Consider the following 57,004-nt stretch of genomic DNA (forward strand, 5'->3'; position numbering starts at 1 on the left):
ATTTCATTTACGAGGAAAACATCAACGCAGCTTATGGAAACGTGATCAAAAACTGGGATAAGATCAAAGTTAATTTTGGTCTGAGGATAGAAAACACCAACGTTACAGGAAATCAGGTCACAACGAACCAAATCAACAAAAAGAATTACACACAGTTATTTCCAAGTGCCGTTTTTTCTTATGATATGGATGACAAAAACACGGTAGAGCTCAATTTCAGCCGAAGAATCACAAGACCGAATTACCGTCAGCTCAACCCTTTCAAATTCTATCTTGACCCCACAACTTATCAAGCCGGAAACCCCAATCTCGATCCGCAAACTATGATGAATTATGAGTTCACCTACAGTTTGAGCAACAAATATTTTGCAACCTTGAGCTACAGCAAAACCAACAAAAACATCACCGATGTTCTGATGCCGATTATCGAGGACGATAAAACAGTGGTGGTACAGACCAACGAGAATCTGAGTTCCGCATCTTATTACGGACTCAACCTGATTGCACCTGTAAAAGTGACTAAATGGTGGGATATGAATAACAACGCCAATTTCTATTACGGCACCTACACAGGGAACATCTCCAATACTTACATAAAAAACGAAGGGAACTTCACATTCAACATCAACAGCATCAACTCTTTCAAGATTGGGAACGGCTATTCGACAGAGTTATCAGGAAACTATCAGGCAAAGCAAATCTATGCCTATATGCACCTGAAACCAATGTGGTCTGTGAACATCGGTGCTCAGAAGAAATTCAAGAACAACAGTACGCTCAAGTTCTCTTTCAACGACATCTTCTTCAAGAGCAATCCGGAAGCCCGAAACATCTATTCCGGCTATGTAGAAAACTTCATTGTGAGAAGAGACACCAGAGTGGCGACGCTTTCTTATACTTATAATTTCGGTTCAGGAAAATCCGGGCAGGCTAGAAAAACGGGCGGTGCGGATGACTTGAAGCAGAGAGCTGGGAATGGATAATTTAAAATTACACATAGAATGTACAGGGAATTAATTAAACAATTAACGATAACAGGTTTTTGCATATTTCTTCATTCTGCTACTAAAGCTCAAAATTACGATTGCAATTGTAGCCAGACGTTTGAGAAAATGACTGAAAAGCTTGAGAACAATTATATAGCTTATCATCTTACTAAATTGGAAATAGAAAAGGAATATGAAAGCAGAAAATTAAAGTACAAATCACTTACGGATAGAACAGAAGCACAAAACTGTTCACAAGTATTGCAAGATTTTCTCGCATTTTTTAAAGACGGACACTTGTTTGTAACCGAATATCCAAACTTTTCCGAGGAGGATCTGGCAAGAACAAAATATGAAATAAAACAGAACATTTTTAATCCAAATATTCACAAAGTATTCGATTCTGATACAATAGAAGGTTATTGGACGGATGGAATTTCAAAATTTATGATCATTAAAAACCAGAATGCTAATATTTCTTTTGAATATGTGGCAGTGATTGTAGATTGTGATGATAAAACCAAAATTGGGGAAATTAAATTTGCAGTTAATGATTCCAAGCATAAATATGAAGGATTTTATTATACGAACAGATACGCCTCCCGATATGTAAAAGTAACACCATATAAAGACAACTCATTGCTGTCAATTTGGGGTGGTATAACCTGGGGAAGATTAAATTCCAGAGAAGAACCTGTTTACAATCCAACCGCTCCAGGTTTCAAAAAAATTGATAATAAAAATGCATTGCTTACAATACCTTCCTTTCTGATTGATGCAAAAGATTTAAACCAAGTTCTTATTGATAATGAAAAAGAACTGAAAAGCACAAATAATTTAATCATTGATATATGGGGAAATACGGGCGGCAACGGGATATATTTTGACTTATTGAGTTTGTATTACGAGAAACCTATTCATAATGAAAGAGGTTTGGCAATTGCCTCTGATGACAATATTGATTATTTTGAAAAATTCAATTCCAACAAGGGACAAGACAATCCTTATTTATCCGTCATAAAGGCAATGAAGCAAAACAAAGGAAAAATAGTTCCGGGGCCTGACTTTGGCACATTAGAAATGAATCCCGAAAAGACTAATCTCAAAAAAATAGTGATTCTGACAGATAGAAGCAATATAAGCGCTACAGAAACCTTCATTCTCCATTCAAAAGCGGTTAGCGACAAAGTAATAACGATGGGTGATAATACAGGAGGTGTTGTAGATTACAACAATATCAATCTTATCAAGCTCAACTGTGAAAAACACGGGATCTATTTCGGATATCCAACTTTTACATTAAATGACAGAATCATTACGCAAGGATATAATAAAACAGGAATCATCCCAGACATAAAAATCAATAATTCAGTGAAAAATAAGATTGGATTCGTCCTAAAATATCTAAAAAACAATTGAATTCAACTTTCATTTTAAATAGCAAAACTTAACATTTTTTAAACATTAATTTTTTTTATGAATAACAAAATCCTAACATTCGTTTTCGGGATAGCTACATTACTATCCAATGCACAAGTAATGCTCTCAGGAGACTTAAACGATTTGACCAGTGGAGATGTTGGAACCAATTTCACTGGGCAACTGCCCGGCCAGGATGGTTTCTATCTACAGGGCGGCTCCGCTCCGGACTACCAGATTGTGGAAATAGATGCAGACCACGGGAAATCTTTTCAGATCAAATCTGGTCTAGACGGAACATCATCCAGCATCAGGCTTGTAACAAAATCATATCTGGATTGGCGCTCTAGAAAGTCAGGCAATAACATTATAAGAGGAAAAATTGATATCTATACCGGTAATCCTGTAGGCGGGGCAGCTGAAAATCAGTTCAGATGCAATATTACTGGTAACTTAGAAGGAACTTTGACAACAGGAGTCTTAGCGGGGGTTCATTATAACTATAAAGATGGAAAGATATATGGGCAGGCAACCATGAAAAACGGAAATACCTATAGCCTTCATTACTTTGCATTAGGGAATATGGTTATACCAAAAAACACATGGATTACACTAAGTTATTATTATAATGAAGATACAGGACAAGTAAATTGGGTTACCCCCAATGGAAATTTTTTCACCAATATTTCCACTTCTGTTGTAACAGGTTTTTATCCGACCCATTTCAATATTGCTTATATGCCTGATAGTTCTAGCCAGCTGACAACAGCATATACAAGTGCTTTTGACAATTATTTTGTTGAAGCAATGGATAGCACAGCGCTTTCTGTAGGTACGCCAATTGGTGATAATGATGTGGTTCTCAAGATTTTTCCGAATCCCGTTAAGGAAAAACTATACATACACACCAAATCACCTTTGAAAAATGTGGAAATACGGGATTTTTCCGGTAAACTGTTGAAAAATCTGAACTCCAAATCCTCATCTGAAATAGATTTGAAATCTCTAAAAAACGGAGTTTATCTGATCACAGTAAAAACAGAAAACAATGTCTATACAGACCGTATAATCAAACAATAATTAATCTAAAAACCCTGATAGCACAAATTTCCAATCCACACTTCCCCACAACAAAACCAAAAACCCTAGCCTCCCGCTAGGGTTTCCCATTCCCCAATTTAACATAATATACTGATAACAAAATATTTAGCCTAAAAATAATTTCAATTCAAAATAAATTCTATATTTGAAAAAACAATTTAAAACACAAATATTATGTCTAGTACATCCGAAGTAGGACACGCTAAAAACGTAGCCAACCTGCAAAAACTAATCGAACAAGTTAGCGTTTACACACTCTACAATCCACCGGTAGCAAATCTATCGGTCACCAGTCTCCAAAACCTCTACACCACTGCCGTTGCAAAACTCAGCGAAGTAGAAGAAAAACGAACCGCCAACAAAAATGCCATTGCAGTGCGTCAAACCGCTTACGAAAATCTAAAACCAATCTGCACCCGTATTGTCAGCTTCTTAGACATTTTGGGATTACAGCAGGCAACTATCGACCAAGCCAGAACTTTAAACCGCACCATACAAGGCGGACAAAAGAAAAAGACAACCTCCGAAAATCCCGACAACGGACAATCATCAAACAACAACTCAATTTCCACTTCCCGCCAATCCTACACTCAACAGGCAGAGAATTTCGGGATTCTGTTACAGTTGCTGGCAACGATCCCCGCTTACACGCCTAATGAGGACGATTTAAAATTAAACAATCTCACTTCCTATCACGCATCACTGGTGAGCACTACCCAACCAGTAAACCAGACCGAAGCAGAACTGAATATCAAACTCACAGAAAGAGATCAGGTTTTATACGCAGAAGAAACAGGACTCTACACCATCGCCCAAAACGTCAAAAAATATGTCAAGACGATTTACGGAGCAACCTCCCCGGAATTTGAAACAGTATCTGCAATAAAATTTACAGTAGTAAAAAGCTAAAATCTACAGATATTCACAGATTTTAGCATCAAAACATAACACTATACATCCTGACTGAATTTCCAGTCAGGATGTTTTTTATATGCTTGTAACAAGATTAATATTGCCATAACTATTAATCATATTCTTATGACTGCAAACCATATTCTCACTATTGCAGAGCATATTGTCATTACTTAAAATCACATTACCCCTACTGTGAAAGATATTGTCGCTACTGCAAATTATATTCTCATTACTTTAGAGCATATTTTCCCAACTGCAAATCATATTCTTGGCACTGTAAAGTATATTCTCATTACTTGAAATAATACTCTTAAGTCATAAGCAATATATAAATCTAATAGTAGCGGTGTCATCCTGATGCTCTCGAAGGATTTTCAACAAAAACCCACAAAAAAACCACCGAATTTCGGTGGTTTTCTATATGATTAAGATAATCTTAAGCTTCGTTCAAAGGCTTGTGCTCTCCCGGCTGGTCTTTACCTTCAGGATTTACTTTACCTTCCGGTCTCGCTGGTCTTTCCGGTCTGTTCTGACCTTCAGGTCTTGGACCTCTCTGCTCACCTTCTTTCTTTTCAGGTCTTGGTGGTCTTGGCAACAAAACTTTTCTTGAAAGTTTCATTTTCTTACGGTCATCATAACCCATAAATTTCACCTCCACTTCGTCACCTTCTTTGTAAGGAACTTTATCAAGTCTTGCCCACTCGATTTCTGAGATGTGAAGCAATCCTTCAGTACCTTTAGCAATCGCTACGAAAGCTCCGAAATCCATTACTTTCACTACTTTACCTTGGTAAACTTCGCCTACAACCGGTACAAAAGTAATTTCATTGATTTTCGCAACCGCTTCATTGATTTTCTCTCTGCTGATACCGGAAATTTCGATTCTTCCGATTTCTCCAACTTCCTCAATAGCGATAACGGTATCCGTATCTTTCTGCATCTGCTGAATGATTTTTCCACCAGGCCCGATAACAGCACCGATGAAATCTTTAGGGATCTCCATCATCACCATTTTCGGAGCGTGAGGTTTCACATCTTCTCTTGGAGCAGCAATAGTTTCAGTGATTTTATCTAAAATATGAAGTCTTCCTTCTTTGGCTTGTAGAAGCGCTTTCTCCATAATATCCATAGAAAGCCCCTGGATTTTGATATCCATCTGACACGCCGTAATTCCGTCTGCAGTTCCCGTTACTTTGAAGTCCATATCACCTAAGTGATCTTCATCTCCTAAAATATCAGAAAGTACGGTAAACTTCCCTGTTTTAACATCAGTTACCAATCCCATTGCAATACCTGAAACCGGCTTATGAATCTGAACACCCGCATCCATCAATGCTAAAGTTCCTGCACAAACTGTCGCCATAGAAGACGAACCGTTTGATTCCAAAATATCAGAAACAACACGGATGGTATAAGGATTTTCTTCAGGAATCATATTCGCTAAAGCTCTTTGAGCCAGGTTTCCGTGACCAACTTCTCTTCTAGAAGTTCCTCTTAAAGGACGAGCTTCACCCGTTGAGAATGGAGGGAAGTTATAATGAAGGAAGAATCTTTCGTCATAATTGACCATTACGCTGTCCACCATATTTGCGTCTTTTACAGAACCAAGCGTTACAGCCGTTAAAGACTGAGTTTCTCCTCTTGTAAAGATCGCAGAACCGTGCGCTCCCGGTAAATAATCGATTTCGCTCCAGATCGGACGAATCGTTTGAGGATCACGACCATCAAGACGAATTTTATCATTCAAAATCATCTGACGCATCGCCTCTTTTTCAACATCGTGGTAATATACTTTTACGAAAGGGGTTACTCTTTCTAGTTCTTCTGCATCATCAACATATTGAGCTAAAAATTCATCACGTACCGCTTTGAACTTTTCTCCTCTTTCTTCTTTACTGGAAGGAGTTTTAGCTACTTCGTAAACTTTATCGTAAGTTTCTTTCCACACTTTCTCACGGATGGCTTCATCGTGATTTTCGTGATTGTATTCTCTTTTAGGGAAAGCTTTTCCTACTTTCTCAGCTAATCTTTCCTGAGCTTCAACTTGTTTTTTGATTTCTTCGTGAGCAAAAGTAATCGCTTCAAGCATTTCTGCTTCCGTGATTTCTTTCATCTCACCTTCCACCATTACGATAGAATCTTTAGTTGCTCCAACCATAATATCAAGGTCAGAATTTTTAAGATCTTCGAATTTAGGATTGATAGAAAGCTGACCATCAATTCTAACTACTCTTACTTCAGACATTGGCCCATTGAAAGGAATATCAGTAATCGCAATCGCTGAAGACGCTGCCAAACCTGCTAAATCATCAGGAATCGACTGTCCGTCATAAGAAATTAATGAAATCATTACCTGAACTTCCGCGTGGAAATCTTCAGGGAATAAAGGTCTCAAAACTCTGTCAACCAAACGCATTGTCAGGATTTCCTGATCAGATGGTCTGGCTTCTCTTCTGAAAAAGTTTCCGGGGATTTTACCGCCTGCATAGAATTTTTCTCTGTAATCAACTGTTAAAGGTAAAAAGTCTACACCAGGATTGGCTTCTTTGTTGGCTACAACCGTTGCTAAAAGCATTGTTCCGCCCATTTTTACGACTACAGATCCGTCAGCTTGTTTTGCCAGCTTCCCTGTTTCGATTGTGATTTCTCTGCCGTCTGCAAGAGTAATCAGCTCTGTAATTGCTTGAGGTGCACTCATAAATTGTTTGTTTGTACTCCGTATTGAGTACTTTTAATTAATGTATTTCGTCTAAAATTTGGTGCAAATTTAATGTATTTATTTGGATTACAAATAAGTGTTGAAAACAAGCGATTCTGAGAAAGAAATTTTAAAATAAATCTGCTCGAAGTTAAATACAAAGACACAAAGAATATATTAGCTCTAGATTATACTAAGCCTCGAAGAAAATCAAAGATTTTTATTTAACTAAGTTGTACTTTGTGCCCTAATCTAATTTGAATTAAAAAAACATTGTGCCTTTGTGTTTAACAAATGACATAATCACTTTCTTGTAATCCTTAATAATAAAACTATAACTAGGAAAATAGAAAACACAAATCCTAAAACCGCCGCCAAAGACATTTCTCCAATCCTTGGACCTGATTCTGAAACAAAAACTATGGCAGTTGCAATAATATTCGCTCCCAGAATCATCGCTAAAATCAGATTAATGATGCTAGATTTAATAAGGTTATTCGTTTTCTCAATATTTTTGATTTCACTTGAGATCGTGAATTTATTATCATCCAGTTTTTGCAGAACAGAACGAAGTTCTTTTGGAATTTCATCTACATTATCCGTGAAATTAATCACTTTATCCATTCCGTTTTTCAGGAGTTTTTTCGGACTGATTTTCTTCGTTAATATTTTCTTGGTGTAAGGATGTAGACTTTTTACAATATCCAAATCCGGATTAATGGTTCTGCCAACGCCTTCTATCAAACCAATCCCTTTGAACAAAAGATAAAAATAATCTGGCATATAAAGCTGATTATCCTTAAGAACATCTTTCATTTTGTTGATGATAATGTGCGGATCAATATCTTTTAAAGAGGTGCTGTGAACGAAATTCAGAACTTCATCCACATCATTTTCAAATTTCCTATCATCCGGAATCTCATAACTCACCGCCATTTTCTTGAGAGAACGTACAATTTTATTAGAATTCTTCGCAACAAAAGCAACAATCAGACTCTCCAAAATCTCCTTATCATTTGGCTGGATTTTCCCAACCGCACCAAAATCTATAAAAACTACTCTTCCATCTTTTTTCACCAAAATATTTCCTGCGTGAGGATCAGCGTGGAAAAATCCGTAATCCAAAATCTGAGAAACAAAAAGCCTTAATCCAACTTCCGAAATTTTAACCGGATCAATATTATGGCGTAAAAGTTCTGTTTTATCTGTGACTTTGATTCCGTCAATAAACTCCATACAAAGGACATTATTGTTGGAAAATTCGTCATAAACAATCGGAACGTAAGTTTCTTTATTATTTTTAAAATTGAGAGAGAATTGCTTGATGTTATTTCGTTCATTAACCAGAGAAACTTCTTCTAACAAAGACTTTTCGAAGGTTGCAATGGCTTGCTTCAGATTTAGTTTTGAAGCAATTTCAGAATAAGTAGAGATTAGCTTTACTAAATCTTTAATAAGAAGTAAATCATCTTCAATAACACTGAGAACATCAGGCTTTTTAATTTTCAGAATCACTTCTTCACCAGAAATTAAAGTGGCTTTGTAAACCTGAGCAATAGATGCAGTCGCCACAGGCTTTAAAATGATTTCCGAAAAATGTTCTTTGACCGAAATATTGAATTCATTTTCAAGGATTTCCTCAACATTCATTTCAACAACCTCAACTCGATCCTGAAGTTTCTGTAATTCCTGAATCAATTCCGGTGGCAACAAATCTTCCCGATTACTGAAAGTCTGCCCAAGCTTCACAAACGTTGGCCCCAACTCTTCCAAAACCAATCTGATTCTTTCATAAACCGTTCCTTTGGAAACAATTTCATTTACAGAACTTTCTTCTGGCTTTTTGCCCATCCTGGCAATCAAATCTTTGAATCCATACTTGCTTAAAACAGAGATTAATTTGGCAGATCGTTTGAGTTTTCGTTGCTGTTTATCGAACATATTGATAAAAATAAAGGAGCTACAAAGTAACTCCAAAAATTGTTCCTAGAAAATTATAAAGTCTTCGAGAGCCTCAGACCGACATTTAAACTTTACCGTAAGAGATGTCACACTGAGCGGAGTCGAAGTGCTTTTCTTCTAATTAAAATCTCTTTTTCTTTGGATTGAGAAACGTTGGAAAAATCATCACTTCTGGTCCGAATTTCTGTAAAATTCTTTCTTCTATATTAACCAATTCGCTTTCCATAAACTGACTGCGCAGATCATCATTATCAAACCAAAGAAAAAGGTTGGTATTCTTCCCTTCATTTACCATATCAGAATGGACTTCGGACAGGATATATTTTTCAACATCCATAAGATTTTCTACCATTTGGTGTAGTTCATTTTCAAGATAATGATCCCATTCCTGGATTTTATTTTCTGTTGTATGAAAAGTAATACTTAGGATGCTCATTTTTTTATTTTTTATGATTAATGTTGATAAATTCAGAATGCAAAAATCGTATTTTTTTTGTAAATTAGCCCGTTATAAAAAACAGAAAAACTCAACAGGTCAGAAACTAGCATAGCGTTCTGATTTACAATAAATTAAAAATATTTATGCATAAGGAAGGAGAAAGGTTAATACCGATCAACATTGTTGACGAAATGAAAACCTCTTACATCGATTATTCGATGTCGGTAATTGTATCAAGAGCGTTACCGGATGTAAGAGACGGATTAAAACCCGTACACAGACGTGTTCTTTACGGTATGTATGGGCTTAATGTATTTTCAAACAGAAAACATTTGAAATCTGCCAGAATCGTTGGAGACGTTTTGGGTAAATATCACCCACACGGTGACAGCTCAGTTTACGACGCAATGGTAAGAATGGCACAACCTTGGAGCTTGCGTTATGAGCAGGTTGACGGTCAGGGTAACTTCGGTTCAATGGATGGTGACCCGCCTGCAGCAATGCGTTATACAGAAGCAAGACTTAAGAAAATCTCTGATGAGATTCTTGCAGATCTTGATAAGGAAACTGTTGATTTTCAAAATAACTTCGACGACTCTTTACAGGAACCTACTGTACTTCCTACAAAAATCCCAAATCTTTTAGTTAACGGAACTTCCGGTATTGCGGTTGGTATGGCGACCAATATGGCGCCGCATAACTTATCAGAAAGTATTGATGCCATTTGTGCATATATCGATAATAAAGAAATTACCATTGATGAGTTGATGAAACATATCATCGCTCCTGATTTCCCGACTGGTGGGATTATATATGGTTATGATGGAGTTCGTGACGCTTTCCACACAGGAAGAGGACGTATTGTTCTGAGGGCAAAAGTTAATTTCGAAGAGATTGGAAACAGAAACGCGATCATCGTAACAGAAGTTCCTTATCAGGTTAATAAAGCAGAAATGATTGCCAGAACTGCTGAGTTGGTTAAGGATGAAAAAATCACCGGAATCTACGAAATTCGTGATGAGTCTGACAGAAAAGGACTTCGTATAGTTTACGAATTAAAGAACGATGCAATTCCTAATGTCGTATTAAACCTTTTATATAAATACACTTCTTTACAAACTTCATTTTCAGTCAATAACATTGCTTTAGTTAAAGGAAGACCTGAACAACTGAACCTGAAAAATCTAATTCATCATTTCGTAGAACACCGCCACGAAGTAATTGTTAGAAGGACTGAATATGAACTGAGAAAAGCCAAAGAAAGAGCACACATTCTTGAAGGCTTTATGAAGGTAATCGGCACTCAGGATTCTCTTGACAGAGCTATTGCAATTATCCGTCACAGTGCTAATCCTCAAGCTGCGAAAGAAGGTTTGATTAGTGAATTCGAATTATCAGAAATTCAGGCACAAGCAATTCTGGACCTTCGTCTGGCTCGTCTTACCGGAATGGAATTGGATAAAATCCGTGCTGAGTATGAAGAAATAATGGCTTTGATCAAAGATTTGGAAGACATCCTTTCCAATGAACCAAGACGTTATCAAATCATCAAAGATGAATTGATCGAAGTTAAAGAAAAATATGGCGACGAAAGACGCTCAGAGATCGATTATTCTGGTGGAGAAATGTCTATCGAAGATATAATTCCGGATGAAAAAGTAGTTCTGACAATTTCTCATGCTGGTTACATCAAAAGAACACTTCTTTCCGAATATAAAGTCCAGTCAAGAGGTGGTGTTGGAAACAGAGGCGCTACGACAAGAGATGAAGACTTCCTCGAATATATTGTAACCGCAACCAACCACGAATACCTCCTATTCTTCACAGAAAAAGGAAAATGTTTCTGGCTGAGAGTTTTCGAAGTTCCGGAAGGTTCAAAAACTGCAAAAGGCAGAGCTGTTCAGAATTTGATCAACATCGAACCAGATGATAAAATCAAGGCTTACATCAGAACCAAAGATCTTAAAAACCAGGAATACATCAACCAAATGAATGTGGTGATGATTACCAAAAACGGAACCATCAAGAAAACTTCATTGGAAGCTTATTCACGACCGAGAACCAATGGTGTTAATGCCATCGAAATCCGTGATAATGACCAATTGTTAGGGGCAAAATTAACGGATGGAAATTCTGAAATTATGATTGCTACCAAAAATGGTAAATGTATCCGTTTCCCTGAAGAAAAAGCAAGAGCCGTTGGTAGAAGTTCAATCGGCGTTAGAGGGATTTCCCTTGAAGATAACGATGAAGTAATCGGAATGATTGTTGTTAATGACCTGGAGAATGATACTGTTTTGGTGGTATCCGAAAAAGGTTACGGAAAACGTACAGCGGTTGAGGATTACAGAGTCACCAACAGAGGTGGTAAAGGTGTAATTACACTTAACATTACAGAGAAAACCGGTAATCTGATTGCTATTCAAAGTGTAACTGATGAAGATGGATTAATGATCATTAATAAGTCCGGTGTTGCAATCCGTATGAATACTGCTGACCTGAGAGTAATGGGAAGAAACACGCAGGGTGTAAAAGTCATTAATCTAAAAGGAAATGACGAGATCGCAGCGATTGCCAAAGTTGAGATGGATAAAGATGTAGAAGATGAAAATGAAGAAGGACTTGAAAATGACAGCAACAACCCGGAATTCAAAGATCAACCTCAGACCGGCGACAATCAAATCAATCTTGGAGACAAAGAAGAATTGAGAAAAATTGAAGACGAAGAAGCAGCTGAAAATGCTGACGAAGCTGAGGATAACGAATAAAATATAAAAGTATTATAAATGAAAAAATTAATTTTAAGTCTAGCTGTTTTATCTGTGTCATTAGTTTGGGCACAGAAAAAAGAAATTGCGAACGCTGTAAAAGCTGTTGATTCAGGAGATCTTACAACTGCAAACTCGGAAATATCAAAGGCAGAAGGCATCTTTGGAGATAAAACTTATTTGTTGGAACCTTCCGTTCTTGAACAATATTATTATGCAAAAGGTTTATCTTTAATCAAAGCCGGAAAAAATATTGAAGGCGCGGAATATCTTGCGAAAATTTCTTCTCTAGGTACAGAGACCATCTTTACCGGTAAAGATGCAGAAAAAAACAAAGTTTATTTTGTAGGTAAAGAAGCGGCTGATAAGGCAGGAAGCGGACTTTCCTTGAAACAGGAAAAATATTCTCCTGCATTAGCGGAAAAAGTGAGAGCAAGTGTTAACTCATTACTTCAGACTGCCAGCACGGAAGCAACAAAAGAATATACTGCAAAGAACTTTGACAAAGCCGGTGAAAAATTTTCAGAAACCTATTATTTATTAAAAGCCGGAGGTCAGGATAATAAAAATTACCTTTATTATTCCGGAGTTGCCTATGCACAATCTGCTAATAACAAAGCAAAAGGTGCTGAGATCCTTGCATCATTAATAAAAGATGGCTACACTGGAGAGGAAACGATTTACACTGCAAAAAATGTAAAATCAGGACAGGTCGAAACTCTGGACAAGGCAGCATTTGATCTTTACAAAAAGACAAGCGATTATACAGATTTCAAAACTGAAAAAACACCAAGCAAACAAGAAGAACTTTACGAGATAGCAGCGTCATTATTATTCGAACAGCAAAAATATGACGAGGCTGGAAAGATTGCTGAAGAAGGTTTGAAAAAATTCCCGAAAAATCAATCTTTAGGACAAGTTCAAAGTAACTCTTATTTTAAATCTGGTAAGACAGATGAGTTTGTCAATAATTTGAAGTCAAAAATTGCAAGCAACCCAAATGATAAGGATAGCCTTTACAACCTTGGGGTAATGTTGAGCAAAGACCCTTCAAAGCAAGCCGAAGCTGAAGCTACCTTCAAAAAATTAGTTGATATTGATTCCAAATACCCTAACGCACTTAACAATCTAGTATTTGCAATCTTAGGCGAAGACGAAGCGGCGATCAACCAATATAGAGACTTGAAAAAAGCGGGCAAGATTGATGAAGCTAACAAAGTTTTGGATCAAAGAAGAGCCAGATTCCAGAAAGCTTTACCTTATGCCGAAAAGCTCTATGCGAACGAGCCTAACAACAAAGAAGTTGTAACGCTTCTAAAAGGGATGTACATGACCACCCAAAATACTGCGAAGTACAACGAGTTCAAAGCAAAAGAAGCTGGAATGAAATAAATCGAAAAGAAGTCTCCGGACTTCTTTTTGATTTTTACAGACCCAACTAAAAATGTATATTTGCTAACGACTTTTTTAAAAACAAAATAAAAATCTATATATGAAATTTTTTATTGATACAGCCAATCTGGCTCAGATCAAAGAAGCTCAAGACCTAGGCATTCTGGACGGTGTAACAACTAACCCATCTTTGATGGCAAAAGAAGGAATCTCGGGAAAAGAGGCTATCAACCAACATTATATCGACATCTGTAATATCTCTGACGGTGATGTTTCAGCAGAAGTTCTTTCCACAACTTATGAAGAGATGATCAAAGAAGGAGAAGAATTGGCAGCGCTTCACGAGAGAATTGTTGTAAAAATCCCGATGATCAAAGACGGCGTAAAAGCGCTTAAATATTTTTCTGACAAAGGCATCAAAACCAATTGTACATTGATTTTCTCAGCCGGGCAGGCACTTTTGGCTGCAAAAGCAGGTGCAACTTATGTTTCTCCGTTTTTAGGAAGATTAGACGACATCTCTGTTGACGGTCTTAACCTGATCGAAGAAATCAGAGTGATTTATGACAATTACGCCTTTGATACAGAGATTCTTGCAGCATCTATCAGAAGTCCTATGCATATTATCAACTGTGCAAAAATCGGAGCAGACGTTATCACTTCTCCTCTACCATCTATCCTTAATCTATTGAAACACCCTTTAACAGATTCAGGATTGGCACAGTTCGTTGCAGATTCTAAGAAATTAGAATAAAATTATTAGGGCGCCTTTATCCGTGCTCCACTCCCGCTTTTCTCTTTTTTATCAAAAAAGAAAAAGAGCTACGTTCAGCCCGGGGCGCGCTGCGCACAGAACAACAAGATTGTTCAAAATCAACATAAAAAACCGAATCTTAGTATTCGGTTTTTTTATTTTATGGGAAAATAGTTTCTTTTAAAAGATAGAGATTCAGAATGATGATGATAATACTTATTGCCCAAGCCAAGATTTTCAGCCAAGTCTTATTAGCGAATTCTCCCATTTTGGCTTTGCTTCCTGTAAACATCACCAATGGAACCACTGCAAAACTCAATTGCATCGACAAGATCACCTGGCTGAAAACCAACAATTCTGCAGTTCCTTTTTCACCATAGAGAATAGATACTATCAAAGCCGGAATAATAGCAATCAACCTTGTAATTAACCTCCGAACCCAAGGTTTTAGCCGGATACTCAGAAAGCCTTCCATTACAATTTGTCCTGCTAATGTTCCTGTTAACGTAGAGTTTTGTCCGGAAGCCAACAATGCGATACCGAAGAAGATACTTGCCAATGTTGTTCCTAAAAGTGGTGTCAAAAGCATATAAGCATCGTTGATATCAGCAACATCTTTATTCCCTGAAGTGTGGAAAGTAGCGGCCGAAATAATCAGAATAGCAGCATTAATAACAAAAGCCAGCATTAGAGAAAGGCTACTGTCCAGACTTGCAAATTTTAAAGCTTCCTTTTTCCCTTCGTCGGTTCTTGGATAATTTCGGGTTTGCACAATACTACTGTGGAGATAAAGATTGTGAGGCATCACAGTCGCACCCAAAATCCCAATAGCAATATAAAGCATCGAGGGATTGGTAATGATTTCTTTCTGTGGGATCAAACCTTTCAGCATTGGGAAAATCTCAGGCTTGCTGAGGAATATTTCATAAAAGAAAGCTACAAATATGATGAAGATTAATCCGCCGACAATACTTTCTATATACCGGAAACCTCTTGATTGCAGGAATAAGATCAGAAAAACATCAATAATCGTAATCACAACACCCCAACTCAGAGGGATGCCGAACAACAGATTGAGAGCAATGGCTGATCCAATCACTTCCGCCAGGTCACAGGCAGCAATAGCAATCTCACAAAATATCCAAAGTATGAAATTAACAACCGGATGAAAATGATCTTTACAAGCCTGAGCCAAATCTCTTTCCGCCACAATTCCTAACTTGACAGATAAGTGTTGCAGAACAATCGCAAACAGATTCGAAATCAAAATAACGGAAAGCAATGTATAGCCAAATTGTGCGCCACCGGCAATGTCCGTTGCCCAGTTACCGGGATCCATATAACCCACAGCAATCAGTAACCCAGGGCCAACATAAGCCATGAATTTTTTCTTGAAGCTGCCATTTTCAGGAATTGGAACACTGGAAAAAACCTCGTGTAAAGAATTAGAAGTTTTCTCTTTTCGCCAAGCTCTGTTTTGTTTATTTTCTTCCAAAAAATATAAATTGTTAGATTAGACTAACAAAAATAATAATACTTTACTTAACTCACAAACAGACAATAAAAAAACTGCCATATCATTGGCAGTTTATATACAATCGAAATTAAAGTTACTTTACAAATCTTACAGCTGTTTTCCTGTCAGATTCTCTTTCTTTATCAGACGCTTCAGCAGGAACAGTAGCGAATTTGGAGCCATAACCTTCCGCTTCTACAACCTGTGCAGAATTCAAAGCAGATTTAACTGTATTTGCTCTGTCACCAGACAATTTTAGATTGGTATTAGCATCACCTTTTTTATCTGTGTACGCACCGATTTTAATCTTAGCATCTGGAAACTCAGTCAAAATCATTTTCAAATTATCCAGCTGAACCTGAGATTCTGGTGTTAAAACTGCTTTACCAAATTCAAAATTGAGGTTATCAAAATTGAACCATCTATCTTTTAACTGCGCTTCATTTGCATTTTTATAGTCATCAGACTTCAGAAAAGTTACAATTTGGTCTTCGATTCCTCCTTTGTAAGCCTGAAGTGTTTTTCCACTTGGCAAAGTTACAACGGTTGTTTCCCTGGTTACAGCAACAGTATCTCCTGCAGTATTGGTAGAATCTGTAACCACCGTTGTAGAATCAGTCATTGCTACTGGTACAACATCAGCCTTTTGATTGCATTGCTTCCAGAAAAACCAGCCTAATAACAGAAGCAGTAGTAATGGTAACAACCATTTCCAGATGCTTCCTCCGGAATCGTTATCAGAAACAATCTCATGAGTTGTGCCGCTTCTCGTTACATCAATTTTCGGAGTCTCTGTCACCACCGGATTTTCAGTAACAGGCGTTGTTGGATTAACATCAACGATTGGGGTTTGATTAGCTTCCGGAATGACATTCAGAGGTTCCGCATCTACACTTCCAAACCAATTACCTAAACCTAATGATGCAAAACTAAATCCCGCAGGTAATAACGATGTTAGATTGGCTTTTTGGTCATTTAATAGATTACCAAAAGAAACTGTATCCAGATTGTGCTCTGTTGCATATCGCCCGAGATTGCCCACTGTAGCTGCGGTTACTAAATTAAGTAAGGAAGTTGTAGAATCTTCTTTGATGCCTGCAAAAGTTGAAACCGAATTTGTGATTGCTGCCAGCTTATCGCCATCTCCAAAAATCAATGAAAGAATTTTCGATATAACAGAATCATTTCCATTGAGGTTTCCTAAAAGATTGGATAAAACCCCGGAGGACGCCGAATCTTTAACAGTACTGAATAATTCTGATTGTGCATTGCTATTGACAAAACCGCCAATAACAGCAGGTAATAATGCAGAAATTGCTTTTGAAATACCCGATTCGCTCTCTCCAAGTTGTGTTGCTGCCTGAGAAACTGTAGAAGGTCCCAGCTGACCTTTGATCAGGTCGATTAAGTTAGTTGACATAGTAGTTTATTTTGTGATTAATCTCATAATATTACCAAATATTAATCCACAATTTTTGTAGAATAATGATTTTAATAAAATTTTAACAGCAGCAAGGTGAATAAACTTTATGACAAAAAAAGAAAACCGCCACATTCACAGCAATGAGACGGTTTTTATATTAATAAGATTTTGCAAATACAACTCTTTGTTTGGATGGTTTTCCTGAAATCAGTGAAACGCCATCTTCAAGGTCATTATTCAGCGGAATACATCTGATAGTCGCTTTTGTTTCTTGTTTGATCTGTTCCTCTTCTTCTTCGGTTCCGTCCCAGTGAGCGAGAATAAATCCTCCTTTTTCTTCCAGAACTTTCTTAAATTCATCATAAGAATCAACTTTTGTGATATTTTCTTCACGGAAAGTCAAGGCTTTGTTATAAATATCTTTCTGAATTGTTTGTAATAATTCTTCGATATAATTTTCCAGTCCATCAATAGAAACAGATTCTTTGGTTAAATTATCTCTTCTGGCTAATTCCACAGTTTTGTTTTCCAAATCTCTTGGTCCCATCGCAATCCTCAAAGGAACACCTTTCAATTCATATTCAGCAAATTTCCAACCTGGTTTGTTCTGTGTATCGTCATCGAATTTAACCGAAATTCCTTTCGCTCTTAATCTAGATTGAATATCAAAAGCTACTTCGCTGATCTGTGCCAATTGCTCTTCTCCTTTGAAAATCGGTACGATCACAACTTGTATCGGCGCCAACGTTGGAGGCAATACCAACCCAAGATCATCGGAATGTGTCATAATCAAAGCTCCCATTAATCTGGTCGATGTTCCCCAAGACGTTCCCCAAGCGTGTTCTATTTTTCCTTCTCTTGTCGTGAATTTGACATCAAATGCTTTCCCGAAGTTCTGACCAAGGAAATGTGAAGTTCCAGCCTGCAAAGCTTTGCCATCCTGCATCATCGCTTCGATACAATAAGTTTCGTCTGCTCCTGCAAATCTTTCAGAAGGCGATTTAATCCCTCTGATAACCGGAATAGCCATAAAATCTTCCGCAAATTTGGCATAGACTTCAAGCATTTTTTCAGTTTCTTCAACCGCTTCATCTTTTGTAGCATGAGCCGTGTGACCTTCCTGCCAAAGGAATTCAGCAGTTCTAAGGAATAATCTCGTTCTCATTTCCCATCTCACAACATTCGCCCATTGATTAATCAAAATCGGCAAATCTCTATACGACTGGATCCAATTTTTATAGGTATTCCAAATAATGGCTTCGGAAGTTGGACGTACGATGAGTTCCTCCTCTAATTTAGCTTCCGGATCAACAATCAATTTTCCAGGATTTTCCGGATCATTTTTTAATCTGTAATGCGTTACTACAGCACATTCTTTGGCAAAACCTTCCGCATTTTTTTCTTCGGCTTCGAAGAGACTTTTGGGAACAAAAAGAGGAAAGTAAGCATTCTGATGTCCGGTTTCTTTGAACTTCTTATCCATCTCGTCACGCATCTTCTCCCAAATAGCGTAACCATAAGGTTTAATTACCATACATCCTCTAACGCCTGAATTTTCTGCTAAATCTGCTTTAACAACCAATTCATTATACCATTTGCTGTAATCTTCCGCTCTTGATGTTAACTTTGCCATAAATTTTTTTGATATAATTTTTTAACTTTTTTTAATCTTTTTAATCTAAATAAAAAGCCTAATTTTACACGTATTTATAAAATTTATCTGGTATAAAATTTGGTTTCTTTTAAGAAATGCAAATATATGAAACTTAATACTTCTCATAAAATGAAAAATATCAACAATACTAGCTTTTTAAATCTAATCAAATCAAAAGGTTTGATTCTGATTTCCAGCAGTCTTCTCTTGACTTCTTGTGTGATCTATACTGGTGGTTATTCAGAAACTGATGGTGTATATTATGATCCTAACAAAGATTCTTTGCCTGCAGGTTCATATTCTGGCAATTATGGTAATCAGGTTGATGATTATTATAATTATCAAGATACCTATCCAAGCATCTATGATAATAACCAACAAAACCTTCAGGACCAGCAGAATAGATACAACTTAGCCAATGATTCTGATTGGGGAAGCTATACGGGAACAGAAACCAACTATACCAGCTTCAACAATTGGGGTTGGGGCGGAATGGGATTTGGCTGGGGAGGTTATGGTAGCTGGGGTTACCCTTATTACGGTTGGGGATGGAACGGCGGCTTTAACTCTTTTGGCTGGGGCTTAGGTTTCGGCTGGGGATGGGGAAGCTCATTCTACTCACCTTGGGGTTGGGGCGGAGGCTTTTATGATCCATTCTGGGGATATGGTTATGGTGGCTGGGGAGGCTACTATGGCGGATATTACGGTAACGGATGGAACCACTACAGACCGATTTATAACAGATCCGGATACAATGGAAGATTATCTGGCATGATACCTCAAAGCAGAACCAACGGTTTCCGTGGAATAAACAGTACCAGCGGTTTCCGAAATTCTACTCGTATTGCTAACGGAAACAACAATGGCAACATCAGAAACCAAGGTAATATAAGAATTCCTAATAACGGGGGTATCAGAACTTATCCTAATGGTGGTAATATTAGACAGAATAATGGCGGAATAAGAACTCAGCCTAATTATCCTAGCAATGGCGGAATCAGAAATAATGGTGGAATCAGAACGCAACCAAATAATGGTGGTTTCAGAAATGAATCATTTTCTACACCTTCCAGATCAGGTGGTAATTCCGGTGGATTCAATTCTGGCGGTGGTTTCAGATCCGGAGGTTCATCTGGCGGCGGTATGAGATCCGGCGGTGGCGGAAGAAGATAATATTTTATAATAAAAATACATTTAAATTAAAAATGCTAAAAAAAACATTGTTACTGCTGAGCATTCCTGTTTCTTTTATCTATCTTAAAGCACAGGATGTTTCAGTAATTACAAATACAATTGATGTTTATTCTAATAACTCAATCAATGGAACCTCGAAATATAACTCTATGGCAGGATCTATGGGAGCATTGGGTGGTGATATTTCTTCATCTTTTGTTAACCCTGCCGGCGTTGGAGTTTTTATTGCAAGTGATGTAAATCTTACTTTAGGCATCAACAGTAATAAAAATACTACTACTCTTGCCGGATCTTCAATAGGTTATAAAATCAATTATTCGGATTTAAACAACTCTGGTGGTGTTTTATCTATCAATCTTGGTGATAATTCAAAATGGAAGTTTATAAATGTCGGTTTCAACTATAATACGCAGTCAATCGATAATTATATTGAATCTGCAGGTAACCCCAATATTCAAATATCAAGTAATCCAATTACAGGAACTCCAGCGAATTATTCTTATGTAGGGCATGCTTATAATAGAACTGGTGATATTTCTAAAACTAACTTCACGGTAGGTGCCAATTATGATAACCGACTTTATTTTGGAGTTGGTCTTAACTTTCATAATTCCTATTTAGATCAGGATGACAAAGCGGCTTTTCAAAGCGGTAATGCTATTTCCACTTTTGACAAACAATACACACGGTTCTCAGAGCACTCCAATGGCTTTTCTGCAAACTTTGGAGTAATTGCAAAAGTGAACAATCAATTCAGATTAGGAGCTGCAATAGAGACGCCTACTTGGTGGAATCTTGATAGAATTTATAATCAATACTATAAAGAAGATAATTATTTTGACACATATTCAGAAGACCGAAATTTATCTACTCCAATGAAGGCAACTTTAAGTGCTGCCTTTGTTCCAAATAAAAATTTCGCTTTGAATGTTGACTTCATTCAAGGAATCACAAAACCGAAGTATAAGGAATATGGCGGCGCAGAGCAGGAACTCAATGATTTTTTCAGTGATTCCTATAAAAATTCTTCCGAAGTAAGAGTTGGTGCAGAGTATAGAATTCAGGCTTTCAGATTAAGAGGTGGTTATGCTTATCAGGGAAATAGTTTTGACAATATGTCTATTTCTAGTTTTAATGATAATGGTTCAACTTCTAATCAATCCTATTCTAACCTTTTTATCGGAAAAAGAAATGTGATTGGTGCTGGTATTGGATATGACTTCCAAGCATTTTATATAGATGCTTCTTACCAGAATATTTCATCAACTTATTCTAATCCATTTTTATATGGTGTTAAGACTAGTATTGATCCAGAGCCATATCAGTCGTCCGGATATTACTCTGACCCGGGTGGGACTGAGCTTTTGAGCAGTTCATCAGCTGTTTCTAAAGTGAAAAATAAAAGAGATAATTTCTTTATTACATTAGGTTGGAAATTCTAAAATCCAATTTGATATAAAACTAAAATCCTACAAATGTTGTAGGATTTTTATTTTTGATTAATTTCTTCCGCTTCTTCCATTAGCTTGAGATAAGTGGAATATCTGGTTTTTTCTATTTCGCCCGTTTCCAAGCCTTCAAGAACAGCACATTTGGGTTCGTTGATGTGCATACAATTATGGTATTTACAATCTCTACCTTTTTGGAAAATCTCAGGAAAATAATGTTGAATTTCTTCTTTCTCTACATCTATCATCGCAAATTCCCGGACGCCTGGCGTATCGATTACTGAACCGCCGAAATCCCAAAAGTGCATTTGAGCAAATGTGGTCGTATGTTTTCCTTTGAGTACAGATTCTGAAATTTCACCTGTTTTAATGTGTAAATCTGGCTGTAAAGCATTCACCAAAGTAGATTTTCCGCAACCGGAATGTCCGAAAAAGACCGAGGTTTTATCTTTTATTTTTTCAATCAAAAGATCAAGATTCAGTTTTGAATAGGAAGAAATTTGAAGTGTATCATAACCAATATTCTGATACATTGCTTCGATGTTTTCTACGATTTCTTTTTCATCATCGTTCAACGTATCCATTTTGTTGAATAAAATCAATGGGGAAATATTATACGCCTCGCAACAAGCCAAAAATCTATCCAGAAATCCTAAAGAAGTCTCAGGGAATTTCAATGTGTAAATAAAACAGGCCACATCAACATTAGAAGCAATGATATGTGCTTCTTTGGAAAGGTTGACCGATTTTCTGATGAGATAATTTTTCCTCTGGAAAATCTTGGTAATCCAGGCGACGTCATCTTGCTCCAAAGAAAATTCTACCTCGTCTCCTACCGCCAATGGATTGGTAAGACGTGTTTTGATTAATTTGAATTTCCCACGGATTCTGGCTTCATAGATTTGTTTTGTTTCAGATTCTAAAACCTGATACCAGCTTCCGGTTGACTTGATGATGATTCCTTTCAAACAGTAGAATTTTTGTATTGGGCAAATTTAGAAATTTAAAGTTAGCCTCAACCAAAAAAGAAGCTAATAATTTAGCTTCTTTTGTTTCTTTTATTAAAACAGAGAATCTTATGCAGCCCGACTTGAACGGAGCTCATTTTTTGCAGCGGGAAAAGCCTAGGCAAAAAATAGCGGGAGTGGAAGGCGGATTAAGCTGCCCAAATAATTATTTTCTGTCGATCATAATATTGTTCTGCACCTCGATACTTTCCTCGTGGATGGCTTTAAACACTTTTTCTATGAATTCCTGAGACATTCCTGTTTCAAATGCTTTCTGAGTCGCGTATTCCGTAATGACTTTCCAACGTTCCGGCTGGAAAATAGCAATATTATTTTCCTTTTTCAACACCCCAATTTTTTCTGAAATCTTCATTCGTTGGGATAGCAATTCTATTAGTTGAAAATCCAAGTCACTGATGAGCGTTCTGTGTTTTCCCATATCATCCTCGTAGCCGGAAATATCGGAGTTACGAATCTGAAGATTATGTATCATTTCTGCCAAAACTTCCGGCGTAATTTGCTGTGCTGCATCGCTCCACGCATTATCCGGGTCACAATGGCTTTCGATAATCGCACCCTGGTAACCCACGTTGAAAGCTTCCTGCGCAACGCCTGCTAAACCAGTTCTGTTACCACAAATATGTGAAGGATCTATGAACAAAGGAATATTAGGGAATTGATTTTTAAAATCTAAAGCAATCTGCCAGTTCGGGATGTTTCTGTATTTGGTTTTTTGGTAAGTTGAGAAACCTCTGTGGATGGCGCCGATATTTTCTACACCTTGACCCAAAAGTCTTTCCAAAGCACCAATCCAAAGCGCCAAATCTGGATTAACCGGATTTTTTACCAAAACTGGTTTGTTGGTTCCTCTCAACGCTTGAGCAATTTCCTGAACCGTGAATGGGTTAACCGTAGAACGCGCGCCAATCCAAAGAATGTCTACATCTGCTTCCAATGCTGCAAAAACGTGGTGTGCATTCGCAACTTCTGTTGCCGTTTTGAAACCGAATTCTTCTTTTACTTTTTTTAGCCAGTTAAGACCGATTACCCCTACTCCTTCGAAACCGTTTGGTTTGGTTCTTGGCTTCCAAATCCCTGCACGGAAAGCTGAGATTTCTGCACCACTTTCTTTCAGTCTTTTAGCTGTTTCTAGCATTTGAGATTCGCTTTCTGCACTACAAGGACCTGCAATAATCATTGGGTTTGCGAAGTCTTGTATCCAATCGTTCTTTAAATCGTTTAAGTTCATATTTTTAATTTTATATAATTTTAAATTAATGCAATAGTGTATCTGTTATAAATCTTGATTTATAATTCCTTTTCAAAAAGTACCGTTAAAAAAATTTTAAATGCGTTACGGATTTGAAATTGTCCGCCTTTTTTTGAGAAAGAAATTCAGTTAGCTAAACCAATAAAATCGGTAATAGGTTCTGAAATTTCCGTAATAAAATCCAAAAAAGCTAAATAATCTGTCAAAAGAAATGACAGATTCGGAAGTTGTAAAATATGGAAATTGGTTTGATTCCATTTTATAAATCCTTTATTAGAAGACTTTTAGCTTGTTTTGATTAATATTTTTCTTCGTACGTTGAAGAATTCTTGAACAAATATATAAATTAATATCAAACTGAGCTTAATTCTAAGACAAAAATAAAAGCAGACTTTAATCTGCTTTACTAAATTTTAATTCAACATTTGATTTTTACATAGAATCTGCTTTAACAATTACTGCGTTTGATTTGAAACTTTATGAATATTTATGTTGACTTTCCCATTAGTCAAAACACCTAGATTAATCGGTAGAACTCCAGAGGTATTAACTGCAAAAGTTAATGTATCTCCACTATTGAGATGTACCAATGAAGTTAGTGTTGTAGAAGTTACAGGAACAGAAGCAATTGTAATAATACCTACAATATTAAGCCTGATACCATCAAAGACTTTTTCATCCCACACTGTAGATCCGTTTTTTAAGATCCCTAACCTTTTTCCTCCCAAAAGATCAAGATCAACACCGGCAGTAAGCTGGAACTCATAAGTGACAGCATAGACACCAGATTGTTGAGCTGTGAAAACTCCAGTGTTGAAAAGCAAAGGATTTCCCAACTTTGTATCGTTGGCACCTGTAAGATTGACTTTGTACCAAGAATTACCTAATCCCAAATCCAATAGAGACCAAGAGCCTGTTTTCGAAGCATAGTAAGCCTGATTATTAAATAATATGTCTGCGCTAATCTGCCTAACCTCGAAATCCCCGGTAGTCGCATTTTTATCCAAAATTAAAATCACCTGATCACTCGTAGGATAAGTTGAAACAACTGGCAAAGTTCTTATTTTAAGATTTCCGTTGATATCAAGAGTTGATTTTGGGGTCGATGTATTGATCCCGACTTGTGCGTATGCAATATTCGTTAATACAAAAACAACGAACAATAAGAAGTGTTTTTTCATGAATTTCGTATTAAATATTATTATTAAAAGTTATAAATGCCAACCATCTAATACTTTCTACTAATTCCTATTTGGAATGTTTTCCGTTCCAAGACTCTCTCTTCTTTATCCTATTTAAGTTCTCAAATAATTATATAGTTTTCAAGGTTATTAGTTTTTTTTAATTGTTGGTTTTTTGGACTGACCATAAAACCAACAATTATTGCACTACCATTGGTGTCCGTTCCTTGGAGGTGGATCACTTAAGGTTGGTTTACTGGCTGCATTTGTACTATCCACTTGTGTACTATCGCTGCCTCTTTTATAAATTAAATTGGGTTCATTGTCAGGATTAATATTTGATGCTAGATCTTCTTCCTGCGCTCTGCAAGAATTTGCAATTATTAAAATTGTTGCTGTTAAAATAGTTGAGATAAACTTTTTCATTATTAAAATTTTTGAAGGTTATCCCGGCCGGTTATTTAGAATTCTGTTATCAAATCTATTGACAATCTATTGCTTTAAGAAAGAGTAATGGTGCTTATTTAGAAATAAGCACGTGACACAATATATGATTAACAATATTTAAACGATTGATTTTTATCACAATAAAATTCTCAATCATAATATTAAATTTTAAATATTTTCAAATAGAATATATTTTAGAACAATTTTTGGTTTAAATTAGATTCATAAAACTTAACCATTAATTTTGAAGAGATATGAAAAAAATCTATTTCATAATTGCAATACTAACATTTGCACTCTTCTTTTCCCAGAAACAGAAGCTTAGTGATTACTATAAGTTCAAGAAAAATTATGAAAACTATCCTGAAAATGATGTTAGGGCTTTTGATTATCTTAACAGATATATAAAACTGGCAAAAGAAAACCAAGATTACGTAACGCTTATCCAAGGCTATAAGGATGCAGTCTTTTATTCTCCTTCACCCAAAGACAAACTGAAATATGCTGACAGCACAATAATAGCTGCAAACCAAACCCAAAATGCTGAGATAATCAGTGATGCTTATTTGGGTAAAGGCATCATTTATTATTTCAACTATAAAAAATTTAAGCCTGCTTTAGATGAATATATAAAAGCTTATGAATACTCCGAAAATACCCAAAATGATTATCTGAAAAATGAAATCCTATATCATCTTGGCACAGTTAAAAGTTATTTGGGCTATTATGATTCTGCTTTGGTACACTTCAACCAGGCTAATCAATATTTCCAACAAAATCTGTTGGTATCCGCTCATCCTAATGTTATATTCAACAATAAAAAAGGCTATTATAACAGTTTACACAGGATTATCGTCTGTCAGAGGCATTTGAAACATTATAAAGTTCTCGATTCCTTGATTAATATAGGGTTGTTCCAGACACAAAATAATCCTGACTATCAACAGGAATATGGTTATTTTCTAAAGGAAAAAGGTATCGAAGCGTTCCGAAAAAAGCAATATCATAACTCTATTCATCTTTTGCGAAAATCAATCAAACCGATTATTCATATTAATGATTTTGCATGGGCAACGGTGGATTATTTCTATACAGGAAAGTCTTATCAGGCATTGAATAATTCTCCAAAAGCGATTATCTATTTCCAAAAAGTAGATTCGGTTTTTCAAAAACATAATTTCATCCTTCCAGAACTCCGAGACAGTTATGAAACGCTCATTGATTATTATAAGGATAAAAATGATAGCGAGAAAGAACTCTATTATACCAAACAGCTCCTAAAAGCGGACAGGATTATTACTAAAGATTTCGCTTATCTGTCGTCAAAAATCCATAAAGAATATGATACAAAAATCCTGCAGGAAAAACTTAAGGAAACGACTTCCTGGGGCGTTTGGATTGTTGTAAGCTTAGCTTGTATTGCAGCAATGTTGATGTTGCTTCTTATTATGAAAGAGCATAATGAGAAAAAAGCAAAAATAAACTACAAGATCCTGGAAGAAAAATTATTGACCAGCATCTACACAGCCGCAGAAAAAAAGAATATACAGATTATCGATGAGAAATTAGAGACCGAAAAATGTCCACTAAATGAAAATCTGATCGAAAATATCCTGGCAAAATTAAAATGTTTCGAAGAGAAAAACGGATTTATAGAAAGTGGTTTAACCATCAACAAATTAGCCCATAAGTTGCGGACCAACTCCACTTATCTGTCTCAGATTATTAATGATCACAAAGGAATGAATTTCAACAGGTATCTGGGAGAACTTAGAATTAATTATATCACAAACAAATTATACACGGACAAGATATTCCTGAGCTATAAGATAGAAACTTTGGCAGAAAAATGCGGCATTGCTTCCAGAACCAATTTTTCAAATCTTTTCACAGAAATCAATGGGATGCGCCCAACTGAATTTATCAAGAAAAGACAAAATGATGTTCAACAGAATGAGAAATCCAATATTATTAATATCCAATTTAAGTCAGATCAAACTTCATCAGGTCGTCTAAATCTCTCAAAAGAGGATTAATCTCAGCAAATTTTTCAAAAATTTTGCGCTTTGTCATTACCTCCTTTTTAATCGATAAATCTGTTTTATAATCGATTTCAAATTTAAAATTATTGACCTTGTGCCTAAAATGGTTAAAAAACTCTGGACTGACTCTATCAAATTCTGATTTAGCAAATTCTGATGAGTATTTAACCGTTACCTGGTTCTCATCTGATTTTTCCATCCTAAAGCTGCTGATGGCATTGTAAAGAAAGGTATTGGTTTTCGCTGTATTTTTTAGAAAAATATCCCATTCCCTATCAAGATCAGTTTGAGAAAAATGATTCGATGGAAGGTTTTCATCTTTGATTTCTGCGAAATCATCTTTCTTGATTTCCTCTTTTTTCTCTAAAGCAGCTTTGATGCTGAACTGCGAATTGGAAGAGCTTTTGGCAATCGGTTCAGAAGCTTTCTGAATCACTTTTTTGGGTTCTTCAAAAACGGATTTTACCGGTTCAGGCTTGGATTCAGCTTGAACTTTTGGTTCTGTAGAAACAGGTGGTTTATTATCGGAAATTAAATTAGCCTCAAGAAGTGGCGCTAATATCAGGAACTTTTTTTTTTAGCTTCCAAACCTGCAGTCAGACTTGACAATTGCATCAGCGCAATCTCCACAGTCAATCTTGGATTTTTGGAATTTTTATAATTGATATCAGCGAAATTACAAATTTCAATCCCATCAATTAATTGTTGAGCCGACCATTTCTGAGATTGTTCAGCGAATTTGGATTTCGTTTTTTCTCCAACTTCGATAAGATTCAAAGTTTTAGGATTTTGAGCCATCATCAGATCTCGGAAATGATTCCCCAATCCGGCAATGAAAATATGCGGGTCGAAACCTTTCTTAACAATCTCATCAAAAGCGGTCAAAACACTTGGAATATCATTTTCTTTAGCTAAGTCAACAATCTTCAGATATTGGTCATAATCCAGAATATTAAGAACTTCAGCTGCTTTCTCAAGTGTAATATTTTTTTGAGAAAATGTACTTAGTCTGTCAAAAATAGACAAAGCATCTCTCAAAGCACCATCTGCTTTCTGAGCAATCAGATAAAGTGCATCATCTTCGTAAGTGATGTTTTCCTTCTCCGCAATTTTTCTCAGATGTTCCTGAATATCTTCAATCGTGATTCTCTTGAAATCATAGATCTGACATCTGGAAAGAATCGTAGGAATAATTTTATGCTTCTCAGTAGTCGCCAAAATAAAAATAGCGTGGGCAGGCGGTTCTTCCAGAGTTTTCAAAAACGCATTGAAGGCAGCCTGAGACAACATATGAACCTCGTCGATAATATACACTTTGTATTTACCAACCTGAGGTGCAAATCTCACTTGATCAATCAGTTCACGAATATCGTCAACAGAGTTATTGGAAGCCGCATCTAATTCATAAATATTAAATGCAAATCCGTCATCATCCGCAGCGCCAGATTTTTCATTGATTTTTCTGGCAAGGATTCTGGCGCAAGTTGTTTTACCAACACCTCTTGGCCCGCAGAAAAGCAATGCCTGAGCAAGTTGACTTTCATCAATTGCGTGCTCCAAAGTATCTGTAACGTGAGATTGTCCAACAACAGTGTCAAACTCTTGCGGACGGTACTTGCGTGCGGATACGATGAAATTTTCCATTGCTCAAAAGTAAGGATTAATTGTGAATTTTGGAAATGGTTTTTATTTTTGTGAGAATATTTTTTGAACACAAAGTCCGCAAAGATTTTATTAATTATTGAAATATTTTAAAGTTCGCAAGGCGCAAAAACTTAGCAAAGAATATAAGGATTATTCATCTTCATCTAAAAAATCAAGTTCGTCATCACTCTGGATATGATCGGGGGAAATTCCTGGCGGCTTGAACAATCCCCAATTGTCAACGATATAATGTTTTGGATTAAAGCCGGAAATCCAATCGATGAATAGAAGTCTGAATTCTTCAACTAAGTTTCTCACTAAATTATAATACTTAGAATCAGAAAACCTAAATGCTCCAAAGTATTCCCTCCAACAAAAATATCTCTTGCTGCTTTTCTGATAATTGTTGCATTCTCCATTTTAATATCATAAAGCTTCACAGCTTCAGCACCGCAAATTTTAGCCTGAATTAGCATAATATCTCCAAGTAAATTTCCTTTAATACTTTGCAAATAGTCATTATCTTCTGGAAACAAGCTTGTAATAGTTTCAAGGACATTAAAAATTTCTTGAGATTTTTTATAAATCGGTAATTCAAAGCATTCCATCAAAAATTAAATTTTGAAATTAAATATAACAAAAAAGAGAGCAAATTGCTCTCTTTAAATATCTTGATTGTAATTTCTTACAATTCCAAAGCTTTTCTCTCGTCGCCATCCATTAAGAATTCTACCGGATTGTCGATCGCTTCTTTCACCGCAACCAAGAAACCTACGGATTCTTTACCATCAATGATTCTGTGATCATAAGATAAAGCTACATACATCATTGGTCTGATCACCACTTGTCCATCAACCGCAACTGGTCTTTGGATGATATTGTGCATTCCAAGGATTGCAGATTGTGGTGGGTTGATAATCGGTGTTGACATCATAGAGCCAAACGTTCCACCATTAGTAATCGTGAACGTTCCACCCGTCATTTCGTCAACCGTAATTTTGCCATCTCTTACTTTTCCAGCAAGATCTTTGATATTCGCTTCAACGCCTCTCAATGTCATATTTTCAGCATTTCTAAGAACAGGAACCATTAAACCTTTTGGCCCGGAAACTGCGATAGAAATATCTGCAAAGTCATAATTGATTTTGAAATCGCCGTCGATAGAGGCATTCACGTCTGGATAAAGTTTCAATGCTCTTGTCACAGCTTTTGTAAAGAAAGACATAAATCCAAGTCCAATCCCGTGTTTTGCAGCGAATTCTTCTTTATATTGTTTTCTGATTCTGAAGATTTCTGACATATCAACCTCGTTGAAAGTCGTCAACATCGCAGTTTCATTTTTGACAGAAACCAATCTTGCTGCAATTTTTCTTCTAAGAACTGAAAGTTTTGTAGTGGTCTGAGCTCTGTTTCCGCCAGCCGGAGCACTTCCCATTGCAGGAACAGAAGCCGTTACCGCATCATCTTTGGTAATTCTGCCATCTCTACCAGAACCTGTTACCTGAGATGCACTGATTCCTTTCTCGTCAAGGATTTTTTTAGCAGCAGGTGAAGGTGTTTGAGAAGCATAAGTTTCAGTTTTAGCAGCTTCTGCTTTTACTGGAGCTGGCTCTTCTTTTTTAACTTCTGCTTTTGGTTCTTCTTTCGGTGTTTCAGCTGGAGCAGCACTTCCTGCTGGTTTTGCAGCATCCATATCAATAAGACAAACCACTTGTCCAACTTGTACTACTTCTCCTTCTTCAGCTTTCAAAGTAATAATTCCGCTTTGTTCAGCAGGAAGTTCCAAAGTTGCCTTATCAGAATCTACTTCCGCAATTGGCTGGTCTTTTTCTACGTAATCACCGTCTTGTACTAGCCACGTTGCAATTTCTACTTCTGTGATAGATTCTCCCGGTGAAGGAACTTTCATTTCTAATATTGACATACTAATATTGTTTTTAATTTCAGAACAATCCGAAGATTGCTATTCTTTATAGTTTATTAATTTTATTACGCTGTTACTGGCCTTTTTGCAGGTTCGTCATTAGTCTGGAAAACATCATTAATGATTTTGGTCTGATTTTTCTCAAACATCTTGTGGCTTCCCGGCGCAGGTGTTCCGCTGGCAACAGGAGAAATCACCTGAATTCCTGTATCTCTGAAGTTTCTGAGGATATAACTCCAAGCCCCCATATTTTCCGGTTCTTCCTGAGCCCAGATTAGAGCTTTTCTGTTTTTATATTTTTCGAAGATAGCATTCAGATTATCCATTGCTAACGGATAAATTTGTTCCAATCTTACCAAAGCTACTTTATCATCGTTAAGCTCTTCTTTCTTAGCCAATAAATCATAATATAATTTACCAGTACAAAGTACCAATCTTTCCACTTTTGTAGGGTCAGCAGTTGGGTCGTCTAAAATTGGCTGGAAACTTCCGTTAGCTAAATCTTCCAAAGGAGAAACCACTTTCGGATGTCTCAACAATGATTTTGGCGTCATAATAACCAATGGTTTTCTGAAGTTGAATTTCATCTGTCTTCTCAACAGGTGGAAATAGTTAGCCGGCGATGTGATATTAGCCACAATCATATTATCATTGGCACAAAGTGTCAGGAATCTTTCCAATCTTGCAGAAGAGTGCTCTGCGCCCTGACCCTCGGAACCGTGTGGCAACATCATTACCAAACCGTTCTGGATTTTCCATTTTTCTTCAGCTGCTACCAAATATTGGTCAACGATAATCTGAGCACCGTTGGTAAAATCTCCGAACTGAGCTTCCCAAATGGTTAAAGTTCTCGGCGCTGCCATAGCATAACCGTAATCAAAGCCTAAAACACCATATTCTGACAGATGCGAGTTGTAAACATCAAATCGTTGCTCGTTAACATGACGAAGTGGGATATATTCCTCCTCCGTATCTTCGGTTTTCACGACAGCGTGACGGTGAGAAAATGTTCCTCTTTCTACATCTTCCCCAGAGATTCTCACGTTGTATTTTTCGGTAAGAAGCGTTGCGTAAGCCAGCAACTCTCCCATTGACCAATCCAATGAATTGTTCTCTACCATCTTGATACGGTTTTCGAAAAGACGCGTAATCTTGTTGATGAATTTTTTATCGCCTGGCAATGTGGAAATCTTGATTGCTAATTCCTTCAGTTTTTCCAAATCGTAAGACGTGTCTACTTCTGATTTTACAATGCAGTTTTTACCTCCGATTGGGAAATCTGTCCAGTCGTCCTGCATAAAAACGTCCATCGTATTTCTTTCGATTTCTTTGGACGCATCAAAGTTTTCATCAAGCAAAGCTTTGAATTCCTGCTCCATTTTTTTCAAAACTTCGTCAGAAACAACATTTTCCTTAATTAAAAGTTCCTTATAGATTTCTCTCGGATTCTGATGTTTTGAAATTAATTTATAAAGATTAGGCTGCGTAAATCTTGGCTCATCCCCTTCGTTATGACCATATTTTCTGTAACCCAAAAGGTCTATGTAAACATCTTTACCAAACTTAGCACGGAAATCTGCCGCAAATCTAATGGCGTGAACAACAGCCTCTACGTCATCAGCATTGATGTGCATCACCGGCGAATCCGTCACTTTAGCGATATCCGTACAGTAAACAGAGGATCTTGCGTCAAGATAGTTAGTTGTGAAAGAAACCTGATTATTTACAACAATGTGAACTGTTCCGCCCGTTCTGTAACCTTCCAGATTCATCATCTGAGCGATTTCGTAGACGATGCCTTGTCCTGCGATCGCACCATCACCGTGAATCACGATTGGTAAAACTTTGGAATAATCGTTTTGGTAAGTGTTGTCCACTTTGGCTCTACAAATACCTTCTACAAGCGCAGCAACAGTCTCAAGGTGAGACGGATTCGGAGTAAGGTTGATTCTTACTTCTTCTCCGTTGGCTGTTGTGATTTTCTTAGAAGACCCTAAGTGGTATTTAACATCACCAGAGAACACATCTTCCTCGAATTCTTTTCCTTCGAATTCTGAGAAAATCTGCTTGTATGATTTTTGAAAAATATTAGTCAAAACATTCAGACGACCTCTGTGAGCCATCCCAAGAACAACCTCATCAACGCCTAACTGGGAAGAACGCGTAATCAATTGGTCAAGCGCAGGAATCAAAGATTCGCCACCTTCCAGAGAGAAACGTTTTTGACCTACGAATTTTGTATGCAAATAATTTTCAAACGCCACCGCTTGGTTTAGTTTAAAAAGAATTTCAGTTTTTTCTTCAGCAGAAAGTTTTGGATGGTTTTCGTTAACATTCACCCATTCCATAATCCACTTCTTCTCCTCTACATTCTGGATGTGCATATATTCCACGCCGATAGAATCACAATAGGTATTCTGAAGGTGTGTAATGATCTCCTGCAAAGTTGCGGGACCTGGCATCCCAGTCTGTGTTGCGGAATTGAATTTTTTATTCAGATCCTCTTTGGAAAGACCAAAGTTCTCGATCTCCAAAGTCGGGAAATAATGTCTTCTTTCTCTTACCGGATTGGTTTTTGTGAAAAGGTGACCTCTTGAGCGGTAAGCCTCAATCAGATTCACCACCTTGAATTCTTTTGTGATATCTTCAGAAACAGCATTGTTGCTTACTGCCTGCTGAGCGTATTGAACAGGATCTGATGCAGAAACCGGAGCATCTGCATCCTCATCACCGTAGTTTTCCAATGCAAAGTCGAATCCCTGGAAAAATGCTTTCCAGGAAGGTTCCAGCGCATCGGGATATTTTTTGTACTGCTCGTACATATCGTCGATTAGCTGAGCATGTACGGCATTTAGAAATGAAAATTTATCCATTATTACAGATTATCTGTTAAAATTTTAATTTTAAATAATTGCCAACAAATTTACTAAATTTTTGTGGACTTACGGTTAATGTAACGATTTATTCCAGTAAATATACATGATATTTATCAGATTAATTTATCGATAAACCGGCAGGGATAATTTCAGTTTTACATCTTGATTTTCCGTTGGTTCCTCCAGAAATTCTTCCAGAAGCTGTCCGTTTCTCAAAGTATCTTTTTTCGCTTTTTTGAGAAGCTCCTGTATATTTTTCACCCGGTTGTTATAATTCCCCTGATAATAGATGTAATAGACCTTAGAAGCATTAAGCGTTTGGAAACTGAAGTTATTATCACTTACAGAGATCCTTTTGGACAATGGAACTCCATAGAAATAAGAGATTTCTTTATCCTTGAGATTAGAAGGATTGGTAATCAACACCGGCATACCAAATTCATCTTCTTTTTTACCAAGATCAGACTTGACATAATTGATTACTTTACCGTGATTCATCAGGACGTTTTTGTACAGAATATCCTTGGTATTGCGCGTACTGACATTAACTCCAAGAAGCAGTTCGCCATCCCTGTTTTCCACCATAATACTATCATATTTGATTGATGCCAGCTTTTGATCTCTATCTACCTTATTGCCTAATAACAGATAAAGATTTTTCATACTCTTATCGATGCTATTGACAAAAAAATCTTCTGCCACCAAGTTAAGAGAACGCTCCAGGTAACTTCTTTTTGGTGTATGAATATTCCAGAACATTTTTGTCCTATTACCGGCAGCTGTAAATTTGACATCGATCAAATAAGGGTTATCACTGTCTCCTTCAAACAATTGATAGCGTAGCGTACGATTAACATTGGAATATCTGATAAAAAGATCACCAAATTCTTCGTGACTTTTATCCGAAAATTTCATTGCACTTCCAATGCCTTCATAAGGTGTAAAAAAAGAATAGCTCAAGTCTTCTTTTTCTCTAAAATAATCATTCCAAGCAGCAAAATTCTGAAGATTGTTAAACTGAGGAAAAACTTTATCTACAGGATAATCGATTTCTGATTGGTGGGTGAAGCTTTTACTATCATCCACAAAATTCATGGACACAGAATAGATCCCGAATAGACAAATTATTATAATTAAAAGAAATTTTAGCCAGCGCATTATAAGTAAGATTAGAAAGGATAACCGATTGCAAAATTAACAGTAGGTTGCAGCGGTTTGATTTTATCAACAACCCAGCGGTCACCTGACGGACGGTTCGGATCATACATTTTGTAAGCAAAATCCAGTCTGGCAGTAACATAGGCAATATTAATCCTCAATCCAAAACCACTACCGACGCCCATCTGACTGATAAACTTTTTGAATTTGAACTGGTCTCCAAAGCCAGTATCCTTCAGTCCCCAGATATTTCCGGCATCTGTAAAAATCGCCGTTTCGAACATATCGGTTAGTGGAAGACGGTATTCTAAACTGGTGGTTAGTTTTATATTATCCATAGCGTAAGAACGGACACGCTCATCCAGCTGTGAATCTGCAGGACCAAGACCACCAAAAGCAACCCAAGCCCTTATATCATAAGCACCACCATTGAAATAAGATCTTACAAATGGCATCGATGATGAATTGCCATAAGGAATTCCGATCCCGAAAAATTGACGGAAGGCCAGAGTGTGCGGTTTAACACGGTCATTAAAAAAGGTAAAATATTTTTTGAAATCAAAATCAAACTTGATAAACTGCGAGAACGGAATTTTGAAAATCGTTTTTGAATTACCGGAAACAACACCATCCTCCTGTTCGTTTTTCGTAAAAAGATTAAGCGCATTACCAGCTAGTTCTACTTTTCCACTGAAATATATTGGGTTTTTATAGTCTTTTTTTCCAATCTCGTTGTAAGTAAAATTATAGATCACAGAAGAGATGATGACATCCTGTGTCTGACGGTCTTTGTTAATTAATGACTGTCTGAAGGCATTGATAACATCTTGATTCTCTGCTGGAATGGATGCCAAAAACGCCTGATCATTAATAATCATTTTAGAAATCTGATCGTAGGAATAATTATCTGTATTCACATCCGGATGAACATCCCTGTACCAATCAAACACGGCCATTCTAATCAAATCTTCTGCCGGGAAATACTCGTAATAACGGTCTTTGTTTTGGGTTAAGCTCAGTTGTGTATTGAACAAAGTCAATCTATGCTGAACGCGACCGTCGTCAACATTGGCAAAATAATTAAGCCCCGCATTGAAGTTGATCCTTCCTAAACCGATATTATTTTGAACCGAAGCCCCCAAGTTGATGCTGGTTGTTGGCGAATATTTTTTTGGAATCACTTTATAGTATCTTCTGAAAGGCACTAATAATCTCGGAAAAAGAAGTGAAGCCTGCGCCGACAATTCGTAAGCATTAAAGAATGCGTCAGGGTTTTTAGGATCCTTGGTTGTCCCGATCACACCAGAGAAACTTGTCACAAGGTTTTCTGCACCGCCAAAAACATTTCGCGTTGTAAGATCTACCGATGGCGAGAAGCCGAAATTCAGAATCTGAGAATAATGAATATCCGTAGCAATATTAAATTCATATTTTGGCAAAGGTCTAAGGACGTATTCGACATCAATAATACTGTCCGATCCTTTTCTGAATTCATCAGAAGCTTTAAGAATCGTGAAATTATTCATCGAGATCAGGTTTCTTCTCGTCAGATCCAGATTAGATTGCTTGTATTGGTCGCCAGGTCTCAAGATGATCGGCAACCATAAAGAATTGGGCTTATAAGCACTGTCTTTTCTCAGAATATTAATCCCCCGTAGCGAATCTTTCAAGGGCAGTTTATTGACATCATTCAGTCTGTTAGCCACAGAAACCGTCACTTTCCCAATCGTTGATTTTCTGTAAGGTGTATCCAAAGAGTCTCTGTGGATGCTCATCACGACAGGAACATTTTTTCTTCCCCGTAAAGAATCTGCAACAAAATAGATATCCTGATTATCATTATTGAATTTATAATAACCTTCCTCACGCATCAGTTCATTGATCCGATTGATTTCCTTTTCCAAAACTGTTTCGTCAAGAATCTGGCCTTTTCTCACGATACTTTTATTTAAATTGAATTCATACAAACTTCTGATATTAGGATCAGGAATATTGTAGTAATATTCTTTGATATAAGTGGGATCTTTGTGCGTGATGATATAATTGACTTCCGCTTTTTTAGCCGCTGAATCCCTTTTGACATCGGTCTTAACTTCGGAATCCCAATAACCACGATTTATCAATCTGTTGTTGATACTTTTGGCACTCTGTTTTGTCTTGGCATCACTATAGATGACAGGCGCTTGTCCAACGGTATGAAAAAAACGGTTCCAAAAAAGATTTTTCCCTACATACTCCGGATGATTGTATTTCACGAAAAGCGAATCTCTCAGCTTCTGATTTCTCATCTCGCTGGGATAAGTCATATATTCTTTCAGAATCGTATCGTACTTTGGGTTTGCCATATTGTAAAAAGCCAATCCAAGTGGTAAAACAAAAAGTGTATTTTTATTCGGTTTTTGAGCTACAAGATCAGGAATCTCGTCAGAAAATATTTTACCGTCCGTATACTGAAAGTTATTTTTTGTCAAAAGATATTCTCCGTCAGGAACTTTTTTTGTCACATTACAGGCATACAAAAAAACACTGAAAATTGCGGAATAATAAAATATATGATACTTTTGAAAATATTTGTTGATATGCTTACGGCTCATACTATAAAGATAATACAGTCTCTGGACAAAAAGAAATACAGGCAAAAATACAATTTGTTTTTAGTTGAAGGTAATAAAATCATAAAAGAACTCCCAAATTCTGATTATGAAATTACGGAACTCTATTCTATTGATCCTGATAAACTCAATATCAAAACGGAAAAGACTGATAGAATCTTGCCCAACGAGCTCAAAAAAATCAGTTTTTTGCAGAATCCAAAAGACTCTGTTGCGGTCTGTAAAATCCCCGAAAATAATATAATCAAGGATACTAACATCCAGATTGTTTTGGATGGAATCCAAGATCCGGGAAATCTTGGAACCATTATCCGGTTAGCGGACTGGTTTGGGATAGAACAGATTATTTGCAGCAACGATACGGTTGATATTTATAATCCGAAAGTAATTCAGGCAACAATGGGATCTTTCTTGAGAGTCAATGTATGTTATGTTGATCTGGATAATTATCTCTCAACTTATCAGCATCCAATTTTGGGAACTGATATGGACGGTGAGAATATCTATAAAACCGATTTTCCGGAAAAATTTTCTTTAGTCTTCGGGAATGAAGGCAACGGTTTAAGAGATTCTACAGAAAAATTAATTTCAAAAATGATTACCATTCCAAGATTTGGACAAAATCAATCCACAGAAAGCCTGAATGTATCAATGTCTGCAGGAATCATTCTCGGCGAGATTTTTTCCAAGAAATAAATTTGCCTCTCCATCATTGGAAAGGCAATTTCTAAATCAGTTTTTCTAAACTTTTAGTGGTTTTATTTCTCTGATATTCATCCAATTTTTTATGGAGAAATCTCAGGGCATAAGGTGCTACATAGACTAGACCTAGTCCTATCAATTTTCTTTTCCAATTTTTATTCATCACGCTTTTTTTTGCAAAATTTCCTACCATTGCTACAACGCCCATTTTGATTGCGTTTTCTAGCAAGCCAGATTGTAAACTGTCATTAGCTAATCCAAGCATATTTTTTTTAGAAGCCGATTCTTTGAGTCCAGAAGATATTTCTCTCATAATATTTTGTGTATCTAATGAAAGAGAAGTATCTCCGTCCTCGTCTCTCGTTTCTTTCAGATACTTGTCCGTGAAACCGTGTGTCAAAACACCAAGACTTTCTTTTTTACTTTTGAATGTCAGAATATCCTCCAGTTCACCAATCTCCTGCTTCAGGAGTTTTTTTTGACTTCTAAGTTCATTAATATTATTGTAGTTAGTCGCCATAGGTTAATGTTTTAAAAATTCGATTACTTGATTTGCGATAGAGTTTACAATTTTTTTCTTCAGAAAGATCACAATAATCATCAAAAGAAAATAAAATCCGGCAACAATTAAAAATCCATAAGACATATTTCCTAAAGATTCCCCAATCAGAAAAGCGATTCCGAAGTTGAAAAGAATAATAAAAAACGAAAATGCAATGAGTACAATAGAGATAAACGCTATGATGCCGGCAGATAAAGAAGACTTCTCTGTAAACTGCAGCTTCAGAAGATCCAGGCGCTTCGTCGTATAATCTTTTATAATATCTATCATAAGAATCTTATTAAAAATAAAATTACACAATAATTTACAAAAAAAGGAACTTAGAAACTAAGTTCCTTTCTGTAAAACTAAATTTAGAGATTACTTCAAACCATCTAACTCAGTTTCTACATCTTTTACGACATCAGATGTCTTGGAAACAATCTGGTCTTTGTATTTATCATAACTATCTTTTACAGTTGCTGCAACATTTTGTGCCGTTTCTTTGAACTGGGAAGATAATGATTGATATTTGTCTTTCACATTAGAAGAGACTTCTGAATATGTATCTCTCACTTTTTCCGACGTTTTGCTGTATTCATCAACCGCTTTATCTTTAAGATCGTTAGCCTTGTTTCTGATTTTTTTTCTGGTTTCTTTACCTTCTTCCGGTGCATAAAGCAATCCTAAAACCACACCTGTAGCAGCTCCTGCTAACAATGCAGCTAATATTGCTGCAGAATTCGACTTCTTTGACATTGTTTATAATTTTTAAGTTATTTAAAAAAGGGTTATTGTAGTTTTAAATTTACAACTAAAATGCCAAAAGAAAAAGAAAGGTCTTAAAATTTTGTTAAAACTTTTTGATATAGGACAAAATCAGCGCTATTGTTTCTTCTTTATTGATATTGGTATTATCAATCAAAATAGCATCATCTGCCTGTTTCAAAGGAGAAATTTCTCTTTCACTATCAATCTTGTCACGCAAGATTAAGTTTTGTTTTACCGTTTCGATATCTGTTTTTTCTCCTGCCAGCTCTAACTCCAGGAAACGTCTTCTGGCACGCTCATCCTGACTTGCTGTCATAAAAAATTTATAATCCGCCTCAGGAAGCACCACTGTTCCAATATCTCTGCCATCCATTATGACACCACCCTTTTTAGCGATGTCCCGCTGTGTTGTTAAAAGGTAATTACGGACTTCTGCCTCTTTAGCAACTTGGCTTACATTATCAGAAACCTGAGGAAAACGGATTTCTTTATCAATGTTTTTCCCATTGAGAAATAGCTGGAGTTCACCATCGATGTTTTGAAATTCCAGATTGATTTTCGGAAGTTCTGAAATCAATTTCTCAATATCAATTGTTTTATCCAAATTAACACAATTCTGAATAGCATAATAAGTTATGCCTCTGTAAAGCGCTCCTGTATCCATATGGATAAGTCCCAGTTTTTTTGCGATGATTTTAGAAATCGAGCTTTTTCCTGTGGATGAAAATCCGTCAATAGCGATTACCGGTTTTTTTGTCATAGCGCAAAATTAGAAAATTTTAAAATTTTGACATTGAGAAATATTAAAAAATACTCTAATACACTCAAATCCTCAAACTCTATCTCCTATTCCCGCCAAGCTCTATAAGATCCATCGTCAATCCGAGCATATTAACATTGGAAGCATTATGATAACGCATATGAGAATAATCGAATCGGAAAGAAGAAATCTTCAAGCTGAAGCCAGCTGATAATCCAGAAAAACTTCTCTGATCAAGAACCGCCAATTCACCACCCCTCTTCACATTATACCCAAATCTGATATTGAAAGACTGACCCGGAAACAACTCTGCTCCGAAGGATAGGTGATCCAAAACTTTTCTTCCAAACTTGGTTTCCTGCCCGTTGATATCTGTATTCGCAGAAATATCGAATTGCTGCAAATCGTGCGCTGTAATAGTCAAGGCAGCCGGGAATTCGTCCAAAATTTTGGTATAACCGAGATCTACACGGAAAGGCAATCGCTCTCTCACTCCATTGTAAGGCTTGATTTGATAACCAAAATTCCTGAAAACCAATGCCAGAGTCTCATTACTCTTATCAAAATAATAAGTTACACCGGCAGTTGCAGTGACTGCAGAAGATGAGTAGGTGTCGATTTTTGACGTAACATAATTGATATTAGCTCCAATAGTCCAGTCATCCTCAAACTGATAAGCATAGCCTAACCCGACAGAAGCGTCCATTGCAGAAAAGTCACCATTGATAATAGAATTCTCATCAGTTCTTGGCATACTCCCATAATCCATATAACGGGCATTGAAAGAAGCTAAATGTCCGAATCCCAAATCTCTTACATAATTGATACTTCCGATTTTTGTATCCGCAAGATAAGAGGCGTAATTCAAAGAGATCATCTTATCCATCTCCAGATTCATCAGAGCCGGATTGGCTGCCGTAAAATTAACATCATAATCCCGAACAGAAATCGCATCTCCCAAAACAGCCTGCCTCGGAGAGATCGGAATATTGAGAAACTGATAAACCGTGGTTCCCGTTTGAGAAAAAACCACACTGGAAATTATCATTAAAAAGAGACTGTAAAACTTCTTCAACACTATCTTTTGGCTTTGCAAAAATAATCTATTTTGATGCTTATCAAAATTTTTGAACGACTATCTTTTTCATTAACGTAATTCTTTTGCTTTCATTATATTTGCACAGTCAAAAAATTGAAATAAAAAATAATAAATAGATGAAATATAAAAGAATCCTCCTGAAACTTAGTGGAGAAGCACTAATGGGAAACCGCCAATACGGTATTGATAACGACAGGTTGAGAGAATACGCTGTCGAGATCAAAAAAGCTGTAGACAAAGGCTGCGAAATTGCCATTGTGATTGGTGGAGGAAATATTTTCAGAGGATTAGCCGGCGCTGCAAAAGGAATGGACAGAGTTCAGGGCGATTATATGGGAATGCTAGCGACGGTTATCAACGGGATGGCTTTGCAAGGCGCTTTGGAAGATGCAGGAATCATCACCAGATTACAATCTGCTATCGAGATGGACAAAGTCGCTGAACCTTTCATCAAAAGAAAAGCGGTTCGTCATCTTGAGAAAGGAAGAGTCGTAATTTTCGGAGCTGGAACAGGAAATCCATATTTCACAACAGATACTGCAGCAACTTTGAGAGCCATCGAAATTGATGCTGATGTGATCCTGAAAGGAACAAGAGTGGACGGAATCTACGACAGGGATCCTGAAAAAAATGCAGATGCAGTGAAATTCAATAGCTTGTCTTTCGAAGAAGTTTTTGAAAAGAACCTGAAGGTAATGGATATGACAGCCTTCACGCTAAGCCACGAAAACAAATTACCAATCATCGTTTTTGATATGAACAAAGAAGGTAATCTGGAAAAATTAATCGACGGAGAAAATATCGGAACCCTGGTTAACGTTTAATGAGGATTGATTTTTGATATTGATTAGATTTAAAATCATTTATCAATTATAATTAATCATTCACAAAAATATGTGTCAATTATCAAATTTTAAATATACAATGGAAGAATTAGAACTCATTGTAGCATCGGTAAAGCAAGAGATGGATGCTGCAATCAAGCATTTGGATCACGCTTTTCAAAAAATCAGAGCCGGACGTGCTTCTACGTCTATGGTTCAGGATGTGATGGTAGAATATTATGGTGCGATGACACCTATCAATCAGGTGGCGAACGTTTCCGTGCCTGATGCGATGACCATTTCTATCCAGCCTTGGGACAGATCGGCAATCGGACCTATCGAAAAAGCGATTATCAATTCTAACCTTGGTTTCGCACCTTCTAATAATGGTGATGTGATCATCCTTAACGTACCACCTTTAACAGAAGAAAGAAGACGTGAGCTTGCCAAACAAGCCAAAGCGGAAACTGAACAGACCAAAGTGGTTATAAGAAATGCAAGACAGGAAGGTAACAAAGAACTGAAAAGACTGGAAGGTGTTGCAGAAGATCTTATCAAAGGTGTTGAAAAAGACATCCAAGATCTTACTGACGCTTATGTAAAAAAAGCTGATGATCATCTGAAAGTAAAAGAAGCTGAAATCTTGAAAGTTTAATGTACTAGAAGAATATAAAATAAAAAACCGCAACCAAATGATTGCGGTTTTTTATTTTAAGCAGAGTTCCTGCTAGCATTGATATTTCCAAACAGAGAACGCATTACCAGCTTTTCGTAAGTATCTCGGTCGCCTTCATTTTTCTGAAGTTTGATCAACGCATATTGCTGTATACTAAGTAGCGGAAGTACAATCTTTTCACGAATCTTGATAGACTTTCTGTTGATTGGCTCTTCCTGCATCAGAATTTTGTAGTCGGTAAGTTCCAGCATCATCGCTTTAGACAATTCGAATTCTGAGAACAAAACATTCCAGAACTCGCCAAACTTTTCATTATTTCGCATATAATAGGTCAATGGGAAATAAGTTTTATTCATACTCATCATAGAGTTCAGCACCAGCGTTTTGAAAAAGTCCGAACCTTTGTACAGTTCTTTGATTTCATCAAATCTTCCCTGATCTTTCAAAGTTCTCAGCGCAAATCCAAACCCAAAAAAACCGGGAACATTCTGTTTCAGCTGCGACCAGGATCCAACAAACGGAATCGCTCTCAGATCCTCAAACTTCAGTTCGGAACCTGCTCCACGTTTGCTTGGTCGGCTTCCTATATTGGTTCTTCCGTAATATTCCAGTGTACTCATCTCCTGTAGATAAGGCACAAACATTGGATGCGCTTTCAGGTCAGAATATTTTTTATAACTGATATCCGCCAGCTCAGAAATCAGTTGTCTTTCTTTATCATTCAGATCCTTTTTAATGCTTTTGAAAACATCATTTTCGATGCCTGCCGTCAGCAATTGCTCGAAATTAAATTTTGCCTGATCTTTATTTCCAAAAACACTCGTGATGGTTTGTCCTTGTATTGTTAATTCAATTTGATTATTAGCAATCGTGTTACCTTGAGAAGCATAGAAGTCATGTGTTTTACCGCCACCTCTTGCCGGCGGCCCGCCCCTACCATCAAAGAAGACAACCTTCATCCCATTTTCTTCAGAGATTTTAGTTAATTTTTCTTTGGAAGTGTAGATTTGCCAGTTCGCCTTCAGATAACCACCATCTTTGGTTCCGTCGGAGAAACCAAGCATAATAATCTGCTTGTTGTTTCTTTTAGCCAAATGTTTTTTATAAACCTCGTCGCTGTACAAGGTTCTCATTACTTCTTCCGATTTATCAAGACCTTCCATTGTTTCGAATAACGGAACAATATCAATATTGATTTCATCTTCAGAATAACCGCAAAGCTTCATCATCACATAGACATTCATCACATCTTTAACCTCGTCAGAATTTGAAATAATATAACGGTGCATTCCTCGTTCTCCATTATTCTCCTGGATCAACTTGATATTATAAATACTTTTCAGAGTTTCGCAAGTCATTTCATCTTCGAAATCATCAGGATTCAAAACCGCATTAGATTCTAAAAGATAGTTGATCTTTTCATCATTAGATTTTGAATCAACAGCTAATCCCGAAACTTTCACAAAGATATCATCTACCACTTTCTGGTGAACTCTGCTATCCTGACGTATGTCCAATGTGGCAAAATGTGTCCCAAAGATTTTCACACGATCTCTGTAATCATCCAGGACATCTCTAAACAAACCATTATGCTGCTCTAAAAGAATTTTTTCAGCCTCATCCAATTGATCAATGATTTCCTGTGCAGATATTTTAACGTCTTTCTGGAAAATAGATGCATATAATTTCTTACTTAGTTTTTCCAAAACATCAGAAACACCCCGGAAACTCAATCGTCGTCTTACATTTTTCAGATGACCATAATAATCTTTTAGAATCGAAATTCTCAATTCCTCGGCTACTTTCAAAGTGATATCAGCTGTTACGAAAGGATTACCGTCCCGGTCACCACCCGGCCAAAAACCTAACTGGATGATATCCGGACTGGGTGTAAAATTAGACGTTCCATAAACCTGTTTGATCTTTCTGTAAAGCTCGCCAATGCTTTGATAATAAACGTATCTCAGATAATAGATGATACTCATCGCTTCGTCCAATGGCGTTGGTCTTTCTTTGTTAACGAAAGGTGTTTTTCCCAACTGCTGAAGCAAGGTGTCAATCTGCGTTACCGAATCATTGATAATTGCATCTCTCAAATCGTGGATAATTCTCTGTACCGCATTCGGATAAAACTGTGTCGGGTGCGCCGTAAAAACAATTTTGATGGCAAAATCATCCATTTTTTTCCGGATTGCAGCCAAATGATGTTCCTGTGTTGCCCTGTCATAAAGATTCATAACCGTTCCCGAATCGGATTCAGAATGCAGCTGTTGAAATGCTGCATCTTCTATACTGTCAAACAATACGACTTGTCTTTCTATATATTGGATTATTTTAAATAGAAGTTCGGTTTTCTGATCCTCGGTTTCGAGCTCTGTATGTTTCTGGAAAAAATCTTCGACAATCTCTTCGGGCGATTTTCCAAGCTGATAGCCTTCTTTGCTTTCCTCATAGAGAAACGGGAGCAACATCCCGATATTGGTCATTTTATCATACGGCAAACTCATAAAAAGAGAATTGTAGATTTGGAATTTGTTTTCTACAATTTGCCGGAATTTTTCAATTTTCTGATCGTTTAGCATATAACAAATGTAAGAGATAAACTTAGAATCTCAATGTCAGCAAATGTTATTTTATCTTAAATTTTCGATGCTAAGCATTTTCCAAAACTTCAATAATTTCTGCACCAAATCTCCGGATTTTAGACTCTCCCAATCCATTTATTTGTTCTAAGTCTTGCAGATTATATGGTTTAAATTTCGCAATCGACATCAGATGTATGTTATGAAAAATAATATAAGGAGGCTGATTAAGTTCTTTAGACTTTTCATATCTCCACTCTTTTAGTTTATTATAAATAATTTTCTCTTCATCCGAAAGTTCTTCTTCAGAATTGATATTCAATTTATTTGAATTGACTTGCTTAGTCTTTTCTTGATAATTAATAAAGACGGACCAATAATTTATCTCACCCTGGATTAGTTCTGAATTCATATTCAAAATATCATATCTGGACAGAAAATCATTTACTACTGCTTCATCCGAAGCCTGAAACTCATCAGAAATCCTAATTCTAAAGACCTGAACTTTCATAACAATAAATTATTAAAAGACCTTGATTACATTCAGAACATAGTCAAGGTCATTACAATTATTTTGCACCTAAAAGGATAATTTCATCCACTCTTATTTCGGCTATTATTCGTTTTACCCCATCTTTATCATCATACGATCTGTATGTAAGTTTACCTTCGACAGCAATCTCTTTACCTTTCGGAACATATTTTTCAAGCACATCTGCTGCTTTTCCAAATGCGACCAGATTATGCCATTGGGTTTCTTCTACCCTCTCGCCATGAGAATTGGTATAATAATCATTGGTGGCAAGCGTAACCGTTGCTTTTTTGTTACCATTTTCAAAACTGAAAACTTCCACTTCTTTTCCTGTGTGACCAATCAATGTCACTTTGTTTCTTAACGACATAATTATAATATTAAAAAAATTAGACAGTTGAAAACGGGTCGTGTTGTCGTGTTTCCCGATTTCCTTGATGCAAATTTTCAACAAAGATGAAATTGGATTCGGTTAAAAAGTATTTATATCCGTTTGTAATCGTTTGTAAATGGAAATGATTTTATAATTTTAAAGAATACAAATTGTAATAACCAAATGAGATTACCAATAATATTACTGACTCTTAGCTACTTAGTTTTCGGACAAAGCTCAAAAGTTGATTATAAAATCGGGAAAAAAATCCACGGTAATTTTCTAGGTAATGGTAAAAAAGTAACAGCAACCGCCATAAAAACTAAAGAAGCAAATGGAAATCCTGTAGAAGACGGGACGCCGGCAGAATTTGAAATTCGATTTTCTGATTCTCAATTGAAACCAATAAAAGTTGGATGTTGCGAGACAATTCTGATTAATGAAGGCGATCTGAATAATGACGGAACGGATGAAATCTCCACATATCAAGCGCCAATGAATGGCTGCACCTACACAATGACAACCTACTCTTTTATCAAAGAAAACTGGATAAAAATTGTTCAACCGTTTTTGATTCCTACAGGATGTGAAAACCTTACCGAAAAGGATTTACAGAACAGAGTTTTCAAAGAAAATAAAAATGTTTATTTTCTAGCCAATGATATGAGCAATGAAAAAGGAAAGTTGATCAGAAGAAAAGCCGTCTACAGATAATTGAATATTTAAAACAAATAAAAATACACAAATGGAAAATCTAACCTGCCCGGAATGTGGCGATAAAATCGTCGGCAGATCTGATAAGAAATTCTGTTCCGATGCCTGTCGTAATGCTTATAACAACAAGCAAAATAAAACGTCTACCAACTATATGCGGAACATCAATAATAAGCTCCGCAAAAATTACAGGATACTTTCTGAACACAATTTTGAAGGAAAAACAAAAGTTAATCGTCATAAATTACTAAGTGCCGGTTTCGATTTCGATTTTATCACGCAAATCGTAACGTATAAAAACGGCGCTCAATACTTTTTCGTTTATGAGCAAGGTTACAAAATCCTTGATAACGATTGGGTATTATTAGTAAAAAAAAACAACTGAATAATATGACAATTACTTTTTTGATTCTATTGGTGTTGCTTGCACTCTATATTTATAATTTACCTGTTTTTGGAGGAAAGGCCGAAGGAAAAAGATTGGTGAGAATGAAACAATCTCCAAATTATAAAGATGGAACTTTTCAGAATCTGAGTTTTACGCCAGCTCTTGCAGAAGGTTATACAATGCGACAGGTAATGTGGGAATTTTTAACCGACAAAACCGAAAATAAAAAACCAATAAACCCTCTTCCAACCACCAAAATCGATTTGAAAGAGCAATCGATTTCTGACAATTTCTTAGTTTGGATGGGACACTCCACTTACTATTTTCAACTCGATGGAAAACGTTTTTTGGTAGATCCTGTCTTCAGCGGAAACGCTTCTCCAATCCCCGGAACGACTAAGGCTTTTACGGGAACAGACATTTATACCGCAGAAGATTTTTCTGAAATTGATTTTCTGATTATTTCGCACGACCATTATGATCATCTGGATTATAAAACCATTAAAAGTCTGCAATCAAAAATCGATAAAGTGGTTTGTGGCTTAGGCGTTGGCTCTCATTTCGAAAAATGGAAATTCCATGAAGATCAAATCATAGAACTAGATTGGTATGAAGAATCAGAATTAACTAAAGATTTCAAAATCACATCTACGCCAGCGAGACATTTTTCCGGTCGACGATTCAAAAGAAATAATACACTTTGGTCTTCTTATGCTTTGGAAACACCAACGAAAAAAATCTTTATAGGAGGTGACAGCGGTTATGATTTTCATTTTAAAGAAATAGGAGAAAAATTTGGACCTTTTGATTGGGCAATTTTGGAAAACGGGCAGTATAATGAAAAATGGAAATATATCCATACTTTACCAGAAGAGTTTGTGAAAGTTGCAGAAGAATTGAATGCAAAGAATATATTACCCGTTCATTCCGGTAAATTTGCACTTGCTCAACATCCCTGGAATGAGCCTTTGCAAAAAGCCTGTGATAACTGTCAAGGGAAAAATTTTAAAATCTCTACACCAATAATTGGCGAAAAAGTGAATCTGGACGATGATTCTCATATTTTCCCTGAATGGTGGAAGTCTTAATTCAACCAAAAAAGGATGAACAATTGTTCATCCTTTTCTATTTTTTAATTAAGCAAATTAATTAGTAGTAACCACTGTACCTTTTTGCCAGTTGCTATGGAATTTGCAATCCTTATACTTGTTATCAATTGAGATAAAAATTGAAGGAATCTTGGCATTAACCCACTTCTCTACAATTTCGTTTTTCTTTTTATTAAGGGCCATTTCTTTGACTCTTTCATAATCCGTGGACAGATCCAGTTGATGCGCATCAATCACGTCATTCACCTGAACAATGCTGATCATTTTTCTTTTCTGCTGATCTTCCTGTTGGAAAGGTTCTGTAATGTCATTCTTTTTAAGACCTGCAATCTGGTAAGAAATTGTTGGATCCAAACCTAATTTTTCAAGCTTGTCAGAACCATCCTGATTGTTGGTCATGATTCCTGCACTGTACTTGTTACTCTTGTCGTCAGAAAATTTATACGCTGCGTCTTTGAAGGATATTTTCTTTTCCAGAATCAAAGTTCTGATGCTGTCCAGTTCTTTTTTAGCAGCTGTTATTTCTTCTGCATTAGGCGTGCTTTTTATCAGAATATGTCTCGCATCGTATTTTTTACCATTTCTCTTGACTAATTGAATCAAATGATACCCAAACTCAGACTCAACAGGATCAGAAAGGTCGCCTTCCTGTAAATTAAGCGCAGCTGCTTCAAACGGCTTTACCATTTGCCCCATATTGATATTCTTGTAAAGTCCTCCAACAGCAGCAGAACCTTCGTCCTCAGAATAGATTCTGGCTTGGTTTTCAAAACTTTCACCTGCTTTTATATCCTGTTTGATCTTGTTAAGTTTATCAATAATTTCTTTTTTATGAGCAGCAGAAATTTTTGGATAGATACTGATTTTGGAAAGAGTTACCTCATCTTTTACGTTAGGAAGCTGATACTTGAACTGGTTATAAAAATCGGTTACCTCATTAGGTGTAACATCTGCTTTTTCAGTAATTCTCGCATACTTTTGCTGTCCGTAATAATTATCAGAATCAATTTTCTCAATCGCAGTTTTCATCTCGTAAGATGTTCTGAATTTGTAAGCTGCCAACATCGTTTTTTCATCCGGAAATTGACCTAGAATCTGGTTGTATTTGTTACCAGCCATTTCTTTGATTGCCGCAGCTCTATTTTCGATCAAGGTATCCTTTTTTGCTTCGTAGATCAGCAATTTGTTATTAAGGATACTCTCCATAAAATCACATTTATCACCTACATTAGCGCCCTGCTGCTTAGCATAGTTCGCTTGATCCTCTATGTCAGACTCCAGAACAATCTCATCACCAATCACGGCTGCTATCCCATCTATAAGCTGACCTTTTTGTAATTGTGCAGACAATTTTCCACTAGCCAGGAAAACAAAAACTGACAATAAAAAAAGACATTTTGTGTATTTTAACATTATATTTTGATTATTAAGGTGCAAAATTAGGATTATCAACCAATTCTGCTGTATTTTAAATTATAATTATTTCTTAAAATTTTTATTCAGTTCCGCCATAAAAGATGGCTGGATCTCAACTTTTGTTTTCGCACGTTGATCGGCCAGTGTTTTTTGCAAGAATTTTTCGGTTACAGCATCTGTCATATCTTCTTTTGCCTCATCCAATGTCATCTGCTGTTCCGGTAGTAGTTCGTCAATGGCAACAACCACATCTCTTCCGGAGATTTTTGTCAGAAAGGTTCCTTTTTTAAAAGGCACATTATGTTTTTTGAAGATATCGGCGCTTTCCTGGATTTTCCCTTCTTCAAAGTGAACAAGAACCTGGTTTTTATCATTAACCTGATTTTTATATTTCTCCTTCAATGCAGTCCATTTTTTAGGATCTTTCACTTCCTTTTCAATTTCTTTTACCAATTGGGGATCAGAGATCACGGCAGCTCTGGATTCAGCTCTTTTTTCCCAAACAAATTTGGATTTGTTCTGATTATAGTAATCTGTATAAAGCTGAGGATTGTTTTTCACACCTTCTTTCAGATATTCTGAGAAAATATACTCTGAGTATAGATTTTTCTTAAGCTCAGTTAATTCCGGTTTCACATCAGGAAGATTTTCAAAATTCTTCGCATAAACGCCGATCACATATTGATCTGCTTGATAATCCACAAGATCTGCCCATTGAGAAGTCGGGATCAGTTCCAAACTTTTATATTGCGCATCAATGGCTTTTTTCAGATCTTCATAAGTTACGCTGTTTTTACCGTAAGTGAAAAGTACTGCCTTTGGATTTTTAGGATTAAGATAACTTTGATATGATTTTTTGATCTCATCAAAATCTTTAGTTTCCGCAAATTTATCCTGAGTTTTTAACCAGCTAACTAATTTGGAAGTCGCTTCCTCACCATAACTTGTCGCCAGCATCTCTTTTTGGAAAAATCGTCTGTTGTCGTCCGTTAATTGGTAAGGCTCGATGTTATAAATATTGAAAATAAAATATTTGTCGTTGAACAAAATCGGTTCTTTGGTATAAAAATCTTTTTTCTGGCCTTTCAAAGCATTATAAACTTCGTCCGGCAAAATAGGCGATCCCATCACTGCGCCACCAGAATTTTTTTCTTCCTCAGTCGCGCCAAAATCCTTCACGACAGCCTGGAATTTTTTGCCGGATTCTAATTCTTTATAGATTTTGGCTTTAGTTGCCTCATAATTGTCATCTTTTGGAATCGATAATACACCGAAAATCATATAGCCAAGACTTGGTCTTGTTCCAACTACTTTTGCAAAAGCAACCACATTCGGTTTATCTATAAATGATGTATAAGAATTGACCGGTGCATTTTTGATCTGTTGGTACAATTCATAATCCAACATTCCTGGCTTTACATAAAAGGCTTTTCCGGCTTCCGGATTAGCATTCTTTGCTAAGAAATCTTCCATCTTCATTTTTCCCGACTTCACTTCATTATAAAGTGCTTTATAATCAGTCTTGTCATCTGCTTTTTTTTCCTTGATGAAAAGTAAAACCTGAGTTTCTGTTTTGTTAGAATTCACAAAATCCTGAACCAACGGATCTATAATAGATTTTGGATAGAATTTTTGTTCTCTCAGTTCAGACAATTTCTGATTAACTGTGTTAACAAAAAAATTAAGTGTATCCGCTTTTTTCTCTTTTGCCAATTGCTGCAACAACAAAAATTCTACTGTCGCGTTCACAGATTTGTCGGGCCCAGTTTGTTCCAAACCATATTTGTTATCTCTCATATAATCTTTGACAGAGATGCTGTCTTTCCCAACTATAAGATATTGAGAATAAGCTAACTGAGAACTAAAAGCTAATAAAACCGGAAAAAAAATCTTCTTCATTTTGTATATTTTGAATTTATAACACTTTTTGGAGTGATAAATTGGGATAAGGTTAAATTTATATCGCGGACTCGAAAGAAGTCAACTCTTTGAATTGATGAATTCTTTCGCTCAACTCTTGTTTTGTAACAGCCTGGATTCTTTCTGTTCCGAATTTCTCAACTGTGAAAGAAGCCATTGCACTACCTACGATAATGGCAGTTTTCATACTTTCAAAACTGAAATCGCCTTTCTTTGTTAAATAAGATGCAAATCCACCAGCAAAAGTATCTCCGGCTCCGGTTGGGTCAAATACTTCTTCCAAAGGCAATGCAGGAATGGCAAACACTTTTCCCTCGTGGAAAAGCAATGCGCCATGCTCTCCTTTTTTGATAATCACGTATTTTGGTCCCATTGTGTGAATTTTCTGCGCTGCTTTTACTAATGAATATTCTCCTGAAAGCTGTCTTGCTTCTTCGTCATTAATTGTAATCACATCCGTTTTAGCAATTACTTTCATCAGGTTATCCCAAGCGATGTCCATCCAGAAATTCATTGTATCAAGGATGACCAATTTTGGCTGGGTCTTCATTCTTTCCAAAACCGAAAGCTGAACAACCGGATCAAGGTTTCCCAGCAAAAGAACTTCAGCATCAGCAGAATGTTCCGGAACTTTCGGATCAAAATCAGCTAAAACATTAAGCTCTGTAACCAAAGTATCTCTGGAGTTAAGATCATTATGATATTTTCCACTCCAAAAAAAAGTTTTACCATCTTTTACCATTTCCACACCATCAACATTGATATTTTTAGAAGTCAACATATCAAGATATTCCTGTGGAAAATCGCCTCCGATGACAGAAACCAAGCTAACTTCTGTTTCCAAAGCCGAAGCCGCAAGACCAATAAAAGTGGCTGCACCGCCAAGAATTTTATCTGTTTTTCCAAATGGTGTTTCGATGGCATCAAATGCTACAGTTCCTACTGCTAATAATTTCATATTTTAAGTTTTTGTCGGAAGCGGAAAGTCCGTTGTCCGAAGTTTTTTTAATTGTTTATATTTTGTCAGAAGTCGGAAGACCGCTATCTGAATTAATTTTTAATTTTTGTAGTTTACGAATTGAAATCTTCTGTCATATTATCCTCAGGCTACTTTTTCCATTCAAAAGAATCGATCAGATGTAATAGATCCCTCTTGATATAATCTACAGCCGGCGCTAATGAATCTGGTTTCGGGCGAGAATTGAAATACAAATTCCCTGTTACAAAATGTCTTGTGCTATCCGTCACAAAAAACTGAATGTTCGACGCTGTTTGTCCTTTCAGTTCATAAAAATTGCCGTAAATTTTCCTTTCCGGATAAGAAAAAGTTTTGGTGTCTATAGAGCTTGCTTTGATCGTATGCTCGTAAACCATTTTTTCCACTTCTTTCACATGTAGCTGAAAATCATTCTTAATCGGAAAATAGGTGATGAAAATATTAGCTTTCATCTTCGGATAAGACAGATTGTACCAGCAAGGCTGTTTTGCATCTTTGATATTCGCGAAATCCGAATAATCAAAAGAATAATTGCAGGGTGAAGAAAAATTCAGATATTTCGGATTGGGATATTCCAGACGCAGGTCTCCTTTTGGCTTTGGAACGGGTTCTTTGCCACAGGAAAATAACGATAGACCAACAAAAATTCTGATCAGATTTTTAAACATTCGGCAAAAATAACAATTAGAATCGATACAGAGAATTTTGAAAACGTAATTTTTGTTAAGAATAATTGATTTCCAGAGAAATGTGTGGTTAAAATCTTTATTGATTAGTAATTCTCACTGATTTTGGAGATTTTGCTGATTATTTTAATTGTTCATTACAAAGTCTTCGACTCCGCTCAGACTGACAATTTTTTATTAATGAGATGAGTATTACAGATGTTACAATGATCGGAATCGAAATTTTTTTTATAAGAATAACAAGCCGTCAAATTTTTGTAGAAAGTTCTGATTATTTAGAACCTCGCAGCCCGGCTTGAGCGGAAATCCTTTTTACGCAGCGGAGCGGAGTGAAAAGATTGGGAGTGGAAGGCGGATTAAGCTGCCCAAATTATCTTAATCTGTTTTAAAATGCGTTAAAATTGGACTTTAATCTGATAAAATTAAAATATTTGTAACCTTTTTGATGTTCTCATCGTATAATATAATGCAACCTAATAGAATGAGGTTTTTATAATGAGACAATTAAAAATTACAAAACAGGTTACCAACAGGGAAACCGCATCACTAGACAAGTATCTGCAAGAGATTGGAAAAGTTGAATTGATCACCGCTGACGAAGAGGTGGATTTGGCTCAGAGAATCCGCGCCGGAGACAGAGCTGCATTGGAAAAACTAATCAAAGCTAACTTGCGTTTCGTGGTTTCGGTTTCTAAGCAGTATCAGAATCAGGGACTTTCTCTTCCGGATCTAATCAACGAAGGAAATCTTGGACTGATGAAAGCGGCGAAAAGATATGATGAGACGAGAGGTTTCAAATTCATCTCTTATGCTGTTTGGTGGATTCGTCAATCGATTTTGCAGGCTTTGGCTGAGCAGTCGAGAATTGTAAGATTACCTTTGAACAAGATTGGTTCTATCAACAAGATCAACAAAGCTTATGCTCATCTGGAGCAAGAGAACGAAAGACCGCCTTCTCCGGAAGAGTTGGCAGAAGTTCTGGATATGAGCGAGGAAGACATCAAAGAATCTATGAAAAATAGTGGTCGCCACCTGTCAATGGATGCGCCGCTTGTGGAAGGTGAAGATTCTAACCTTTATGACGTTTTACGTTCTGGTGAATCGCCAAGTCCTGATAAGGATCTGATGTTGGAATCTCTACAAATCGAGATTGAAAGAGCATTGAATACTTTAACTCCAAGAGAAGCGGATCTTGTAAGATTGTATTTCGGTCTTAACGGAAAACACCCGATGACATTGGAAGAGATTGGTGAAACTTTTGACCTGACGAGAGAAAGAGTTCGCCAGATCAAAGAAAAAGCCATCAAAAGACTGAAACATAATTCCAGAAGTAAGATTTTGAAATCTTATCTTGGTAAATAAGATTTTTGATGATAAATTAGAAGCAGGTTTTTTAGCCTGCTTTTTTATTTTTAAATATGGTTGAAGTTAAAAGATTCAAATTTGCGTCTAATTTAGACTTTGTTTGTCAGGGTTTGAAAGATAAAGGAATATTGTTCGAAGCCGATTGGGAAAACAACATTCTTTATTGTAAGGAAAAAGACAAGCACAATGTTTTTGATTTTATAAATAGTTTAAATCTTGATGAAAATGATGTTGAAGTAGATGAATCTATAATTGATGGCTATAAAGAATGGAATAAAAACATGTATAATCCTGGATATTATACTGGAGGAAATATACCTTTCTTTGATAAAGAAAAAAACAATTATGCCCTTTATGGATTTATAACTATTATATCTGGTTTAGTTTGCCTTATAGAAATTGTTAATGCAAATAAATTTAGAAAATCAGTTTTTTGGATTTTATTTTTAATAATATTTTTAATTTCTTTTTCATTATTCTATCAACATTACAAATTTAAGAGATCTAGAAAATAATGAATTCAATCTCCATCATCGGTGGCGGAATTGGCGGTTTGACTTTAGGCAATTTTCTAAAGCAGCAAAACATCGATTTTAAAATCTATGAAAGTGCACCGGAAATCAAACCTGTCGGCGCAGGCATTGCAATGGCCGGAAACGCAATGCAGATTTTTGACAAACTAGAGCTGAGAGAAAAAATCGAAAATGCCGGAACTAAAATGCATTCTCTGATCATTACGGACAAAAAACTGAAAACCATTTCGAAAACCGATGTTCTGAAACTTGAAAGCAAATATAATGTTTGCAATATCGCCATTCACAGAGCGGATTTACAGAGAATTTTGAGCGAAAATATCTCAGAACATATTATTCTGAATAAACGGCTTTCGAAAATTGAGAAGAAAGAAAATTACCATTTGACTTTTGAAGATAAAACAGAAATTGAAAGTGAAATCGTTTTTGGAGCTGACGGTGTAAAATCTTTGGTTCGAAATCAAATTTTAAAATCAGGCGAAATCCGAAATGCCGGACAGAAATGCTGGCGCGGTATTCTACAAACCGAAATCCCTGAAAAATACAGTCACAACGCTTATGAAATGTGGGGAACAGGAAAACGTTTCGGATTTGTGAAGGTCAGAGAAAATATTTTGTATTGGTATGCTCTGGTGAATGAAAAATTTTATTCTGAGGAAATTGATTTGTTAGAAGAATTCAGAGATTTTCATCCTGACATTTTGGAAATGATTTCTAAAACTTCCAAAGACAAAATTATTCTGAATGACATCATCGACATCAAACCAATGGATAATTGGTCAACAGAAAATCTTTGTTTAATTGGTGACGCAGCCCACGCAACGACGCCGAATATGGGACAAGGCGGTTGCCAGGCGGTTGAAGATGCTTATGTAATTGGAAAATTATTAGAAACAGAAAAAGATTGGAACAAAGTTTTTCATCAATTTGAAAAAATCCGAAAAGAAAAAGTACATCACATTGTTAACACAAGCTGGACAATCGGAAAGATTGCACAATGGGAAAATTTTACAAGAATCAGAAATTTTATTTTTAGAATGCTCCCGGAAGCTGTGAACCAGAAACAGATGGAGAAGATTTTGAAATTGGAAGGTAGCGTCTCACTAACTGTGTAAGTTAAAAAGTTATTCTGAAAAATTTTTGAGCCCTCTAAAGCTCAAAAATAATTTTCGGAAATAACTTTTTA

Annotated in this window: 49 protein-coding genes (1 of these 49 running past the window's edge); 19 read left to right on the plus strand and 30 right to left on the minus strand. The window is 36.4% G+C overall.

Features of this window, described 5'->3' with window-relative positions:
* The 4 genes from BXY58_RS16135 to BXY58_RS16150 all read left to right on the plus strand — a co-directional run.
* A protein-coding gene (locus BXY58_RS16135) for a TonB-dependent receptor (protein WP_120214906.1) crosses the window boundary here: on the plus strand, window positions 1–983 show its final stretch. The gene continues 1,450 nt to the left of window position 1, outside the view; only the last 983 of its 2,433 coding nucleotides appear in the window; its start codon lies off the left edge, out of view; the stop codon is at window positions 981–983.
* Window positions 984–1,001: 18 nt separating this feature from the next.
* The gene (locus BXY58_RS16140; RefSeq protein ID WP_120214907.1) at window positions 1,002–2,405 is read left to right on the plus strand and encodes a S41 family peptidase; all 1,404 of its coding nucleotides are present in this window, start codon (window positions 1,002–1,004) and stop codon (window positions 2,403–2,405) included.
* A 57-nt stretch (window positions 2,406–2,462) separates the two neighbouring features.
* Window positions 2,463–3,485 (plus strand): T9SS type A sorting domain-containing protein, encoded by a 1,023-nt coding sequence (locus BXY58_RS16145; RefSeq protein WP_120214908.1) that lies wholly within the window; start codon window positions 2,463–2,465, stop codon window positions 3,483–3,485.
* Window positions 3,486–3,680: 195 nt separating this feature from the next.
* On the plus strand, window positions 3,681–4,415 hold the full coding sequence (locus tag BXY58_RS16150) for a hypothetical protein (RefSeq protein ID WP_120214909.1): 735 nt from the start codon (window positions 3,681–3,683) through the stop codon (window positions 4,413–4,415).
* A 442-nt stretch (window positions 4,416–4,857) separates the two neighbouring features.
* Here BXY58_RS16150 and BXY58_RS16155 read toward each other — a convergent pair whose 3' ends face one another.
* The 3 genes from BXY58_RS16155 to BXY58_RS16165 all read right to left on the minus strand — a co-directional run bounded on the left by BXY58_RS16155 (window position 4,858) and on the right by BXY58_RS16165 (window position 9,517).
* Window positions 4,858–7,119 carry a polyribonucleotide nucleotidyltransferase gene (locus BXY58_RS16155; protein ID WP_120214910.1) on the minus strand — a complete coding sequence of 754 codons (2,262 nt, stop codon included), beginning with the start codon at window positions 7,117–7,119 and terminating at the stop codon, window positions 4,858–4,860.
* Between the two features lie 303 nt (window positions 7,120–7,422).
* Entirely contained in the window at window positions 7,423–9,060 is a 1,638-nt protein-coding gene (locus BXY58_RS16160) for an ABC1 kinase family protein (protein WP_120214911.1), read from the minus strand.
* 142 nt (window positions 9,061–9,202) lie between these two features.
* A complete protein-coding gene (locus BXY58_RS16165) occupies window positions 9,203–9,517 on the minus strand; it encodes a DUF4286 family protein (RefSeq protein ID WP_120214912.1) in 315 nt (104 codons plus the stop codon).
* A gap of 146 nt (window positions 9,518–9,663) precedes the next feature.
* On the opposite strand from BXY58_RS16165, the gene gyrA reads away from it, so the two are divergent.
* From gyrA to fsa, 3 genes are all read left to right on the plus strand, one after another.
* Window positions 9,664–12,288 carry a DNA gyrase subunit A gene (gene gyrA, locus BXY58_RS16170; protein ID WP_120214913.1) on the plus strand — a complete coding sequence of 875 codons (2,625 nt, stop codon included), beginning with the start codon at window positions 9,664–9,666 and terminating at the stop codon, window positions 12,286–12,288.
* 18 nt (window positions 12,289–12,306) lie between these two features.
* Entirely contained in the window at window positions 12,307–13,680 is a 1,374-nt protein-coding gene (locus tag BXY58_RS16175) for a tetratricopeptide repeat protein (protein WP_120214914.1), read from the plus strand.
* A gap of 100 nt (window positions 13,681–13,780) precedes the next feature.
* Window positions 13,781–14,434 (plus strand): fructose-6-phosphate aldolase, encoded by a 654-nt coding sequence (fsa, locus tag BXY58_RS16180; RefSeq protein WP_120214915.1) that lies wholly within the window; start codon window positions 13,781–13,783, stop codon window positions 14,432–14,434.
* Between the two features lie 160 nt (window positions 14,435–14,594).
* Here the strand turns inward: fsa and BXY58_RS16185 are convergent, their stop codons facing one another.
* From BXY58_RS16185 to proS, 3 genes are all read right to left on the minus strand, one after another.
* Window positions 14,595–15,929, minus strand: coding sequence for an Nramp family divalent metal transporter (locus tag BXY58_RS16185; protein ID WP_120214916.1), 1,335 nt, complete (start codon window positions 15,927–15,929; stop codon window positions 14,595–14,597).
* Window positions 15,930–16,044: 115 nt separating this feature from the next.
* On the minus strand, window positions 16,045–17,370 hold the full coding sequence (locus tag BXY58_RS16190; RefSeq protein WP_120214917.1) for an OmpA family protein: 1,326 nt from the start codon (window positions 17,368–17,370) through the stop codon (window positions 16,045–16,047).
* A 160-nt stretch (window positions 17,371–17,530) separates the two neighbouring features.
* On the minus strand, window positions 17,531–19,006 hold the full coding sequence (gene proS, locus BXY58_RS16195) for a proline--tRNA ligase (protein WP_120214918.1): 1,476 nt from the start codon (window positions 19,004–19,006) through the stop codon (window positions 17,531–17,533).
* Between the two features lie 126 nt (window positions 19,007–19,132).
* Between proS and BXY58_RS16200 the strand changes: the two genes are divergently transcribed.
* Window positions 19,133–20,200, plus strand: a complete 1,068-nt coding sequence (locus BXY58_RS16200) for a prolyl-tRNA synthetase (protein WP_229728432.1) — start codon at window positions 19,133–19,135, stop codon at window positions 20,198–20,200.
* 32 nt (window positions 20,201–20,232) lie between these two features.
* Window positions 20,233–21,663, plus strand: a complete 1,431-nt coding sequence (locus tag BXY58_RS16205; protein ID WP_185140481.1) for an OmpP1/FadL family transporter — start codon at window positions 20,233–20,235, stop codon at window positions 21,661–21,663.
* A gap of 47 nt (window positions 21,664–21,710) precedes the next feature.
* Here BXY58_RS16205 and rsgA read toward each other — a convergent pair whose 3' ends face one another.
* From rsgA to BXY58_RS16225, 4 genes are all read right to left on the minus strand, one after another.
* Window positions 21,711–22,637: a ribosome small subunit-dependent GTPase A gene (rsgA, locus tag BXY58_RS16210; RefSeq protein WP_120214919.1), complete on the minus strand. Its 927-nt coding sequence runs from the start codon at window positions 22,635–22,637 to the stop codon at window positions 21,711–21,713.
* A 205-nt stretch (window positions 22,638–22,842) separates the two neighbouring features.
* On the minus strand, window positions 22,843–23,925 hold the full coding sequence (locus tag BXY58_RS16215) for a chorismate mutase (protein WP_120214920.1): 1,083 nt from the start codon (window positions 23,923–23,925) through the stop codon (window positions 22,843–22,845).
* A gap of 476 nt (window positions 23,926–24,401) precedes the next feature.
* Window positions 24,402–25,127, minus strand: a complete 726-nt coding sequence (locus BXY58_RS16220; RefSeq protein WP_120214921.1) for a hypothetical protein — start codon at window positions 25,125–25,127, stop codon at window positions 24,402–24,404.
* 207 nt (window positions 25,128–25,334) lie between these two features.
* Window positions 25,335–25,553 carry a hypothetical protein gene (locus BXY58_RS16225; RefSeq protein ID WP_120214922.1) on the minus strand — a complete coding sequence of 73 codons (219 nt, stop codon included), beginning with the start codon at window positions 25,551–25,553 and terminating at the stop codon, window positions 25,335–25,337.
* Window positions 25,554–25,828: 275 nt separating this feature from the next.
* On the opposite strand from BXY58_RS16225, the gene BXY58_RS16230 reads away from it, so the two are divergent.
* Window positions 25,829–27,610: a helix-turn-helix domain-containing protein gene (locus BXY58_RS16230; protein WP_120214923.1), complete on the plus strand. Its 1,782-nt coding sequence runs from the start codon at window positions 25,829–25,831 to the stop codon at window positions 27,608–27,610.
* Here the strand turns inward: BXY58_RS16230 and BXY58_RS16235 are convergent.
* From BXY58_RS16235 to tamL, 8 genes are all read right to left on the minus strand, one after another.
* The gene (locus BXY58_RS16235; protein ID WP_120214924.1) at window positions 27,558–28,052 is read right to left on the minus strand and encodes a hypothetical protein; all 495 of its coding nucleotides are present in this window, start codon (window positions 28,050–28,052) and stop codon (window positions 27,558–27,560) included. The two genes, BXY58_RS16230 and BXY58_RS16235, sit on opposite strands and share 53 nt — an antisense overlap.
* Before the next feature lie 125 nt (window positions 28,053–28,177).
* The gene (gene dnaX, locus BXY58_RS16240) at window positions 28,178–29,260 is read right to left on the minus strand and encodes a DNA polymerase III subunit gamma/tau (protein ID WP_120214925.1); all 1,083 of its coding nucleotides are present in this window, start codon (window positions 29,258–29,260) and stop codon (window positions 28,178–28,180) included.
* 150 nt (window positions 29,261–29,410) lie between these two features.
* Window positions 29,411–29,578 (minus strand): hypothetical protein, encoded by a 168-nt coding sequence (locus BXY58_RS17105; protein WP_229728433.1) that lies wholly within the window; start codon window positions 29,576–29,578, stop codon window positions 29,411–29,413.
* On the minus strand, window positions 29,578–29,868 hold the full coding sequence (locus BXY58_RS17110; protein ID WP_229728434.1) for a hypothetical protein: 291 nt from the start codon (window positions 29,866–29,868) through the stop codon (window positions 29,578–29,580). Before BXY58_RS17110 ends, BXY58_RS17105 begins: the two co-directional genes overlap by 1 nt.
* A 77-nt stretch (window positions 29,869–29,945) precedes the next feature.
* Window positions 29,946–31,184, minus strand: a complete 1,239-nt coding sequence (gene odhB / locus BXY58_RS16250; protein WP_120214926.1) for a 2-oxoglutarate dehydrogenase complex dihydrolipoyllysine-residue succinyltransferase — start codon at window positions 31,182–31,184, stop codon at window positions 29,946–29,948.
* Window positions 31,185–31,249: 65 nt separating this feature from the next.
* A complete protein-coding gene (locus tag BXY58_RS16255) occupies window positions 31,250–34,057 on the minus strand; it encodes a 2-oxoglutarate dehydrogenase E1 component (RefSeq protein ID WP_120214927.1) in 2,808 nt (935 codons plus the stop codon).
* A 126-nt stretch (window positions 34,058–34,183) separates the two neighbouring features.
* Window positions 34,184–35,155 (minus strand): SRPBCC family protein, encoded by a 972-nt coding sequence (locus tag BXY58_RS16260; protein WP_229728435.1) that lies wholly within the window; start codon window positions 35,153–35,155, stop codon window positions 34,184–34,186.
* A gap of 74 nt (window positions 35,156–35,229) precedes the next feature.
* The gene (gene tamL / locus BXY58_RS16265; RefSeq protein WP_120214929.1) at window positions 35,230–37,812 is read right to left on the minus strand and encodes a translocation and assembly module lipoprotein TamL; all 2,583 of its coding nucleotides are present in this window, start codon (window positions 37,810–37,812) and stop codon (window positions 35,230–35,232) included.
* Here tamL and BXY58_RS16270 point away from each other — a divergent pair.
* The gene (locus tag BXY58_RS16270) at window positions 37,798–38,526 is read left to right on the plus strand and encodes a TrmH family RNA methyltransferase (protein WP_120214952.1); all 729 of its coding nucleotides are present in this window, start codon (window positions 37,798–37,800) and stop codon (window positions 38,524–38,526) included. The two genes, tamL and BXY58_RS16270, sit on opposite strands and share 15 nt — an antisense overlap.
* Before the next feature lie 31 nt (window positions 38,527–38,557).
* Here the strand turns inward: BXY58_RS16270 and BXY58_RS16275 are convergent, their stop codons facing one another.
* From BXY58_RS16275 to porQ, 5 genes are all read right to left on the minus strand, one after another.
* Window positions 38,558–39,052 carry a phosphoribosyl-ATP pyrophosphatase gene (locus BXY58_RS16275; protein ID WP_120214930.1) on the minus strand — a complete coding sequence of 165 codons (495 nt, stop codon included), beginning with the start codon at window positions 39,050–39,052 and terminating at the stop codon, window positions 38,558–38,560.
* Window positions 39,053–39,055: 3 nt separating this feature from the next.
* Complete coding sequence (locus BXY58_RS16280; protein ID WP_120214931.1) at window positions 39,056–39,364, minus strand: hypothetical protein; 309 nt, start codon at window positions 39,362–39,364, stop codon at window positions 39,056–39,058.
* Window positions 39,365–39,454: 90 nt separating this feature from the next.
* On the minus strand, window positions 39,455–39,832 hold the full coding sequence (locus BXY58_RS16285) for a YtxH domain-containing protein (protein ID WP_120214932.1): 378 nt from the start codon (window positions 39,830–39,832) through the stop codon (window positions 39,455–39,457).
* A gap of 94 nt (window positions 39,833–39,926) precedes the next feature.
* A complete protein-coding gene (cmk, locus tag BXY58_RS16290) occupies window positions 39,927–40,604 on the minus strand; it encodes a (d)CMP kinase (RefSeq protein WP_120214933.1) in 678 nt (225 codons plus the stop codon).
* Between the two features lie 79 nt (window positions 40,605–40,683).
* Window positions 40,684–41,682, minus strand: coding sequence for a type IX secretion system protein PorQ (gene porQ / locus BXY58_RS16295; RefSeq protein WP_262891352.1), 999 nt, complete (start codon window positions 41,680–41,682; stop codon window positions 40,684–40,686).
* Window positions 41,683–41,819: 137 nt separating this feature from the next.
* Here porQ and pyrH point away from each other — a divergent pair, with 137 nt between their 5' ends.
* Together pyrH and frr are read left to right on the plus strand one after the other, a co-directional pair.
* Complete coding sequence (gene pyrH, locus BXY58_RS16300; protein ID WP_120214935.1) at window positions 41,820–42,527, plus strand: UMP kinase; 708 nt, start codon at window positions 41,820–41,822, stop codon at window positions 42,525–42,527.
* A 100-nt stretch (window positions 42,528–42,627) separates the two neighbouring features.
* Window positions 42,628–43,182 carry a ribosome recycling factor gene (frr, locus tag BXY58_RS16305; RefSeq protein WP_120214936.1) on the plus strand — a complete coding sequence of 185 codons (555 nt, stop codon included), beginning with the start codon at window positions 42,628–42,630 and terminating at the stop codon, window positions 43,180–43,182.
* A gap of 56 nt (window positions 43,183–43,238) precedes the next feature.
* Here frr and BXY58_RS16310 read toward each other — a convergent pair whose 3' ends face one another.
* From BXY58_RS16310 to BXY58_RS16320, 3 genes are all read right to left on the minus strand, one after another.
* The gene (locus BXY58_RS16310) at window positions 43,239–45,785 is read right to left on the minus strand and encodes a phosphoenolpyruvate carboxylase (RefSeq protein ID WP_120214937.1); all 2,547 of its coding nucleotides are present in this window, start codon (window positions 45,783–45,785) and stop codon (window positions 43,239–43,241) included.
* Between the two features lie 70 nt (window positions 45,786–45,855).
* On the minus strand, window positions 45,856–46,296 hold the full coding sequence (locus tag BXY58_RS16315; protein ID WP_120214938.1) for an HRDC domain-containing protein: 441 nt from the start codon (window positions 46,294–46,296) through the stop codon (window positions 45,856–45,858).
* 58 nt (window positions 46,297–46,354) lie between these two features.
* A complete protein-coding gene (locus BXY58_RS16320; RefSeq protein ID WP_120214939.1) occupies window positions 46,355–46,687 on the minus strand; it encodes a single-stranded DNA-binding protein in 333 nt (110 codons plus the stop codon).
* 186 nt (window positions 46,688–46,873) lie between these two features.
* Here BXY58_RS16320 and BXY58_RS16325 point away from each other — a divergent pair, with 186 nt between their 5' ends.
* From BXY58_RS16325 to BXY58_RS16335, 3 genes are read left to right on the plus strand one after another with little or no spacing between them, the layout of a single operon-like run.
* Window positions 46,874–47,404, plus strand: coding sequence for a hypothetical protein (locus BXY58_RS16325; RefSeq protein WP_120214940.1), 531 nt, complete (start codon window positions 46,874–46,876; stop codon window positions 47,402–47,404).
* A gap of 31 nt (window positions 47,405–47,435) precedes the next feature.
* On the plus strand, window positions 47,436–47,789 hold the full coding sequence (locus tag BXY58_RS16330) for a DUF2116 family Zn-ribbon domain-containing protein (protein WP_120214941.1): 354 nt from the start codon (window positions 47,436–47,438) through the stop codon (window positions 47,787–47,789).
* A 5-nt stretch (window positions 47,790–47,794) separates the two neighbouring features.
* On the plus strand, window positions 47,795–48,880 hold the full coding sequence (locus BXY58_RS16335; RefSeq protein WP_120214953.1) for an MBL fold metallo-hydrolase: 1,086 nt from the start codon (window positions 47,795–47,797) through the stop codon (window positions 48,878–48,880).
* Window positions 48,881–48,937: 57 nt separating this feature from the next.
* Here BXY58_RS16335 and BXY58_RS16340 read toward each other — a convergent pair whose 3' ends face one another.
* The 4 genes from BXY58_RS16340 to gldD form a co-directional block, all read right to left on the minus strand.
* Complete coding sequence (locus BXY58_RS16340; protein WP_120214942.1) at window positions 48,938–50,314, minus strand: peptidylprolyl isomerase; 1,377 nt, start codon at window positions 50,312–50,314, stop codon at window positions 48,938–48,940.
* Between the two features lie 66 nt (window positions 50,315–50,380).
* On the minus strand, window positions 50,381–52,216 hold the full coding sequence (locus BXY58_RS16345; RefSeq protein ID WP_120214943.1) for a hypothetical protein: 1,836 nt from the start codon (window positions 52,214–52,216) through the stop codon (window positions 50,381–50,383).
* A 58-nt stretch (window positions 52,217–52,274) separates the two neighbouring features.
* Window positions 52,275–53,195, minus strand: coding sequence for a PfkB family carbohydrate kinase (locus tag BXY58_RS16350; protein ID WP_120214944.1), 921 nt, complete (start codon window positions 53,193–53,195; stop codon window positions 52,275–52,277).
* Window positions 53,196–53,344: 149 nt separating this feature from the next.
* A complete protein-coding gene (gene gldD, locus BXY58_RS16355) occupies window positions 53,345–53,902 on the minus strand; it encodes a gliding motility lipoprotein GldD (protein ID WP_120214945.1) in 558 nt (185 codons plus the stop codon).
* A gap of 513 nt (window positions 53,903–54,415) precedes the next feature.
* On the opposite strand from gldD, the gene BXY58_RS16360 reads away from it, so the two are divergent.
* Genes BXY58_RS16360 through BXY58_RS16370 form a run of 3 tightly spaced genes read left to right on the plus strand, consistent with a single transcriptional unit; the run spans window position 54,416 to window position 56,933 of the window.
* Entirely contained in the window at window positions 54,416–55,282 is an 867-nt protein-coding gene (locus tag BXY58_RS16360; protein WP_072998255.1) for a sigma-70 family RNA polymerase sigma factor, read from the plus strand.
* A gap of 56 nt (window positions 55,283–55,338) precedes the next feature.
* The gene (locus tag BXY58_RS16365) at window positions 55,339–55,800 is read left to right on the plus strand and encodes a hypothetical protein (protein ID WP_120214946.1); all 462 of its coding nucleotides are present in this window, start codon (window positions 55,339–55,341) and stop codon (window positions 55,798–55,800) included.
* Window positions 55,800–56,933: an FAD-dependent monooxygenase gene (locus BXY58_RS16370; RefSeq protein ID WP_120214947.1), complete on the plus strand. Its 1,134-nt coding sequence runs from the start codon at window positions 55,800–55,802 to the stop codon at window positions 56,931–56,933. The genes BXY58_RS16365 and BXY58_RS16370 overlap by 1 nt, the downstream gene beginning before the upstream one ends.
* Window positions 56,934–57,004 lie beyond the last annotated feature (71 nt).

The organism is Epilithonimonas arachidiradicis (assembly GCF_003610695.1).
GTDB classification, from domain to species: Bacteria; Bacteroidota; Bacteroidia; order Flavobacteriales; family Weeksellaceae; genus Epilithonimonas; species Epilithonimonas arachidiradicis.

Coding starts and splice junctions, on each gene's coding strand:
- gyrA (WP_120214913.1), top strand. CDS start 9,664: ATGCATAAGGAAGGAGAAAGGTTAATACCGATCAACATTGTTGACGAA.
- gldD (WP_120214945.1), bottom strand. CDS start 53,902: ATGTTTAAAAATCTGATCAGAATTTTTGTTGGTCTATCGTTATTTTCC.
- BXY58_RS16140 (WP_120214907.1), top strand. CDS start 1,002: ATGTACAGGGAATTAATTAAACAATTAACGATAACAGGTTTTTGCATA.
- BXY58_RS16285 (WP_120214932.1), bottom strand. CDS start 39,832: ATGTCAAAGAAGTCGAATTCTGCAGCAATATTAGCTGCATTGTTAGCA.
- BXY58_RS16150 (WP_120214909.1), top strand. CDS start 3,681: ATGTCTAGTACATCCGAAGTAGGACACGCTAAAAACGTAGCCAACCTG.
- BXY58_RS16275 (WP_120214930.1), bottom strand. CDS start 39,052: ATGGCGACTAACTACAATAATATTAATGAACTTAGAAGTCAAAAAAAA.
- BXY58_RS16200 (WP_229728432.1), top strand. CDS start 19,133: ATGAAACTTAATACTTCTCATAAAATGAAAAATATCAACAATACTAGC.
- BXY58_RS16165 (WP_120214912.1), bottom strand. CDS start 9,517: ATGAGCATCCTAAGTATTACTTTTCATACAACAGAAAATAAAATCCAG.
- BXY58_RS16145 (WP_120214908.1), top strand. CDS start 2,463: ATGAATAACAAAATCCTAACATTCGTTTTCGGGATAGCTACATTACTA.
- frr (WP_120214936.1), top strand. CDS start 42,628: ATGGAAGAATTAGAACTCATTGTAGCATCGGTAAAGCAAGAGATGGAT.
- BXY58_RS16315 (WP_120214938.1), bottom strand. CDS start 46,296: ATGAAAGTTCAGGTCTTTAGAATTAGGATTTCTGATGAGTTTCAGGCT.
- BXY58_RS16270 (WP_120214952.1), top strand. CDS start 37,798: ATGCTTACGGCTCATACTATAAAGATAATACAGTCTCTGGACAAAAAG.
- BXY58_RS16365 (WP_120214946.1), top strand. CDS start 55,339: ATGGTTGAAGTTAAAAGATTCAAATTTGCGTCTAATTTAGACTTTGTT.
- BXY58_RS16335 (WP_120214953.1), top strand. CDS start 47,795: ATGACAATTACTTTTTTGATTCTATTGGTGTTGCTTGCACTCTATATT.
- BXY58_RS16370 (WP_120214947.1), top strand. CDS start 55,800: ATGAATTCAATCTCCATCATCGGTGGCGGAATTGGCGGTTTGACTTTA.
- BXY58_RS16255 (WP_120214927.1), bottom strand. CDS start 34,057: ATGGATAAATTTTCATTTCTAAATGCCGTACATGCTCAGCTAATCGAC.
- BXY58_RS16260 (WP_229728435.1), bottom strand. CDS start 35,155: ATGAATTTTGTGGATGATAGTAAAAGCTTCACCCACCAATCAGAAATC.
- odhB (WP_120214926.1), bottom strand. CDS start 31,184: ATGTCAATATTAGAAATGAAAGTTCCTTCACCGGGAGAATCTATCACA.
- fsa (WP_120214915.1), top strand. CDS start 13,781: ATGAAATTTTTTATTGATACAGCCAATCTGGCTCAGATCAAAGAAGCT.
- BXY58_RS16350 (WP_120214944.1), bottom strand. CDS start 53,195: ATGAAATTATTAGCAGTAGGAACTGTAGCATTTGATGCCATCGAAACA.
- tamL (WP_120214929.1), bottom strand. CDS start 37,812: ATGAGCCGTAAGCATATCAACAAATATTTTCAAAAGTATCATATATTT.
- BXY58_RS16155 (WP_120214910.1), bottom strand. CDS start 7,119: ATGAGTGCACCTCAAGCAATTACAGAGCTGATTACTCTTGCAGACGGC.
- BXY58_RS16345 (WP_120214943.1), bottom strand. CDS start 52,216: ATGAAGAAGATTTTTTTTCCGGTTTTATTAGCTTTTAGTTCTCAGTTA.
- BXY58_RS16160 (WP_120214911.1), bottom strand. CDS start 9,060: ATGTTCGATAAACAGCAACGAAAACTCAAACGATCTGCCAAATTAATC.
- BXY58_RS16190 (WP_120214917.1), bottom strand. CDS start 17,370: ATGTCAACTAACTTAATCGACCTGATCAAAGGTCAGCTGGGACCTTCT.
- BXY58_RS16330 (WP_120214941.1), top strand. CDS start 47,436: ATGGAAAATCTAACCTGCCCGGAATGTGGCGATAAAATCGTCGGCAGA.
- BXY58_RS16220 (WP_120214921.1), bottom strand. CDS start 25,127: ATGAAAAAACACTTCTTATTGTTCGTTGTTTTTGTATTAACGAATATT.
- BXY58_RS16280 (WP_120214931.1), bottom strand. CDS start 39,364: ATGATAGATATTATAAAAGATTATACGACGAAGCGCCTGGATCTTCTG.
- BXY58_RS16340 (WP_120214942.1), bottom strand. CDS start 50,314: ATGTTAAAATACACAAAATGTCTTTTTTTATTGTCAGTTTTTGTTTTC.
- BXY58_RS16320 (WP_120214939.1), bottom strand. CDS start 46,687: ATGTCGTTAAGAAACAAAGTGACATTGATTGGTCACACAGGAAAAGAA.
- BXY58_RS16225 (WP_120214922.1), bottom strand. CDS start 25,553: ATGAAAAAGTTTATCTCAACTATTTTAACAGCAACAATTTTAATAATT.
- proS (WP_120214918.1), bottom strand. CDS start 19,006: ATGGCAAAGTTAACATCAAGAGCGGAAGATTACAGCAAATGGTATAAT.
- BXY58_RS16205 (WP_185140481.1), top strand. CDS start 20,233: ATGCTAAAAAAAACATTGTTACTGCTGAGCATTCCTGTTTCTTTTATC.
- BXY58_RS16325 (WP_120214940.1), top strand. CDS start 46,874: ATGAGATTACCAATAATATTACTGACTCTTAGCTACTTAGTTTTCGGA.
- BXY58_RS16360 (WP_072998255.1), top strand. CDS start 54,416: ATGAGACAATTAAAAATTACAAAACAGGTTACCAACAGGGAAACCGCA.
- BXY58_RS16215 (WP_120214920.1), bottom strand. CDS start 23,925: ATGAACTTAAACGATTTAAAGAACGATTGGATACAAGACTTCGCAAAC.
- cmk (WP_120214933.1), bottom strand. CDS start 40,604: ATGACAAAAAAACCGGTAATCGCTATTGACGGATTTTCATCCACAGGA.
- BXY58_RS17110 (WP_229728434.1), bottom strand. CDS start 29,868: ATGGAATGCTTTGAATTACCGATTTATAAAAAATCTCAAGAAATTTTT.
- BXY58_RS16310 (WP_120214937.1), bottom strand. CDS start 45,785: ATGCTAAACGATCAGAAAATTGAAAAATTCCGGCAAATTGTAGAAAAC.
- dnaX (WP_120214925.1), bottom strand. CDS start 29,260: ATGGAAAATTTCATCGTATCCGCACGCAAGTACCGTCCGCAAGAGTTT.
- pyrH (WP_120214935.1), top strand. CDS start 41,820: ATGAAATATAAAAGAATCCTCCTGAAACTTAGTGGAGAAGCACTAATG.
- BXY58_RS16230 (WP_120214923.1), top strand. CDS start 25,829: ATGAAAAAAATCTATTTCATAATTGCAATACTAACATTTGCACTCTTC.
- BXY58_RS16175 (WP_120214914.1), top strand. CDS start 12,307: ATGAAAAAATTAATTTTAAGTCTAGCTGTTTTATCTGTGTCATTAGTT.